Genomic DNA, 57,671 nt, shown 5'->3' with positions numbered 1-57,671 from the left:
GCACGGGGCCAAAAGCCGGCGGTCCCCTTTATCTCGGCAGGCTGACGCGTGTGGCTCCGGTGGTCGAACGCGCTGCCCAGCATCAAGATCAGGCGGTCATCGATCTGGCACAATGGCTGGACGACAAGAATGAAACACAGGCGGCGGAAGTGGCAAGAACCTCAGCGCAGCTTTCGGCACTTGGCTTCGAGACGGAACTTGCCGGCCCGGTCGGCGAGCGCAATATCTACGCGCTACATCCGCGCGGCAAGGTCCTGCTCGCGCCGGCCTCCACGCACGGCCTTTATCGCCAGCTCGCGGCGGCACTTGCCACCGGTAACACCGTCGTTATCGATAAGGATAGCGGTCTGGAAGAAGCTCTGGCAACGGCGCCGGCATCGATCAAGACACGCCTGTCCTGGAGCTCCGACTGGCAGGCCGCAGGACCCTTTGCTGGCGCGCTGGTGGAAGGTGATGCGGATCGTATCCGCGCCGTCAACAGCCGGATCGCCACGCTGGAAGGCCCGCTCGTGCTGGTTCAGGCCGCATCCACGGAAGAGGTTCAGGGCGTCACCCAGCCCTACAACCTCAACTGGCTATTGGAAGAGGTCTCCGTCAGCGTCAACACGACGGCTGCCGGGGGGAACGCCAGCTTGATGTCGATTGGCTGAATAAAAAGGCTGGTAGGAAAAGTCTTCCTGCCAGCCTTTAATTTGTTGGTTTTGATGACGCGATTTTATTCGATGTCGAAAGACACACCCTGCGCCAGGGGCAGCGCCTTGGAGTAGTTCACCGTATTGGTGGCACGGCGCATATAGGCCTTCCACGAGTCCGAACCAGATTCACGCCCACCGCCGGTTTCCTTCTCACCGCCGAATGCGCCGCCGATTTCGGCGCCGGACGTGCCGATATTGACGTTGGCAATGCCGCAATCCGAGCCATCAGCGGCTAGGAAGCGCTCGGCCTCCTGCAGATCCTTCGTGAAGATGGACGATGAGAGACCGGCTGCCACGGCGTTATGAGCTTCGATCGCAGCATCAAGGTCGGAATACTTCATCACATATAGGATCGGCGCAAAGGTTTCTTCCAGAACGGGGCCGACCTGCTTCGGCATTTCGACGAGTGCGGGCTTCACATAGTAGCCATTGGCAGCGCCAGTATCGACTCGTTCGCCGCCCGAGACGGCGCCACCATGCGCTTTCGCCTCTTCAAGCGCCTTCTGCATGCCGTCGAATGCGGCCTTATCGACCAGCGGGCCGACAAGCGCGGAGCTTTCGAGAGGATTGCCGACGGATACGGAAGCATAGGCCTTCTTCAGACGCGGCACGAGCTGGTCATAAACGCTGTCATGCACGAAGAGGCGACGCAGTGTCGTGCAACGCTGGCCGGCTGTTCCCATGGCGCCGAAGGCGATAGCGCGCAACGCCATGTCGAGATCAGCCGACGGGCAGACGATACCGGCATTGTTGCCACCAAGCTCGAGGATCGCACGAGCAAAGCGTTTGGCCAGACGCGGGCCAACATCGCGACCCATCCGCGTCGAGCCTGTGGCTGAGACCAGTGGAACCTTCGGGTGATCGACGAGCGCTTCGCCGACGGCGCGGTCACCGATGATGAGCTGGCTGAGGCCTTCTGGCGCTTCGCCGAAGCGGGCAACCGCGCGCTCGAAAATACCCTGTACGGCAAGGGCCGTCAGCGGTGTCTTTTCCGACGGCTTCCAGACGACGGAGTTACCGCAGACGATGGCAAGCGCTGCATTCCAGGACCAGACGGCAACGGGGAAGTTGAAGGCGGAAATGACGCCGACGACACCGAGTGGGTGCCATGTTTCCATCATGCGATGGCCGGGGCGTTCGGTTGCAATGGTCAGACCGTAAAGCTGGCGTGACAGGCCGACGGCGAAATCGCAGATGTCGATCATCTCCTGCACTTCGCCCAAGCCTTCGGATGGGATCTTGCCGGCTTCCAGCGAAACAAGGCGACCAAGATCGGCCTTGAAGGCGCGCAGCTCCTCGCCGAGCAGACGGATCAACTCGCCACGCCTTGGTGCCGGCACCAGACGCCAGGCGCGGAACGCACTATCCGCCTTCTCGACAATGCCTGCCACCTCTGCGGTAGAAACAGTCTTGAGGTTCGCGACCTGTTCACCCGTTACAGGGCTGAAGGAAGCCATGTCGCCGCCTTGGTAGAGGTCGGACGAGACGCCCATCTTGGTGAGAAGCGCTGCGGCTTCCTTCACGACATCGACTTTGGCTGCAGACATGTTCTGGCTCCCTGTAAGGATTTCGCCACGTCCTCTCGCAGAATGCAAGGGCTGGCTTAAGGCAATGGCTCGGATGACAAACCACCCATTTCATTCTCTTTCCAGATCATATACGTCTGGAACCGCCCAATTCAAATGAGGAAAACGGGTAGGTTGATGCGAGGCGGGAATGGATACGCGCAGACGGCTGGTGCCCGATATCATCACGTTGCAGGCTTTCGAATGCGCCGCGAGGCACGGAAATTTCACGCGAGCAGCTGAAGAATTGAACCTTACGCAAAGCGCCGTCAGCCGGCAGATCAGCGATCTGGAGGCGCAAACGGGCATGCTGCTCTTCGAGCGCATCAGGCGCCGCGTCGTACTCTCGGATGCGGGACGCAAGTTCCTGCCCGACGTGCAGAAGCTCCTGCATCAATCCGAGCAGCTCATGGTGCGCGCGGTCACCGCTGGGACCTCCAGTGCTTCGCTCTCCATCGCTACTTTGCCCACCTTCGGCAGCCGCTGGCTCACACCGCGCCTGCATAAATTCTTGGCGCTCTATCCGGAAACGGTTTTGACCGTCGGATCGCGATCACAGCCCTTCGATTTCGACGAAGAGAGCTTCGACATCGCCATTCATTACGGACAGCCCGTCTGGGCGCGTGGCACCTGCACCTTCCTCTGCAATGAAGTGATCGTTCCCGTCGCCAGCCCATCGACCCTGACGCACCATGCACCGCTGACGCATAGCGACCTCTTGTCCAAGCCTCTGCTACACGTCACAACCCGGCCCAAACTGTGGACCGATTGGTTCGAGATGAACGGTATCGCGTCAGATGACGCCTACCGCGGCAGTCGCTTCGACCAGTTTTCGATGTTGATCGAGGCAACTGTCAGCGGGCTTGGCTTTGCGCTTTTGCCAAAATATCTGATTGAAGCCGAGTTGGCGTCAGGCCAGTTGGCCGTCGTTTTCGATGTACCCCTGCAGACCGACAAAAGCTATCACATCGCGCTTCCGGAAGGTCGACAGGACAATGTGCTGGCAAGCGCATTCCAGACCTGGCTTTTGGAGCAGGTCGGCAAGCCACAATAACGCCCGAACATTCTCAACCCGGCTTCGTTACAGGCGATTGCGAAAAAACGGGTTCCAGCGCACGGTCCCGAGCCGGATCTTTTCGCGCATCATCGTCAGGAGCCCGGCGCTGGCAATGACGATGAGCCCGAAGACGGCAAGTGTGTCTGGGTACTCAGCAAAGAAGAAAGCGCCAATCCCAACCGCCCAGAGGATTTGAGAGTAGTGCGAGGGCGCGATCTGGCTGGCAGGCGCGATCTTTGTGGCCGTCAACAGCGTCATCTGGCCGACAGCGGTGCACATACCGATGACGATGAAGGCGCCGACCTGATGAAGAGTCGGAATGTGAAAATGGGAAATGGCCAGAATGCCGTTGAAGGTGAGGCCATATATGAGCAGAACTCCCATGATCGAGGTCCGCTTTTCACGACCGGCAAGCGAACGCAAAATCACGATCGTCATCGCCGCCAGGAGAGCGACACCGACGGCAGCAAGGTGCCCGAGTTCAAGAGCCTTGAAACCGGGACGCACGACGAGAAACACGCCGATGATCCCGGCAAAAACTGCAGACCAGCGCCAGAGCCCGATATCCTCCTTCAACACGACCGCAGACAAGATCGTGACGAACAGAGGTGACAGAAAGATCAGCGCATAGGCTTCGGCCAATGGCAGCGTGGTGAAGGCGTAGATGCCGAGGATGCCAGCAAGCAGACCGGAGATGGCGCGGCCATGCACAGCAAAAGGCCGGCTCATGCGCCAGAAATCGCGCCAGCGCTCCTCTTTAGGCTTGGTGAAAAAAATGATCGCGGCGGAGGACAGGATGCTGAAGAAGCCGATCTCGAAGACGGAGACTTCGTGACCAAGCGACTTGATGGTGGCATCTCCCCACGAAAAGCTGGCGTAAGCGAGCAGTCCGAGAAGAAAACCTTTTTGCATGACAAAGAATCCAGGCTGGAACGGCAAAGAACTGGGCGAGCCGGTTTGCGATCGCGATGAAACGCGTCAGATCAGGATGGTCGATGGCTCCTCGATGAAAGGGCTACGCTTCATGTCGCACCGTCACAAGGCAAAAATAAATAAATGCAGTACCTCTGACATTTCAGCAACGGTGCAGCTCTGCTGAGGGATCAAGCCAGTTCGGGATCTATGGTGAAGAGTTCGTGCGCTCTCGCGAAGCCGCGCAAGGCATATCGTCCGAGCGACACCATCATTGCCTGCATCTCGTCGGGACACGTGGCGACAAAATCCCTCGACATCACCGTATCACGATCCACGGATGCGCAGAGACCTCCGATGCGGCTGACCATATTGACGGCCGGCCCAACGACGGTGAAATCGAGGCGTCCTCGGCTGCCGATATTGCCATAGAACACTTCACCAACATGGAGACCCAGATAAACATCGGTCGTCGGAAGGTCTTTTGCTTGACGATCGTGGTTGAGAACGGATAGCCGCGTTCGCATGGTCATTTCCGCCGCCAGTGCTGCGGCACAATCATCCTGCCGGTTGCCGGTCCGAAAGATCGCCAGCACACCGTCACCGATCAGCTTCAGCACACTGCCGCCATGTGCGTGGACAGCATCGATGACGAGACCCGCGTAGTCGTTGAGAAATGGAATGATCTGATCCGGCTTTGCCCGATCGGAAATGCCTGTAAAATCCCGCAGATCGGAAAACCACAGGACCGCTTCGATTCTCTCTACCTCGCCTCTGGTGATCGTCCCACTCATTACCTTACGGCCAGCATCATGGCCGAGATAGACATCGGTGATGGTCGCGATGATGCGCATGCAGCAGGCTGTTTTGATGGCCAGCGCCAGCGTCGGCAACAGCATGCGAAGCGAGGCTAATTCATCGTCGTGGAAACCCTCCGGCTGCCTAGTAAGCCAGCGTGAGTAAAAGGCGCTCATCTCTCCGATGCTGCCGCGATCGGTAAACCGATGGATGGAAGCCACGTAGTCGGTATGACCAGCGCTTTGCAGTTCATCCAACTTGTAAAAGCTTGCCTCCTCATTGAGGAACAACCGCCGCCTGACCTCCTGCGCATTCTCTTTCAGAAGATGGAAGAAGACAGAGCTCTCCCAGTCCTCACGCGCTGACCCCTCGTCGGTGAAATCATAAACGCTGGATGAGGCGACTGCATCGCGGCTGTCCCATTTGAATGCATGCCCCTCAAAATCAGGATGCAGCGTGTCCATGAGGATCAAGGCCGACGAGATGGAGATGCCGATTGCATTACAGCGTTCGCAAAAACCAGCGAGAAGCTCGTCCTCCGGCGTTCCTTCATAGCCTTGTTGAGATAGCCAGAACGCAATTTCTTGAAGAGTAAGGGGGTTCGTCATTCAATGTCCGTCGGGTGGGTGTCAGGAAGTCTAACACTGAATGGCTATAAGGGTTGTGCGGTTTGGTTCATTTGCAACAAATTTTTGAAATTGCGTCAGAAGAGGCTCTGTAAGCTTGGACTTGTGATCGAAGGCGGATAGATAGCGACTCCAGAAACAGTATCGAGGTTGCCCTGCGGCTTCACCGCCTCGCACACCGAAAGGTTTTTTCATGCGTATTGTGATGATCGGCTCCGGTTATGTCGGTTTGGTTTCGGGTGCCTGCTTCGCCGATTTCGGCCATGACGTCATCTGCGTCGATAAGATGCCGGAAAAGATCGATGCGTTGAAGAACGGACAAATTCCGATTTTCGAGCCGGGTCTGGATGTCATCGTCGCCAATAACGCCAAAGCCGGGCGTCTGAGCTTCACCACTGATCTGAAAACGGCAGTTGCAGATGCGGATGTCGTATTCATCGCCGTGGGCACTCCATCGCGCCGCGGTGACGGCCATGCCGACCTTGGCTACGTCTATGCTGCAGCAAAGGAAATTGCAGCCGCCATCACCGGCTTTACCGTCATCGTCACGAAGTCCACCGTCCCAGTCGGAACGGGTGACGAAGTGGAACGCATCATCCGCGAGGAAAATCCGTCTGCCGACTTTGCCGTCGTTTCCAACCCGGAGTTCCTGCGCGAAGGTGCGGCCATCGACGACTTCAAGCGCCCCGACCGCATCGTCGTTGGCCTCTCCGACGAGCGCGCACGACCGGTGATGACGGAAGTCTATCGTCCGCTCTACCTCAACCAGTCTCCACTGCTCTTCACCACGCGGCGCACGTCCGAACTCATCAAATACGCCGCCAATGCGTTCCTGGCGATGAAGATCACCTTCATCAACGAGATAGCCGATCTGTGCGAAAAAGTCGGCGGCGATGTTCAGGATGTCTCACGCGGTATCGGGCTGGATGGCCGTATCGGCTCGAAATTCCTGCATGCAGGCCCGGGTTATGGCGGTTCGTGTTTCCCAAAAGATACGCTGGCGCTCGCCAAGACCGCGCAGGATTATGACAGCCCGGTCCGTCTGATCGAGGCGACGATTTCCGTCAACGACAACCGCAAGCGCGCCATGGGCCGCAAAGTGATCGCAGCCGCTGGCGGCGATATCCGCGGCAAAAAGGTGGCCGTTCTCGGCTTGACCTTCAAACCCAACACCGACGACATGCGCGACAGCCCGGCGATTACAGTCATCCAGACATTGCAGGATGCCGGTGCCAAGGTCACGGCTTATGATCCGGAAGGCATGGCGAATGCCAAGCCTCTGATCGAGGGCATCGATTACGCTGAAGGCCCCTATGAGGCGGCACAGGATGCCGAGGCGCTGGTGATCGTGACCGAGTGGAACCAGTTCCGTGCGCTCGATCTCGGCCGCCTCAAAAGCATCATGAAGAGCCCTGTTCTCGTCGACTTGCGCAACATCTACCGGGCCGACGAAGTCACAGCCCATGGCTTCTCCTATTCCAGCATCGGCCGCTCGGAACAGTAACGGAAAGTATCGTCCCATGCGTTATCTGATTACCGGTACGGCAGGTTTCATCGGCTTTCATCTCGCCAAGCGATTGCTGGACGATGGTCATTTCGTCGTCGGCTTTGACGGGATGACGCGATATTATGATGTGGCGCTCAAGGAGAAACGCCACGCAATCCTGTCTCGCTCGAACGGGTTCAAGCCATATATCGGTATGCTGGAAGATGCCGATGCGCTGAACCGTGCAGCCGATCTCGCTGAACCGGAAGTTATCATCCATCTCGCGGCGCAGGCCGGTGTCCGCTACAGCATCGAGTGCCCGAAAGACTATGTGAACTCGAACCTTATTGGCTCGTGGAACATTCTGGAGCTGGCAAAAAAACTTCAGCCGAAACATCTCCTGCTGGCCTCGACCTCGTCGATCTACGGGTCGAATGAGAAGGTTCCCTTTGCCGAAAGCGACCGCGCCGACGAGCCTATGACGATCTACGCAGCGACCAAGAAGTCGATGGAACTCATGGCGCATAGTTACGCGCATCTGCACAAGGTGCCGACAACCGCCTTCCGCTTCTTCACCGTCTACGGTCCCTACGGCCGCCCAGACATGGCGCTGTTCAAGTTCGTCGATGCCATTTTGAAGGGTCAGCCGATCGATATTTACGGTGAAGGCAAGATGAGCCGTGACTTCACCTATATTGACGACTTGGTGGAAGGCATCGTACGCCTCAGCCACATCGCGCCATCCGAGGAAAATCGCGTTATCGACGAAGGTGTGGTCGATACGCTGTCGAAACATGCGCCATTCCGTGTGGTCAACATCGGCGGCGGCCAGCCCGTGGAGCTCATGCGTTTCGTTGAAACGGTCGAAAACGTCCTCGGTCAGAAGGCCATCCGCAACATGCTGCCAATGCAACAAGGCGACGTGCCGCGCACTTACGCCTCTCCTGATCTATTGCGTGCTCTCACCGCTTATGCACCGGAAACGCCTGTCGAGACCGGCGTCCAGCATTTCGTCGATTGGTATAGAGGCTGGCGCTCCGAGGATAGTTAAGGCGCGACAGGCTTAGATATTACGCCTCGGTCTCATCCTCATTGCGACCTTGCAGGAGACCGATCACCGCTGCGCAGTCCGGATCGGCCTGATCCAGCAATTGCGTCGGCGAGGTCCAGCCGAACGTAAAACCGACAACGGTGGCGATTGCCCAGGCAGGGTCCTCGCTAGCGCGGTTAAGAAGATGGGGAGCTTGGCTCGCAACGCATCGCTGCGACTGCTGAATAATCTCGGTGGACGCATTTGCACGATCAAGCCGTTCGCGCATTTCCGCCTGAAGCGGATCGACGACGAACAGCGTGATGAACCATGCGGCGATATCGGAAAGCATAAGAAGACCTCTGCAGCCTCGGCGTCATGTCGGAAACGGTCCGACATCGTGAAAGCGCCGAGACTTTCACCAGAGGGGCCCGGACCAGCGGGTCACGATAGATGTAGGATGAGCATCTTCCGCGTCAAGATCGCTGCGTTGACTTTCCGGAACACGCATATTGAAAACTGCGCCTCACCCCGCTGTCGCTTACGGTTTGTCCTGATCCGCCTCTGCCTTCGCAAAAAGATCATCGAGACGCGGCTTGGCGCGCGCAGGAAGCGTCACGCCGCGATAGCTTTCCGGCAGGCTGGCCTCACCCACCTTGATCAACATCACCATGCCCATGCCAAAATGTGGCGAGCACTTGATACCGTAGAAACCTTCCCGCTCGAAGGTGACCTCAATCTCCTCATTGATCTTGCCTTTGAAGCCCTTCGCTCCCTCCGGCACCATGCCGTCGATGGTCGCGACGTTGTGGCTTTTATGCGTGGCGATGAACTTCACCGTGTCGCCGGGCTGGAGGTGAAGATAATCGGGCTCAAATACCATCGAACCCTTCTCTCCCTGATTGAGCATCCTGACCTCGAAGGTCTCTGCTACGGCAAGACCGGCACTCGCCGATACGACTACGGCAGCGGTCGCAAGTGATAGAAGCAAATTCATTATGAGACTTTCACCAAAGTTTCGGACATGATCGGCAGGCGATACCGGATATGGCAGGCGTGCTCGCCCTCTCGCTCCACATCGACATGAACGCCGAAGACATCGAGGATGAGTTCGGACGTCAGCACGTCGCAAGGTTTACCGATCGCAACCAGCCTCCCGGTCTTCAGTACGACAATCCGGTCACAGAACATCGCCGCGTGATTGAGATCATGCAAAGCAGCGGCCACCGTGAGCTTCTGCTTCCGAACAAGATGCAGAAGTGCGATCTGGTGGCCGATATCGAGGTGGTTGGTCGGTTCGTCCAGGAGCAGGATCTTCGGCTGCTGCGCCAGAGCGCGGGCGATGTGTAAACGCTGCCGTTCTCCACCGGAAAGCGTATGCCACATCCGCTTGCCGAAGCCTTCCATATCAACGTCACGTAGCGCCTGATCAACGATTGCATCATCTTGAGGAGACCAAGGAGAAACGGCACCCTTGTACGGGATACGCCCAAGCTCTACCGCCTGGCGGCCATTAATGCGCTCCTGCGTCTCCGCCTGCTGCTCGACAAGCGCAATTTGGCGGGCCACATCACGCCGCGGAAGGACGCTTATCGACTTACCATTCAGCAAGACGTCACCGGAACTCGGCTTTCTGATGCCTGAGAGCATTGCCATGAGGCTCGTCTTGCCCGAACCGTTGGGACCAACGATGCCAAGAAACTCGCCGGCGGCAAGATCGAGGCTGACATTATTGACGATGTCGATGCCGCCGGTCGTCCAGCCTAGGTTGCGTGCAGAAAGCATCATACCGTCCTCCGCCGCTGCGAAAGGATGAGCGCGAAGGCGGGAGCACCGAACAATGCGGTGATAACACCAATCGGCAGAACCTGGCCAGCGATGATGGTGCGGGAGGCAATGTCGGCAGCAATCATAAAGACAGCACCGATCAAAGCAGCAGCCGGAAGCAGGCGCCCGTGACGCACGCCGACAACCAGACGTGCAGCATGTGGGATGACAAGGCCGATAAAGCCGATCGAGCCGACGATGCTGACCATGACCGCCGTCATCAGGGCAGATGTCCCAGTCAACACTACATAGACACGGCGCACAGGAATGCCGAGAGAAGCCGCAGATTCGACCCCAAATGTAAAGGCATCCAGCGCCCTTGCATGCCAGAGGCAGATGATAAGACCGAAGATTGCGATGGGAAGAGCAAGTGAGACATCTGTCCAGCGCACGCCGGACAGGTTGCCGAGCAGCCAGAACATGATGCCGCGCGCCTGTTCCGCATTGGCGGCCTTGGTAACGATGAAGGAGGTGAGCGCATTGAAGAGCTGCGAACCGGCAACGCCCGCCAGTATGATTGCGCCATTGCCCCGCCCCGCCCTAAGTGCCAGCAGGCTGACAAGTGCAAAGGCAACGAGCGCACCGAGAAAGGCACCCAACGGCATGGTCAGCATTCCCGCGCCAAAGCCGAGGATAGCGACGCCAACTGCGCCGGTCGATGCCCCAGCGGAGATGCCAAGAATGTACGGGTCCGCCAGAGGATTGCGTAGAAGCGACTGCAGTACGACTCCACAGACGGCAAGTGCCGCCCCACAACAGGCAGCAACGACGGCCCTGCTCAGCCTGTAGTTCCAGATAATCCCTTCATCGATCGCATCTAGCGGATAATTCGCGTGCCACAGGCGATTGGCCACTGTCTTGGCGACAACCTCCATCGGGATGGAGGTTTCGCCAATCGAGGCGCCAAGCCAAAGTGCAACCAGAAGACACCCGGCCGCAAGTACGGCGGCGCGGGTATAAAGCAGGGGAACGGGCATCCGCTTACTTCGCCAGACCGAGCTGAACGATCTGGTCGGCAAGCATCTCGATGCCATCGATGGTGCGGATCGTCGGGTTCATCGCCTGCGCATCCATGATAACGATATGGTTGTCCTTCACGGCCGGCATCAGGCTGGTGACAGGGTCTTCCTTCAGGAACGTCTGCTTCACTGCGACATCATCGGCCGGAAACCGGCGGCGGTCCATCTTGCCCGCAACGATGATGTTGGGGTTGGACTTGGCGATGGTTTCCCAGCCGACAGTTGGCCACTCCTCATCGCTATCGATGACATTCTTGATGCCGAGCGCCGACATGATGTAGCCAGGCGCTCCGTTCCTGCCTGCGACATAAGGATCGATATCCAACTCGGCGCTGGAGAACCAGAAGACAGCCGAGAGCTTCCCATCAACTGATGCAATCTTTCGACGGGCAACGTTCTCACGAGCCTTCAAGTCTTCGATAAGCTTCTCGCCCCGATCCTGAACGTTGAAGATCTGCGCGAGTTCGCCAATTTCCTGATAGATCTGGTCTATGGTGAAGACCGAATGTCTGACACCATCGCCACCACCCGAATTGTCCTTACCCGTGCAATCGGCAGGCGATGTATAGACCGGGATACCAAGCTCTTCGAATTGCTCAGGCTTTGCAACCACGCCTTCCGGACCGACATGCCACTGATACTGAGCAGTCACGAGATCCGGCTTTTTAGAGACCACGCTCTCGAAGCTCGGATCATTGTCCGCAAGGCGCTCGACCTTGGCGTTCGCCTCCTCATAGCCCTTGATCACAGGACCAATCCAGACAGCCGTGCCGACAACCTTATCGGACAATCCCAGCAGATAAAGAATTTCGGTGGTGCTTTGACCGAGAGAAACGGTACGCTGTGGAGCATGCTTGAAAGTAACGTCCCTGCCGCAATTTTTCAGCGTCAAGGGGTAGGTCGTTTCCGCAGCATCTGCCGTGTTCGGCACCATCGAGAAAGCGGCGAAGGTCGCTGCCAGAAAGGCGCCCGTGAAGTGAAATCTCATTGTCCGATAATCCCCGAAATCGTTGACGTTGCCGACAAGCGAACGTCGTCATGTGAGCGTGAATGAAACATCCATTCGACAGCCACAGGCGTGAGACGACCGGGAACAAGGGAAAAAGACAGATGGATGTAAGCGCTTGCAGGCGCAAATAACGATCATGACGTCTCCTGTTCAGGGCATCCCCGCCCGTGACATTGGAATGAACTTACGACGGCAGGTCTCCTGGCTCACGGATGATCGTCTTGCCCGCCTTCCCACGAAGAATTCGCAGTGGCCTGACGCAGGTAAATGCGCCACGAGTGCTAGACAATCCGCTTACAGTTGCGGGGGCAGCCACGGCATTGGGGATAATCCCCGCACCGTGTTCCCTATTATTCCTCGCGATCTCTCGCTTGGAACCGTCGCCAGCCAGATAGAACTATTTGTCGACACCCGTCAAGCGCAATTATGTAATGTTATTACATCTCGAAGACAAGTCAGCTGTTGTCCTGAATATAAAAATGGCCGGAAACGAATTCCCGGCCATTACGTGTTTTCAGGAGAATTGTTCGGTTACGGTAGCGTATAGGCGATGACATAGTCACCCGGCTTCGTGCCGACCGAACCATGACCGCCCGCAACCATCACGACATATTGCTTGCCGTCCTCAAGAGCGTAAGTCATGGGTGTTGCTTGTCCGCCTGCCGGCAGCCTTGCTTCCCACAACTGCTTGCCGCTCGTCAGGTCGTACGCGCGCAGATAGTCGTCCACGGCCGCACCGAGGAAAGCGACCCCGCCCTTGGTAATCATCGGGCCACCGATCCCGGGCACACCGACCTTGAAGGGAAGCGGCAGCGGCGTCATGTCGTATACGGTACCGTTCTTGTGCTTATAGGCAACTTTACCAGTTCTGAGATCTGCACCGGCGACGTAGCCCCACGGCGGCGCCTGGCAGGGAATACCGATTGGGCTGAGGAACGGGCCCATCAACACGCCGTAAGGCGCGCCATCATTGCGGTTCAGTCCCTGCTCACTACCCTTTTCATCCTGTCCCTTCGGCGGGATCTGGTCACGTGGGACCAGTTGCGAGGTGAAGGCGAGATAGGTCGGCATGCCGAACATGACCTGCCGCTCTGGGTCCACCGCGACACTGCCCCAGTTGAAGGTACCGAAGTTTCCGGGGTAAACCAGCGTCCCATTCAAGGACGGCGGCGTATAACGGCCTTCATAATTCAGCTGATGGAACTTGATGCGGCAGGCGAGCTGATCAAACAGTGAGACGCCCCACATGTTCTTTTCCTGCAGCGGCTCCGGCTTGAAGGTCAAAGCGGATGTGGGCTGCGTCGGGGCAGAGAAATCTTCCGGAATGGCTCCACCAGGTGCCGGCTCTTCGGTCACGGGCAGGATCGGCTCACCGGTGCGACGGTCCAACACGTAAATGTCACCCTGCTTAGTCGGGCCGACGAGTGCGGGAACAGACTGACCATCCGGCTTAGTGATATCGAGAAGAACAGGCTGTGCCGGTACATCCATATCCCAAAGATCATGATGCACGGTCTGGCGGACCCAACGATCCTGCCCCGTATTCACGTCAAGTGCCACGATAGACGACGAATACTTCTCTACACTCTCGCTCCTGCCCATTCCGAGCTGGTCAGGAACTTGATTTCCCAAAGGGATGTAGACGAGCCCAAGCGCTTCATCGACGCTAAAAACGGACCAGCTGTTGGGAGAGTTGGTCGTATAGGTCTGACCCGGCGGAAGCGGTTGGGTTTGCGTAGGGTTTCCAGAATCCCAGTTCCACAGCAGCTCGCCGCTGTTGACATCGAAGGCGCGAATGACGCCCGACTGCTCCTGGGTCGAATAATTATCGTTGACGGCACCACCAATGATGATCTTGTTGCCGGCAAGGGCGGGCGGTGAAGTGGAATAATAGTAGCCGGCGGGATTATACTTCATGCCGACTTCGAGGTGGAGGACGCCCTGGTCGGCAAAGGACGTGCAAACCTTGCCGCTTTCGGCATCGAGCGCGATCAAACGGGCGTCGGATGTCGGCAGATAAACGCGTGCGGCGCATTCCGCGCCGGCTTGCGCGGCGGGATCGGCGTAATAAGTCACGCCGCGGCAAGTCTGATGCTGACGGTTCGGGTTCAAGCCAACATTCGGATCGTACTTCCACTTTTCCTTGCCAGTCGCAGCATCGATGGCGATGGCCCAATTATGCGGTGTGCAGAGAAACAGCGTCTTGCCGACCTTGAGCGGCGTTACCTGATATGTCGTTTCGCCCACGTCGTCGGGAAGCTTGACGTCGCCGGTTTGATAACGCCAAGCCTCTTTCAGATTACCGACATTGGCGGTGGTAATCTGTGTCAGCGGCGAATAGCGCTGTCCGTAAGAAGTGCGGCCATATTGGTGCCACTCGTTATCTGGAACGGCATTCCCGTAAGAAGGCGCGTTGTTGACGACCTCGGTCGGAAGGTTGCCCTCCTGATCATGCGGATCCTGCGTCATAGAGACAGCGGCCACACCCATGGAAATGACGACGGCTACCAGAAGCGGAACGGCATTGGCGCCATAACGGATGCCTGTCGGGCTGACGAAACCAAGCGGCTTGCGGATCCATGGCATCAGCAGCCAGATGCCGATCACGATGATCAGACCGCCACGCGGGCCTAACTGCCACCAGTCGAGACCGACTTCCCACACGGCCCAGCCGAGTGTTGCGAGCACAAAAAGCGCATAAAAATGGAGCGCTGCCTTGTTCCGCTTGAACAGAAGGATTGCCGTGATGACGAAGGCGAGCCCGGCGAGAGCATAATAAAAGCTTCCACCGAGCATGATAAGTTGAGACCCGAAGCCGAAAAGCGCGAGGCCAATGAGCGTCAGAGCGACAGCAGTGATGGTGACCGCCATGAAAAGCCCCCTGTTGATTTCCCTGCCTGCTTAACAGGGTGGAACAGGATAGGTTCCGCAGAAATCACATTTCTGCCACTTCTGTGTTATCTGCGGATCGTTTCAATCGCGAAAGTCGTTGAAAGCCAGCGCCATGTCTTCGCGTCTGGCTGAGGTTGCCAGAAGCGATACCAGTAGGATTCTCGCCTGCCCGGGCCGCAGTGTTCTCGCATGAATGGCACCTACGGCACCCATGTCGTGACCGCCGCCGCCGCCGCCATAACCTGCCACCAATCGTCCGACCGGAACACGGCTGGACACGACGACCGGAACGTTCCTCTCGCTGCAACGCCGCACCGCATCCACGACAGCCGCATTGGCATTGCCCGAGCCGAGAGCGCAAAGAACGATCCCTTTGGCGCCTGCTTCGAGACTGGCGTCGATGTGGGTTGCCTTACAGCCCGGATAGATCGCGACGATATCGACGCGGATGGCATCGACCGGGGCCGTAAGGTTGGGGCTTTGGGGACAGTCGGAAGGTCCAGAAAGGTCGAACGCATCCGGCTCGTCTGCCGAGCGCTTGTAAAGCCCCCAAACCGGCAACAACCTGCCACCGAACGACAGGAGGACGCCCTTCTCGCTGTTGGATGGCGTCGCCGCCGCGGCAATCGCTGCCTGAAGATTGGCCGGACCATCCGACAGCGGACTATCGGCCGTGAACTGCGCGCCCGTGAAAATCACCGGCTTGTTAAGCGTGTGCTGCAGATGAACGAGCAGCGAGGTTTCTTCCATCGCATCCGTACCGTGAAGCACGACGACGCCGTGCACCGCGGGGTCGGCAAGCTCGACGCCGACCGCATCACTGATCGCCTGCATATCCGAAATCGTCAGGCTCGAGGAGTCCTTCGCCATCAGCTCGACGGGCTTAACGGCAACCCTACCACCTCCAAGGCCAGAGACGAGATTCTCACCGGAGAGCGAAGGTTTCGCTGCTCCGGTTTCGTCGCGTTGACTTGCAATGGTGCCGCCGGTGGCGATCACCGCCACCAACACTTTATGAGGATCTGCCAAGATTGCCGCGTTCACTGCTGGCTCCGCACGCCCGCGTCACGCAATTGCTGCGCCCGCGACAATTCCTCGATACGCCCGCGCATCAAATACCATCCCCCCACCAAGGTCGGCGCGATGACGATGAGAGAGCCAACGGTATATGTGCCCGCAGGATAATCGAAAGCCATCAACACCAGAACGCCAAACAGGAAGACAAGCGTCAGGATGCCCGTATAAGGCGCGCCAAACATGCTGAAATCCGGACGCTGCATCTTCCCCTGCCGGGACAGATGCCACAGCTTGAGTTGGCATAACACGATGACGCCCCACGCGCAAATAATGCCAAGCGCTGCAAGATTGAGCGCAATTTCAAATGCTTCCGAAGGAACGATGGCATTGAGAATGACACCCAGCACGGTGACGACGGCCGTTACCGCGATGCCGCCATAGGGCACACCGGCCTTGTTCATTTTCGCCAGAGCTGCCGGTGCAGAGCCGGACACCGCCATGGAATGAAGGATACGACCAGTCGAGTAAAGGCCAGCATTCAGCGACGACAGAACCGCCGTCAGAACCACCAGATTCATGACGATATCGGCGCCTTCCACTCCGATAGAGCCGAAGAAGGTCACGAATGGGCTCTCACCGGCCTTGTACGCCGTGTAGGGCAGAAGAAGCGTCAGCAGCAGGACTGAGCCGACATAGAAGACGAGAAGGCGGAAGACGACTGTGCGGATTGCCTTTGGCATGACCTTGCGGGGATCTTCCGTTTCACCAGCAGTCGTTCCGATCAACTCGATCGAGGCATAGGCGAAGAGCACGCCTTGAATGATGACGAAGGCGGGCAGAATGCCATTCGGGAAGAAGCCGCCATTGTCGGTGATGAGGCTAAAGCCGGTGACGTGACCTTCGATCGGCGTTCCAAAGATAACGAAGTACACACCGACGATCAGGAAGGTGAAGAGCGCCAGAACCTTGATCAGGCTGAACCAGAATTCCAGTTCGCCGAACACCTTGACCGACAACATGTTCATGCCGAGCACGATGATGAGCGCGCCGAGCGCAAACACCCATTGATCGATGCCTTGCATCCATGGGACGTATTGCTTGAAGAAATTCATGTAGAGGGCAACGGCCGTCACATCGGCAACCGAGGTCATGGCCCAGTTCATCCAGTACATCCAGCCGACGGCAAAGGCCATCTTCTCACCGTAGAACTCGCGGGCGTAGGAAACGAACGAGCCGGAGGTAGGGCGATGCATGATCAATTCGCCAAGCGCCCGAAGTACGAGAAAGGCGAAGAAGCCGCAAATTGCGTAAACGAAGATAAGAGCGGGACCGGCAATCGCCAGACGCCCGCCTGCCCCGAGAAAGAGCCCGGTGCCGATCGCGCCGCCAATGGCGATCATCTGAATCTGGCGTGGTTTAAGTGCTTTATGATAGCCGAAATCCTCCTGGACCTCGACCTTACGCTCATGGTTTGCTTGCGTTACCTTATCCACTGGTGTCGCTCCTCCCTCAGAGCTGTCGTCCATAGACTTGATGAATTACACGTTCTGCCCTTGCGCGAGAATGCCTTTTGAGATGCGAGCGCCCAAAGATCGAACAGCCATTCTGTAAGGCTGCATGACAGATTTTCGAGTCCCTTAGTTCCTGGGCTCACTCGCGTCAACCCTCTCCCGCCCATTGACCTACATCATGGACGGGACTAAACCAAGCAAAATCTGTCTGGCAGCTTTACAGATTATCGGATCACTATGGAGGATGATATGGTCACGATGCGTCAGGAACGCGATCTTCTCGGAAGCAAGGATGTACCGGCGGATGCCTATTGGGGTGTGCACACGCAGCGCGCGGCGGAGAACTTCCAAATCAGCGGCACGACGATCGGTCGCTACCCCTACCTCATTCGCGGCCTGACATTTGTGAAAGAAGCCGCGGCGCTGGCAAACCATGAACTGGGACTTCTGGATCACGAGCGGCTCGACGCCATCGTCAAGGCCTGCCGTGAAATCCGCAACGGCGACCTGCACGATCAATTTGTCGTCGATGTCATTCAGGGTGGGGCCGGGACCTCCACAAACATGAATGCCAATGAGGTGATCGCCAACCGCGCGCTCGAAATTCTCGGGCACGCGAAGGGCGATTACACGCACCTGCATCCCAACGACCACGTTAATCTTAGCCAGTCCACCAACGATGCCTATCCGACTGCGATCAACATTGCGCTGATCGAATCCATCGACGAACTGGCCGCCTCCATGCTGGTGCTTCAGGACGCGTTCGAGGCGAAGGCACGCGAATTCGACGGCGTCTTGAAAGTCGGGCGCACGCAATTACAGGATGCCGTGCCGATGACGCTCGGCCAGGAGTTTCGCACCTTCGCCGTAATGCTGGGAGAAGACCGCGCGCGCCTGATTGAATCGGCAGCCTTGCTGCATGAAATCAATCTTGGCGCCACAGCAATCGGCACAGGCCTCAACGCACCAACCGGTTACGCGGCGATTGCCTGCAAGCATCTTGTGCACCTGACAGGTCGACCGCTGGTCACGGCAAGCGACCTGATCGAGGCGACGCAAGATCCTGGTGCCTTCGTCCATCTCTCGGGCGTCTTGAAGCGCGTGGCAGTTAAACTCTCTAAGACATGCAACGACCTGCGCCTGCTATCTTCCGGTCCCCGCGCCGGGATCGGCGAGATCAATCTTCCTGCGGTGCAGGCCGGCTCAAGCATCATGCCCGGCAAGGTCAATCCCGTGATCCCGGAAGTCGTCAACCAGGTGGCCTTCGTGGTGATCGGCAACGACATAACCGTGACCATGGCTGCAGAAGGCGGGCAGCTTCAGCTCAACGCATTCGAGCCGGTCATCGTGCGGGCTCTATCGGAAAGCATTGCCCAACTCGGCACCGCCTGCCGGACACTGGCGGAACGCTGCGTCGTCGGCATTACTGCCAATGTCGATGTGATGGCGCGACGATTGGAAGAATCGATCGGCATTGCGACGGCGCTGAACCCGCTGATCGGCTATTATGCTGCGACCGAGGTTGCGCGGGAAGCACTGGCAAGTGGCAGAACCGTGCCCCAGGTCGTTCTGGAAAAAGGCTATATGAGCGCCGAACAGTTGATCGAGGCCCTGAGACCGGAATTGCTGGCGAATATCGCCTCACCTGTCGTACAGCCAGCGGCTTGAACATTCGACGTCAGCAAGCCGGAAGACGAAGACGGTTTTCCGGCTTGTCCCTGCATCGAAGTCCTATCTAGCGTCGTCACCCATGATCGAAGTGACGGCCTGCTTGACCTTGCCCAGATGGGCTTCCATCGCCTGGCGCGCACCATCTTCAGAGCCGGCCTCGATCGCTTCCGCAATCTTGCGATGCTCGGTATTGGACGCGACGCGGCGATGCGCCATGAGATTCAGCAGTTCCGACTGCTGACTGACGCTGTCGCGCGCATCTGCAATGACCTTGGCGAACAGCGAATTTCCACAGGCCTCCGCAATCGCGCTGTGGAACTCACAGTCGAGCAGCACCCACTTGTGCAAATCTTCCTGCTGATCCATTTCGCCGCAAAGCTTCATCATTCGCGACACCTGCTGATCCGTTCGGCGTAGGGCCGCCCACCCGGCAGCGGGTACTTCGACAAATGGCCTCGCTTCCATCAGATCGCGTGCAGAATAGCCGCCATAGCGCAACTCCTGGCGCGGCGCGTCCGTCAGGACGAAGGTGCCGCTGCCGGTTCGCGTTTGTGTCATGCCAAGCGTCTGCAGCGAGCGCAGCGCCTCGCGCACAATTGGGCGGCTGACTCCGTATCGACCGGCAAGATGCGTTTCAGACGGAAGGCGCGTGCCAACCGTCAGCCGGCCCGACACGATGGCCGACCGCAAATCCTCAAACACCGATTCCGCAGCGCTCTTGCGGTTAACCGGGTTCGCCTCGTAAATCCAATCAGCCCCTGCACTCATGCAAGTAACCTTTCCAAACATCATATAATTGTCAAGAACCGGACTCAGGTCGAAGCAACTGCAACCGAAGAAAGCTGTGATTCTGGTCATTTGCTTAATTTTTAAGCGTGATGAAAAAGATTGCTATTTTGCATGCGCTGCGGCATTGATGCCGCATGATGCTTCGGGATTTGACCATTCTTGTGATCGACGAAAACGCCATCCGCGCCTCGATTATCGAGGAGGGACTGCGCGAGGCTGGTCATATGAAGGTCACCGTCATCCACGAGGTCAACGGTGTTGCGCGTACCATCGATACGCTACAGCCGGACGTCATCGTCATCGATCTTGAAAATCCCAACCGCGATATGATGGAACATCTGTTTCAACTGACGCGCACCGTCAGCCGGCCGATTGCCATGTTCGTCGACCGATCGGATACGGCATCCATCGAGGCTGCCGTAGAAGCTGGCGTCTCCGCCTATATCGTCGATGGGCTGAAGAAAGAGCGCGTCAAGCCGATCCTCGACATGGCAGTCAGCCGCTTCAACGCCTTCAGCCGGCTGCAACGAGAATTGGCCGAAGCGAAATCCGCGCTCGAAGAGCGCAAGGTCATCGAACGCGCCAAAGGCATTTTGATGAAGATGCGCGGGCTTTCCGAAGAAGAAGCCTTCGCGCTTCTGCGCCAGACGGCGATGAATGAAAAAAAGAAATTGTCCGAGATCGCGCAGAGCGTGGTCACGGCCGCCGGGCTACTGATGTGACGGCGGTGGCTGGACAGGGAGTGATAGCATGACGATCATAGATGATCTGCCAGAGCAGAAATCCAGACTCTCGACCCCTGCCACGATCGGCCACGACCGCCAGCGGACGCTGCGGGCCGGCTTCATTCCTCTTGTTGACGCCTCGGTCCTGATTGCCGCCGCCGAGTTCGGCTTTGCCGATAAGGAAGGGCTGAAGCTCGATCTGGTGAAAGATGTTTCCTGGGCCAATGTTCGCGATCGCCTTGCCTTCCGCCAGTTCGACATTGCGCATATGCTTTCACCCATGCCGGTCGCATCCATGCTCGGCCTCGGCTCGAACCCCTCGCCAACCATCACCCCCTTTTCGCTGGGCCGAGGCGGAAATGCTATTACGCTCTCGACGGCGCTCTTCACAAGAATGCAGGAGACGACTGGCTTGTCGTCAACAGCAAGCGCACTCGAAAATGCCCGCGCGCTGAAAACCGTGCTCGACGAGATGCGGGCCAAAGGAGAACCAACACCCACCCTTGGCATGACCTATCCGTTCTCTTCGCATAATTACGAGTTCCGCTACTGGCTGGCAGCGGGCGGCATCCACCCGGACAATGATGTTAAGCTCGTGGTCGTGCCGCCACCGCTCACCTCCGATGCACTTGCCGCCGGTGCAATCGACGGCTTTTGCGTCGGCGCGCCCTGGAACATGATTGCCTGCGAGCGCGGCGTAGGTCGCATCGTCGCTGTCAAGCAGGATATCTGGCCCTCCGCACCGGAAAAAGTCATCGGCATGCGGCCGGACTGGGCAGAGACCCAGCAGGAAAGCGTGGCACGACTTCTCGTGGCACTGGATGCCGCCGCCCGTTGGTGCGACAGCCTGGACAATCGAAAGGCTTTGAGCGAGGCACTTGCCGATCCGCGCTATATCGGTGCGCCTCAGCACATTGTCCAACGTGTGCTGGGCGGAGAGTTCCACATCGACAGCCAAGGCAATCGCCGCGTCATCGACAAGTACTTTCAATTCCACGCCGACTACGCCAACGATCCGCAACCCAACCAGGCACTTTGGATCTACAGCCAGATGATCCGGTGGGGACAAACCGCCTTCTCACAAGAGGGCGCCAAAGCCGCGTCGTCTGCCTACCGTCCCGACCTTTATCGCGCAGCATTGGGCGGCGGCACCGCAACTCTCGACGACGGTGACATAAGTGCAAAGGCGCCCTTCATGGATGGGATGACCTTCGATCCATACGACATTCCTGCTTATGTCGAGCGCTTCCCGGTCAAAAACCCGGCCGAAATACAGGCAGCGACCAGCGACTTGTGAACTGCCACATGCTGCATTTTTAGTGTGGGCGGCACCCCGCAAGATTAAATAATAGTCTGAATTCTTTTTCCCTGGAAAAGCAGTCTCCGCACTTGCGAGAGAAAATCTGCATATTTTTCAATGCAATGCGACGCAACACCAAAACTGGCACGGTGCTTGCTTCTTATAAATCGCTCAGGTCAACGGCGATCGGAGCAGCAGGGACGCGTTATCAGCGTTCTTCATACGACACAGACGTCGCAAGGTATGCAGCCCGGAACCTCCTCCCGTTTCCGAAGGCGCATCACCGAGCGGCGTTTTTTTGTTTTTGGGCTTCGCAAAATCATAGGGCGCCCATGAGGCTGCCAAAAAGGGGAACATGCGATATGAAAAAAATGCTTTCCAGCTCGATCAGCCGCCGCTCGATCCTGAAGACGACGGCCACTGCGGCCCTGATCTCCGCTGTCAGAACAGCCTTCCCTTCCGGTGCCTTCGCCGCGACCTCCGAGCCTGAAGTCAAGGGCGCGAAACTCGGCTTCATCGCGCTGACCGATGCAGCACCGCTGATTGTCGCATCGGAAAAGGGACTGTTTGCCAAGCATGGCATGCCTGACGTTGAAGTTCTGAAACAGGCTTCCTGGGGTGCTACGCGCGACAATCTCGTTCTCGGCGGCGCGTCTAACGGGATCGATGGCGCCCATATCCTGACGCCGATGCCCTATCTCATGCATACCGGCAAGGTGACGCAGAACAACGTGCCGGTTCCGATGGCGATCCTTGCTCGCCTCAATCTCGACAGCCAGGGCATTTCGGTTGCCAAGGAATATGCCGAGACCGGCGTCCAGATCGATTCTTCCAAGCTGAAAGCCGCCTTCGAAAAGAAGAAGGCTGAAGGCAAGGAGATCAAGGCGGCCATGACCTTCCCAGGCGGCACGCATGATCTTTGGATCCGCTACTGGCTGGCAGCAGGCGGCATCGACCCGGACAAGGATGTCTCCACCATCGTCGTTCCGCCACCGCAGATGGTTGCCAATATGAAGGTCGGCAACATGGATGTCTTCTGTGTTGGCGAACCCTGGAACGAGCAGCTCGTCAACCAGGGCATCGGCTTTACCGCCTGTACCACCGGCGAATTGTGGAAGGGCCATCCGGAAAAGGCGCTCGGCATGCGCGCCGACTGGGTGGAGAAGAACCCCAACGCCGCCAAGGCCATGCTGATGGCGGTGATGGAAGCCCAGCAATGGTGCGACAGCATGGACAACAAGGAAGAGATGTCCGCCATCCTCGGCAAGCGCCAATGGTTCAACGTTCCGCCGAAGGACGTTCTTGGCCGCCTGAAGGGCGACATCAATTACGGCAATGGCCGTGTCGCCCATGGCACAGACCTCTACATGAAGTTCTGGAAGGATGCGGCCTCCTATCCCTTCCAAAGCCATGACAGCTGGTTCCTGGCCGAAAACATCCGCTGGGGCAAGTTTGCGCCCGATACCGACATCAAGACGCTGGTGTCGCAGGTGAACCGCGAGGATCTGTGGCGCGCTGCCGCGAAGGATCTGGGCGTTGCCGCTGCCGATATTCCGGCCTCGACCTCTCGCGGCAAGGAGACCTTCTTTGACGGCAAGGTCTTCGATCCGGAAAACCCATCCGCCTATCTCGACAGCCTCTCGATCAAGGCCGCCTCTTGACGATGTCTGGCTCCTTCGCCTGAGGCGCAAGGAGCCAGCACGCCGCCCAACAGCTCTTTCGGAAACAGGACCCGACCATGACCGCAACCGCACGCAAGACAGAAAGCACGGCCATCCACGCCGCCACGCCAAGGAGCGGCACCGTGATCGCCATGAATCGCCGCCCCGCGTCGGTATTCTCCGCTCGCAAGATCACCGCTTCGATCACGCGCAACGTCGTTCCGCCACTCGTCGTTCTGGTGATCATGCTCTGCATCTGGCAGGCCCTCTGTTCGGCGCCTGGCGCCTCGCTGCCGCCTCCGAGCCAGGTGTTCGAGGAAAGCTACGACCTGATCGCCCACCCCTTCTTCCATAACGGCTCTCAGGATATCGGCCTCGGCTGGCGTGTGTTGGTTTCGCTGGAACGCGTCGCCTATGGTTTCGGCCTTGCCGCGATCATAGGCGTTATTGTCGGCGCCATCATCGGCCAGTCGGTCTGGGCGATGCGTGGCCTAGACCCGATCTTCCAGGTCCTGCGCACCGTGCCGCCGCTCGCCTGGCTGCCGCTGTCTCTTGCTGCCTTTCAGGACAGCAACCCATCGGCGATCTTCGTGATCTTCATTACCTCCATCTGGCCCGTCATCATCAACACCGCGGTTGGCGTGCGCAACATCCCGCAGGATTACCGCAACGTCGCGCAGGTGCTGCGCCTCAACCAGATCGAGTTCTTCTACAAGATCATGCTGCCATCCGCCGCGCCCTACATCTTCACCGGTCTTCGCATCGGCGTCGGCCTCTCCTGGCTCGCAATCGTCGCGGCTGAAATGCTGACTGGTGGCGTGGGCATCGGCTTCTTCATCTGGGACGCGTGGAATTCATCCCGCCTGCCCGACATCATCGTCGCACTCGCTTACATCGGCGTCGTCGGCTTCGTCCTCGACAAGCTGGTGGCCGCGATTGGCAAGATCATCACCCGCGGCGCGGCAGCGAACTAAGAGGATTTTTCTCATGAACGCCTATTTGAAGCTCGATCACATCGAGAAATATTTCGACAAGGGCGGCAGCCGCGCCGAGGTGCTGAAGGGGATCAACCTCACCATCGGCAAGGGCGAATTCGTCTCCGTCATCGGCCACTCCGGCTGCGGCAAGTCCACCATGTTGAACCTGATCGCCGGCCTGACAAAGGTTTCTTCCGGCGTGGTGCTGCTGGAAAACCGCGAAGTCAACGAACCCGGCCCCGAACGCGCCGTAGTCTTTCAGAACCACAGCCTGCTGCCATGGCTCACTGTGTATGAAAACGTCAATCTCGGCGTGGAGAAGGTCTTTCGTTACAGCAAGTCCAGGGCTGAGCGTCATGACTGGGTGATGCACAACCTTGATCTCGTGCAGATGGCGCATGCCAAGGACAAGAAGCCGTCGGAGATTTCCGGTGGCATGAAGCAGCGCGTCGGCATTGCCCGTGCGCTGGCGATGGAGCCGAAAATACTGCTGCTGGACGAACCGTTTGGCGCACTCGACGCCCTGACCCGCGCCCATCTGCAGGATGCGGTCATGGAAATCCATGCCCGTCTTGGCAACACCATGATCATGATCACCCACGACGTGGACGAAGCCGTGCTGCTGTCCGACCGCATCGTGATGATGACCAATGGTCCAGCCGCCCATATTGGCGAAATCCTCGATGTTCCGCTTGCTCGTCCCCGCCACCGCATCGAGCTTGCATCCGACCGAACCTATCTCAAATGCCGCGAAGCCGTGCTGAAGTTCCTCTACGAACGTCATCGCTTCGTCGAAGCAGCGGAGTGAGACCCATGTCCGAACCCAAGCCCCAGAAACTCGTGATCATCGGTAACGGCATGGCGCCAGGCCGCATGCTGGAAAACCTCTTCGAGACCGCACCCGGTGTCTTCGACGTCACGATCTTCAACGCCGAGCCGCGCGTCAATTACGACCGCATCATGCTCTCGCCAGTTCTCTCTGGCGAAAAAGCCTATGAAGACATCGTCATCCATAATGACGACTGGTATGCGGCCCATGGCGTGACCCTGCACAAGGGCGCGAAGGTTAGCCATATCGACCGTGAGCGCAAAACCGTCACCAGCGAAAACGGGATTACGGCCTCCTACGACAAGCTCGTTATCGCCACCGGCTCCTCGCCCTTCATCATTCCGGTTCCTGGCCATCAGCTCCCCGGCGTTCTTCCCTATCGCGATCTCGACGATGTGACGAAGATGCTGGAGATCGCGGGGAACAAGGGCCGCGCCATCGTCATCGGCGCGGGTCTTCTCGGCCTCGAAGCAGCCTATGGCCTAAAGCGTCAGGGCATGGATGTCACCGTCATCCATCTGATGCCGACGATCATGGAACGCCAACTCGACCCGGCAGCCGCCTACCTTCTGGAGAAGGCGCTGATTGAACGCGGCATCGACATTATCACCAAGGCCAACACCAAGCGCATCCTCGGCGAAGACAAGGTCGAGGGTATCGAACTGGAAGACGGTCGCATCATCGAAGGCACGATGGTGGTGATGGCAGTCGGCATCCGCCCAGCTTCCGGCCTTGCCAAGGAGGCAGGCCTTGCGGTCAACCGCGGGATCGTCGTCGATGATGGCATGATGACGTCGGACGCCTCGATCTACGCGCTTGGCGAATGCGCCGAACATCGCGGCATCTGCTACGGTCTCGTTGCTCCGCTTTATGAAAGCGCCAAGGTGCTGGCCGATCGGCTGATCGGCGGTCATACGGAATATCATGGCTCCGTCACCAACACGAAACTCAAGGTCACCGGCATCAACCTCTTCTCTGCAGGCGATTTTGCCGAGGGTGATGACCGTGAAGAGATCGTGCTGCGCGATGCGACGGCAGGCGTCTACAAGCGCCTGATCCTCAAGGAAAACCGCATCATCGGCGCGGTTCTCTACGGCGAAACCTCCGACGGCTCGTGGTTCTTCGACCTGATGAAGAAGGGCACAGACATTGCGGAAATGCGCGAAACATTGATTTTCGGCCAGGCCTACCAGGGGGGCTCCCCTCTGGACCCTATGGCGGCCGTTGCAGCCTTGCCGGATGATGCGGAAATCTGCGGCTGCAACGGCGTTTGCAAGGGAAAAATCACCTCGACCATCACCGGCAAGGGCCTGACTTCGCTGGACGATGTGCGCGCCCACACCAAGGCGTCCGCCTCGTGTGGCAACTGCACGGGTCTCGTCGAGCAGTTGATGACGCTGACACTTGGCGACAGCTACAATCCGACAGCCGTGCAGCCCATGTGCAAGTGCACCGATCTCGGCCATGACGATGTGCGCCGCCTGATCAAGGCGAAGGGACTGAAGACCATTCCTGCCGTGATGCAGGAGTTGGAATGGAAGACCTCATGCGGCTGCGCCAAATGCCGTCCGGCGCTGAACTACTACCTCGTCTGCGACTGGCCGGATGAGTATGCGGATGACTATCAGTCCCGCTTCATCAACGAACGCGTTCACGCCAACATCCAGAAGGATGGCACCTATTCCGTCGTTCCGCGTATGTGGGGCGGCGTCACCAATGCCGGAGAACTCCGCGCCATCGCCGATGTCGTCGATAAGTTCGAGATCCCGCTCGTCAAGGTCACCGGCGGTCAGCGCATCGACCTTCTCGGTATCGAGAAGGAAGACCTGCCCGCCGTTTGGGCCGATCTCGGCAAGGCCGGTTTCATTTCGGGTCAGGCCTATGCCAAGGGCCTGCGCACCGTCAAAACCTGTGTGGGCGAGCAATGGTGCCGCTTCGGCACGCAGGATTCCACGGGTCTTGGCATTCGCATCGAAAAGTTCATGTGGGGCTCCTGGACCCCTGCCAAGCTGAAGCTTGCCGTTTCTGGCTGTCCGCGCAACTGCGCGGAGGCGACGTGCAAGGATATCGGCGTCATCTGCGTGGATTCCGGCTTCGAAATCCACTTTGCCGGTGCGGCAGGCCTCGACATCAAGGGCACCGAAATTCTCGGGCTGGTGAAGACGGAGGATGAGGCGCTGGAGCATATCGTGGCGCTGACACAAATGTACCGCGAGCAGGCACGCTATCTCGAGCGCATCTACAAATGGGCAAAGCGCATCGGCTACGACGAGATCCGTCGCCAGATCATGGACGATGCCGACAAGCGCCAGGGCTTCTACGAGCGCTTCGTCTTCAGCCAGAAATTCGCCCAGGTCGACCCCTGGTCGGAGCGTGTTTCGGGCGAACACAAGCACGAGTTCAAGCCGATGGCAACCATTGGCTTCAATCAAGCCGCAGAGTGACTGGGGCCGGGAAGGCCATGGACACGTAGCGCTTGGATGGGGCGACATGGAGGAGATGTCGCCCCATCCCAAAAACTCCAACCGGACACAGGATGACGACGATGAACTGGGTCGAAATCGGCAATATTACTGACATTCCACTGCGCGGCGCGCGTTGCGTGAAAACGCCGATGGGCAAGATCGCCGTATTCCGTACGGCAGAAAACGAGGTCTTCGCCATAGAGGATCATTGCCCGCACAAGGGCGGGCCGCTCTCTCAAGGCATCGTCCACGGCGCGTCCGTGACCTGCCCCTTGCACAATTGGGTCATCTCGCTGGAAACCGGCAAGGCCCAGGGCGCCGATGAAGGTGCCGTGCGCACCATTCCCGTGCGCAACACCGAGGGCAGCCTGTCCATCGCAATCGAAAGCATGATGATCGCTGCGGAGTGACCATGGAACACGAGGTCAAGACCACCTGTCCCTATTGCGGCGTCGGCTGCGGTGTCATCGCTAAGATCGATGATACCGGCACAGTTTCGGTAAAGGGCGATCCCGATCACCCGGCCAATTTCGGTCGGCTCTGCTCGAAAGGTTCAGCCCTTGGCGAAACGCTCGATCTCGACGGACGTCTGCTCTATCCGCAGATTGACGGAAAGCAGGCCGGCTGGGATGAGGCACTCGACCTCGTGGCCTCGAAATTCTCTGAAGCGATTGCCACGCATGGACCGGATGCGGTCGCCTTTTATGTCTCCGGTCAGTTGTTGACGGAAGACTATTATCTTGCCAACAAGCTGATGAAAGGCTTCATCGGCTCCGGCAATATCGACACCAACTCGCGGCTGTGCATGTCGTCTTCCGTCGCGGGCCATCGCCGCGCCTTCGGGTCAGATACGGTTCCGGGTCTCTATGAGGATCTAGTTACCGCGGACCTCGTGATCCTGACGGGATCCAACCTCGCCTGGTGTCATCCGGTCATCTATCAGCGCCTTGCAGCGGCCAAGGCCGAACGACCTGACATGAAGATCGTGGTGATCGACCCACGCCGCACCATGACCTGCGATATCGCCGACATGCATCTTGCCATCCGGCCAGACGGCGACGTGGCACTTTTTACGGGTCTCTTGGCGCATCTTGCAAACGGCAAGGCGGTGGACACAGCCTATGTCGCGGCCCATACAGTCGGCTTCGAGACCGCGATCCAATCCGCTTGCGCGATCGGTCTGCCAGAGATCGTCGAGGCAACGGGTCTTAGCCTCGCAGAACTCATCCGCTTCTATGAACTGTTCGAACGAACAGAAAAGGTCGTCACCTGCTACAGTCAGGGCGTCAATCAGTCGTCGAGCGGGACCGACAAGGTCAACGCCATCATCAACTGTCATCTGGCGACGTGCCGCATCGGCAAGCCGGGCGCGGGACCTTTTTCATTGACGGGTCAGCCCAATGCCATGGGTGGACGCGAAGTGGGCGGCCTTGCCAATATGCTCGCGGCCCATATGGCGATCGAAAGTGCGGAGGATCGCGACCGGGTGCAGCGCTTCTGGAAAGCACCGACCATCGCCGAAAAACCCGGGCTAAAAGCTGTCGACATGTTCCAGGCGGTGGCCGATGGCCGCATCAAGGCGCTTTGGATCATGGCCACCAATCCGGTCGTTTCTATGCCTGATGCCAGGGCTGTGGAGGCCGCGCTGAAACAATGTCCTTTTGTCGTCGTCTCCGACATCATGGCAACGACGGACACGGCGCGCCATGCGCATGTGCTGCTCCCCTCTCTGGGTTGGGGCGAAAAGGACGGCACAGTCACCAATTCGGAAAGACGCATTTCCCGCCAGCGTGGATATCTTGCGGCACCGGGAGAGGCAAAGCCCGACTGGTGGCAGTTCGCAGAAATCGGCAAGCGCATGGGCGACGGAGACGCCTTTACCTATCACGGCCCTGCAGAGATTTTCGCAGAACACGCCGCACTTTCGGCCTTCGAGAACAATGGCACGCGCGATTTCGATATCGGCGCTTACTCCAAGATGGAACAGCAACCTTACGACGACATGACGCCCTTCAACTGGCCTCAGCCTTCTGGCACAGCCCGCAGCACGACGCGCTTCTTCGCCGACGGCAAGTTCTTCCATGCGGATGGAAAGGCACGATTCATCTCCACAGTGCTACCGCAGACGAACCGCACCACTGTTGAGTACCCGCTGACCTTGAACACTGGCCGCATCCGCGATCAGTGGCACACCATGACCCGTACCGGCAAAAGCGCCCGGCTATCCTCGCATCTTGCCGAACCATACGTCGAACTCCATCCGCGCGATGCGATGGCAGCCGGGATAAGGAGCGCCGATCTGGTCGAAGTCGAAAGCCCGCTTGGCACGGTGGTTCTGCGCGCGCTCGTCACCGAAAGACAGGCGCGGGGCAGCGTCTTCGCGCCGATGCATTGGAATGATCAGTTTGCCGCGAACGCCCGGATCGACAAGCTCGTTGCTCCAAACACCGACCCCTTTTCCGGTCAGCCGGCGTCAAAAAACGTCGCCGTCGCGGCGCGGCGCTTTGAAGCGAAAGCCTATGCCTTTGCAGTCACGGCCACGGCTCCACAAAAGCCCGATTGCTCCTACTGGGCTCTTGCCAAGGCCGAAGGTGGCTATCGCCTGGAGCTTGCTTTCGAGACGGTACCGGAAGACTGGATTTCCTGGAGCAGAGAGATTTTCGGGATCGACGCCCACATCGAACCGCTTGGCTACGCCGACAGCCAAAGCAGTGACGTTCGACTGGCCTTCTTTGACGGGGAGACGTTGCTGGCTGCGCTGTTCATCGCGGCCACACCTGTCGCCGTTGCGCGAAACTGGGCTGTTGCGCAGTTGAAAGAGCGGCATGAGGACACGCGCAATCGCTTCGCGCTTGTCGCAGGCAGACCCGGTGCAGGAAGGCCTGATCCCGGCGCCACCGTCTGCTCCTGCTTCAACGTCGGCATCAACCAGATCACCAGTGCGATCCGCGAGGGCTGTCACACGGTGGAGGCAGTTGGTGCTTGTCTGAGCGCTGGTACCAATTGCGGCTCCTGCCGAGCAGAAATCCGAACCATTATCGATGGGTGTCTAAGAACTGCAGCCGAGTAGGCTTGTCGAGAGGGAGCATGGCAGTCGAGAGGGAACATGGCAGCCGAGAATGAACACCGGCAAGGCTGCGATCGCGCATGGCCAGATGGACGCGCTCTAAGCTGTGGGCAGAGAAGAATGTCAGCAGTGTAGCTGGAAAAGAAAAAGCCTGCCGCGGGAGGAGGTGCGGCAGGCTTTGAACTTGATTGGCAATTGGGAGGAGGAGTATCGCCAATCCACATCGAAAGACGCTGGGAGGAGGAGTGCGTCGTTTCGATGATCAATATATACTCCCGTCATCCCGGACTGAAAAGCGCGACACTCGCAAGGCAGCAATGCAACGTTTGCATAACTGCCGTGGCTATGACTTTTTTTTGATCACTACCGTCTCGCAACCCAGCCACCCGATGGGTACCTCGCGGTTCATGCGTCGCGGTGAACCTGGAAGCCCGCGAAAGACTGGTTTACGGGCATCAACTCGATGCTGTTGATGTTGATATGCTTCGGCTGAGACACCACCCAATGAATGGTGTTGGCGATATCCTCCGGCAGGATGGGATTGACGCCCTTGTAGAGCGTGTCGGACGCCTGCTGATTGCCGCCGGTGCGCACCAGAGTGAACTCGGTCTCGCACATCCCAGGCTCAATCGACGTAACGCGGACCCCCTTGCCATGCAGGTCTGAACGCAAGCCAAGCGAAAACTGGCGCAGGAACGCCTTGGTGCCGGCATAAACATTGCCCCCGGCATAGGGCCAGCTTGCGGCGACCGATGAGAGGTTGACGACGATGCCGCGACGCTCGATCAACGTCGGCAAAAGGTGGTGGGTGATGTTCAACAGCCCGGTAATGTTGGTGTTGACCATCGTGTGCCAGTCTTCAAGCGGCACTTGCGGCGCAACGGCCGTTCCGAGAGCGAGGCCGGCATTGTTGACCAGCACATCGATTGCGGCAAATTCCTGCGGCAGATCGGCAAAAGCAGAGCGCATCGCCTCTTGATCGGTGATGTCGAATGCAAGGCCATGGAAGGACGATCCGAGTTCGTCTTTCAGAGCCTGCAGGCGTTCGGCGCGACGGCCTGTACCGATCACCTTCCAACCCTCGTTCGCAAAAAGACGCGTGGTGGAAAGGCCGAAGCCGGAGGTTGCGCCGGTGATGAGGATAGTGGCTGTCATATCTGCTCTCCGCTTGATGCAGTTGTTTTAAAGAAGCTTTGCCGCCGCAAGCTTCAGGCACTCTTTGAATGCCGTCAAATCGGTGTAGAGTTCGTCAGGCGTCGCGTCTCCGACGATCACGTCGCCGCCGCGGCGAAGGATCGCGCCATGCAGCATGAGATTGTCGACCATGTCGAAATTCTCCACCGAAAGCCCGTCTGGTCCCCTGTAACGCCCGTCATCGCCCAGTTCCACCGCGCCAGCATAATGATCGTGGATGCGGGTGAAATGGTTCTTCGCCATGTTCGTATAGGCAAACACCGGCTTACCGAGGGCGCACATGAAGCCGAGTTCGAAGCTCGTACCGACATCGGCGGCGATCCCCCGAAAAGGCGTCAGATTGGCAATGATAGCGTTGGCCTCCAGCATCATATGCTCGTCGATGGCATTGATGTTGCAGCCGTGGCCGGTCTTGGTATCTGCCGGTGGAATTTCCAGATCGCCGGGAGATAAGGGTGTGAAGCCAGCTTCGCGAGCGAGCTTTGCCTTAGCATCCAGCATGTCGCGCGCATTGGAGAGAAAGACCTCAGGTCCCGCGAGGTAGATTTTCTTGGTCATGGATGAAGAGATTTCGTCATTGGCAGGAGTCTGGCTGCAACCTAGACCGCGACTGGCTGACGAGGCAAGAGCTTCAAGGGCGAAAGCGGTATCGCCAGCAGCCACTTTGCGCTATAGCCGGAACCGGAAGACGCGTAACCGGAGTACCAAATGGCTGCCAAGATCCGCTATCACGAAGGCGATATCTCTGCGAGCGATGCCGCCCGCTATACAGGCGCAATCGCTGTCGATACGGAAACGCTCGGGCTGGTGCCGCGCCGCGACAGGCTGTGTGTCGTGCAGCTCTCGCCGGGTGACGGCACGGCAGACGTGGTGCGTATTGCCGCGGGACAAAAGGAGGCGCCAAACCTCGTTGCCATGCTGGAGGATCCGAGCCGCGAGAAGATCTTCCATTATGGCCGCTTCGATATCGCCGTCCTGTTCTACACGTTTGGCGTAACGACGACGCCCGTCTTCTGCACCAAGATCGCCTCAAGGCTCTGCCGCACCTATACGGACCGGCACGGGTTGAAGGACAATCTGAAAGAGATGCTGGAGATCGACATCTCCAAGGCACAGCAATCGTCAGACTGGGCAGCCGAAACGCTCTCCCCGGCGCAGCTCGAATATGCCGCATCCGACGTTCTTCACCTGCATGCATTGCGCGATAAGCTCACACACCGGCTGATCCGCGACGGACGCTACGATCACGCCACTGCCTGCTTTGCCTTCCTGCCCACGCGCGCCAAGCTCGACCTTCTCGGCTGGGACGATACCGACATCTTCGCCCACAGCTAAAGACGTCGGTGAGTGCCGAGGCCGCACTTATGGTTAGCGGTCGATTAATATTTTGCCGTCATGATTGTACTTAGTGATTCCTTTCGCTCGCCCTGGTGCGCTCGGCTGAGGAGTCATGTCCCGGCGGTGCGGATGAGGAGCAAAGTCTCGCGCGCACCCCTGAGCATCAAAGCTGCGACGCGATGAGAGCGGATCAACGCGCTTCGGACAGAGAAAGAGCGTGCCATGCTGCCGCCCGTCAGTGCCGTCACAGCAGGAGAGCTTTCCCCGCAGACCTCGGGGCAAAAGCCGGACGCGTTCGCGTCGCCGGCCAACCAGCAGACCACCCCGCAAGCTATCTCAGACACCTCACCCAATCTCCCCGTCGTCGCTGCCCGCGCAATTTCCGGAGAAGCCGAGCTTCACCGCACCGGGACCGTACTCGCAGAAGTTCTGGGCTCGCTTCTGGGAATGGAACGTCTGGAAGGCGAAGATGCAGGCGCCTATGTGAACCGCCTGACCTTAGCCCTTCAATCTCTCCCGATAGCGCAGCGAGCGACACTCGAACAGCAACTTGGAAAGCTGCTGAAGGGCATGACGATTGCGCTGATGCTCGACATTCTGAAGAACAATGCCGGGCCAAACGCTGCCAGGTTGGCGGTCATGTTGGAACTCGCCCGTGTCGGCCAATCGGAAGACGGCGCGAAGATGGCGCTGCCGCCCTATCTCCAGGATCTCCTCCCGGACAGCCCATCCCTTAGTCTTCGACCGGTCAACGGGCCGCCGCCCGCAACACAGCTATCTCGACTGCCACTTCCCGCTGGCCAGAACGATTCTTGGACCGGTGAACCTGCGACCGTAGACACGATGCCACCTGCAGAGCAGGTTGACGCCCAGCCAACAGCAAACATCGCTTCGACTGCAACGCAGGTTCCCGCGAAAGCGAGTGCGCAGACGCCCCTTCTCTCACAAGTCACCGCTCAGAAGGCGACCGCGTCACTTGGCACGCCTCAAGCGTTGCCTCCCGCGGAACACGCGCAGTCTTCTCCGCAGCCCGCACCATCAAGCAAGGCCGGTCTGCCGACCTTCCCTCCGCAGAGCGCAGACGCGGTGATGAAGACGCAGGATGGTGCGACGGATCTTGCTCCGCCTACCCCATTCCTGAAGACAGATGCCGCGACACTCGCAACACAGTTTCGCGCCGCGAGCCCGCAGGACATGGAGACATTGTTGCTGGCCGTACTGCTCGGCAAACTGCCCGAGCGCGCCGATCCGCTGCCAAGCACATTTTCCGCACCGCCTGTCGTGCCGCACGAAGAAGGCTCAGAAACTGAGGCTCCGAAGAAGCAGCAAATCCCAACGTCTGGACAGCCGCAGGGCCATTCAACTGGCGCTGCAAGTGAAGCGAGCCCGGCACCGATGCTTCGCCCGGAAGCGCCGGTCGCTGCACGTGCCTTAGCTACGGCCGACGGAAAGAGCGTCGTCTTCGAGCAGGCCGCGCTCCAATCCGCGGTTGCCTCGCTGGTTACCAAGCCGGGCACACCGCTTCCCTTCGTCAACTACCCGATCGAGGAGCAGAAGCGCGACGAGGACGCACCGCCGCGCGGCCGCTGGCCTTCCTCTGATGGTGAGAGCGAAGGACAGGCTGGAGAGGACCATCCGGACCAGAACGAAGCGCAACAAAATCGCACGGACGAGCCAATCTATCAGGAAGAGCGCGTCGCCGCCAATGACGAGCCGGTCGATCATTCGGTTTCCGAAGGTGCGCGAGAGGATGGCCGGGTGGGTGATGCTGAGTCTTATTACTTACGAATGGGCAACTTCGCCTGACCTGCGAGCCGCCGAGTTTGCCAAGCCGCGCGGTATCCTGTCCCCTCGTGAAAATCGCAATAAAAAACCCGCCGGATCGCTCCGGCGGGTTCTTCATTTCAAGGAGCTGACGATTACTCGCCGCGGTTCTTCAGAGCCGCGCCAAGGATGTCGCCGAGCGAAGCGCCGGAGTCGGACGAACCGAACTGAGCGACGGCTTCCTTCTCTTCTGCGATTTCCAGAGCCTTGATCGAAAGCATAACCTTGCGATCCTTCTTGGAGAAGTTGACGACGCGGGCGTCGAGAACCTGACCAACCGAGAAACGCTCCGGACGCTGATCGTCACGATCGCGTGCCAGGTCGTTGCGGCGGATGAAGGAGGTGATGTCTTCGTGGTTGACGAGCTTCACTTCGATGCCGCCTTCGTTGACGCCGATGACTTCAGCGGAAACGACAGCGTTCTTGCGCAGTTCGCCAGACGTTGCAGCTTCGCCGACGGAATCCTTGCCGAGCTGCTTGATACCGAGAGAGATACGCTCCTTCTCGACGTCAACGTCCAGAACGACAGCCTTGACGACGTCGCCCTTGTTGAACTCTTCGATGACCTGCTCGCCCGGACGGTTCCAGTCGAGATCCGACAGGTGAACCATGCCGTCGACATCGCCTTCGAGGCCAATGAACAGGCCGAATTCGGTCTTGTTCTTGACTTCGCCTTCAACTTCAGTGCCGGCCGGATGGCTGTAGGCAAATGCCTGCCATGGGTTTTCCAGCGTCTGCTTCAGGCCGAGCGAGATACGGCGCTTGGACGGATCGACTTCGAGAACTACAACGTCGACTTCCTGGCTCGTGGACAGGATCTTGCCGGGATGTACGTTCTTCTTGGTCCAGGACATTTCGGAAATGTGGATCAGGCCTTCGATGCCCGGCTCCAGCTCGACGAATGCACCGTAGTCGGTGATGTTCGTGACCGTACCGGAGATCTTCTTGCCAACCGGGTACTTGGCGGAGATGCCATCCCACGGATCGGACTCGAGCTGCTTCATGCCGAGCGAGATACGGTGGGTTTCCTGGTTGATGCGGATGATCTGAACCTTGACCTGCTGGCCAATGTTGAGGATTTCCGAAGGATGGTTGACGCGGCGCCATGCCATGTCGGTGACGTGCAGCAGGCCGTCGATGCCGCCAAGGTCAACGAACGCACCGTAATCGGTGATGTTCTTGACGACGCCGTCAACAACCTGGCCTTCTTCGAGGTTCTGAACGATTTCAGAACGCTGCTCGGCACGGGACTCTTCGAGAACGGTGCGACGCGAAACAACGATGTTGCCGCGACGCTTGTCCATCTTGAGGATTTCGAAGGGCTGCGGGTTGTGCATCAGAGGCGTCACGTCGCGGATCGGACGGATGTCGACCTGCGAACGCGGAAGGAAGGCAACAGCGCCGTCGAGATCGACCGTGAAGCCGCCCTTGACCTGGTTGAAGATAACGCCTTCAACGCGCTCGCCAGCTTCGAACTTGGCTTCGAGCTTGACCCAGCTCTCTTCGCGGCGAGCCTTCTCGCGCGACAGAACGGCTTCGCCCAGAGCGTTTTCGATGCGCTCGACATAAACTTCGACTTCGTCGCCGACTTTCAGCGTGCCGTCCTTGGACTTGGCACCGAATTCCTTCAGCGGAACGCGGCCTTCGACCTTGAGGCCAACGTCAACGATCGCGACATCCTTTTCGATGGCCGTTACGATGCCCTTGGCAACGTAGCCTTCGGCCAGGTCGTTGGAAGCAAAGGACTCTTCGAGCAGGGCTGCGAAATCGTCGCGCGTGGGGGTAGCTACAGACATTAAATCTCCTGAAGTGTCCATCTATTTAAGGACACACAAGCGCCGGGGGTTTGCGTTGATCATTCCCGAACTCCATGCCCGCCTTGTCGTGCAAGGCTTTCCGGCGCAGGGCATGCTTTCGGGACAGTCTACAACGGAAATCGGACCTGCCGGTTCCCGTGCAATTCTCATCTCTTCATCGCGGCATCGATGATTACTTTTGCCGCTTGAAACGCCGCCTCTATACTCATTTCCGACGTATCAAGCAAGTGCGCGTCTTGCGCTGGTTTCAAAGGACTATCAGCCCGGCCCATGTCACGCTCGTCACGCTTCTTCACATCTGCGAAAATCGCCTTGTAGTCGGCAGCCCCGCCACCTGCGACGATCTCGTCATAACGCCTTCTCGCACGGATTTCGGGAGAAGCCGTCACGTAAAGCTTTACCGGCGCATCCGGGCAGACGACCGTGCCGATATCGCGTCCGTCCAGAACGGTACCGGGCTCGCGCATCGAAAACGCGCGCTGCGCCGTCACCAGCGCGCGCCGCACGGCGGGCATGACCGCGATCTTCGACGCCGCCTCACCTACCTCATGTCGCGACAGAACAGAGCGGTCGAGCCCGGCGAGATCAAGATGGAGCGCAGTCTCCTCCGCAATCGCCTCGTCATCCAGAGGCTTGCCAGCATCGAGCAGCGCCTTGGCGGTGGCGCGATAGGTGAGGCCGGTATCGAGATGATGAAAGCCGTAAACTTCGGCAATCTTGCGCGACAGCGTACCCTTGCCTGCGGCCGCAGGGCCATCGATGGCGATCGTAAAAGTCATGGGGATAAAATCTCGAATGGACGTTTGCCTAAGGCGCGGGCTTTATCATAAAGAATGCGGGCGTTCACCCTGCAAGCGGCCGAAATCTTCCACCCCCACAATCCCATGCAGTTTATCTTTGACAGGCAACACTGCAGGGATTAAGGGGACCGGCTATAAATTTTACCGTCTACTGCCGAATTCGCGGCGTTAAGACCGAACTCATTCAAAAATTCGAGGCTTTGACAGTGGCAAAAGCGGAACTTGGAACCAAGCGCACCGACCCGGATACCGGCAAGAAATTCTACGACCTGAACCGCGACCCGGTTGTCTCCCCTTACACCGGCAAGTCCTGGCCGCTTTCCTTCTTCGAGGAAACGACAGCGCAGGCCAAGATGGAGCAGGCCGAGGAAGACGACGTTCAAGAAGTCGATACCGAAAGCACGGACGTCGAACTTGTCTCGCTGGAAGACGCAGATGGCGACAACAGCAACGACGAAGTTCCCGATGATATCGGCGACGATGATGTCGAGCTGGACGATGACGACGACACCTTCCTCGAAGCCGATGAAGATGACGACGATGACGACGTCTCCGGCATCATCGGTGTCGGCGGCGACGACGAAGAAGCCTGATTTTTCAAAGTTTTTTCGCCCGGTTACAAAAAAATGTCACCGGGCGAATTTTTCGGCTTGCCATCTTCATTCATGAGAAGTATCAAGCCGCCACCGAACGGAAACAACCGCTTCGGTTCCCGGAACCGGATCAAACATACCGGAACCCTTATGGGGCTATAGCTCAGCTGGGAGAGCGCTTGCATGGCATGCAAGAGGTCAGCGGTTCGATCCCGCTTAGCTCCACCAAATCTTGCTGAAAGATTTGTCGAATAGCAAACGCATTAGTTTGCCCCGCATTTCCGTCTGCGACATCCTTCCGATTTTTCTTGCTATTCTGCTCCAAAGAGCAGCTACTTCTTGTGTTGAAGAGGAGATTCCCATGGCTAAAGGTCAAGTGAGAAGCAACAAGGAAATCCGCAAACCCAAGAAGGACAAGGCCCCACCGCCTGCCGCTCCTACTTTGGGCGCAAAGGCCGTCGAGGCCAGCAAACAGAAGAAGCCGCAGTAAGTCTTCGCTATTTCAATGCGGAGCGGGCCTCTGAGAGTTCTCTGAGACCCGCTATCTGGCTTGAGGTTTAAAGCTGTAACCGAATGTAAGCAGCCTTGTCCCAGCCGGATGAACGCATTCCCCTTTACTGTATTCGTCTTAGAAACCTAGAAGTCGATTTGCAATTTTCGGCAGCGTTGGATGGACGTTCGATGATTATCTTGTAGCGACGTAAAACACGATATTCTCAATGTTTCGGCTACGCCCTCGTGTAAAACACGTAATTAGCGAAACGCACTTAGTTGCGGACTATTTTCGTTTTTTCACAGGCCGAAGCCCAGCGTGTTCTTCAAAAACTCGCCTGCTAAACTCGTAAGCGGTTTAAAAAGGAGTGCAGCAACAAGAGACCACCAAAGTGCTCGATGACGCGCAGGAGAACTGTTCTGATCAACTATTTCCGTGAACGGAAACGCCCACTTCGCATAACTAAACATGAAGCGATAAATCCATATCACACTCAATGCGATATAAAGATACGCGGCACCAACAACTACAGGACTAGTTAATCCGAACCACTTCGAAACGAATGGCTCAAACGCCCAGCATACATAAAGAGCTAACGGCAGGGCTATAATGAACAGGAATAGATCGTAGATCATACCGCCGTGGAACCATGTGCGGATTGGCCGTCGGCGCGTGATGTTTCTTCTGACGACCGCCTCCAATCCGCCCTGCCAACCAGGTCGGTTTCCAGAAATTGCCAGGCTCGTATTATTTGGAGTGGGCTCAGATAATACGCTGCCAGCATCAAACAACGCTGGAGAACGCAGATCAATAATAACTTCAAAAGCGTGTTCCGGCCGGATCCCAACGGTCTGCTGATAAGGAGCGATGTTTGACAGGTGGATTACTCGGATGCGAGGACCTTCTTCCTCAACTTTGACGATTTCAGGATCGGTATCGTGAACAGTGTCGCCGTTATCAAACTCTACAGTTCCCAATATCTTAAACGTGTCCCGTCGTGCGTTTTCTTTATAGGTCTCGAACTCTTCAACCGACTGGTCCGCTGGCTTCACCAAACGCGCTAATTCTATCTCGCCTTGCTCTGATACAACGTCATTGAGTTCCCTCCACATCCGTCGGATGCTGCTCAGCGTGACAGAGATAGAGCCAAGAGGAATCTTCTTATTCGTCAAAGTTGGCATAGAAACCCCGGGCACAGTTGTCTGAGTAAAGACTTCACATCTGCTTACACTTTGTTGTCAATTGTCTTACTTATTCCGTTCTGCGTTATTCACTGCTGGTTTATTGGCGTGCTGAGGCGATGTTTATCTCGATGTGTCATCAGCTGAAGTATTCACGACGCCTTTGACTTCCGCGAGCCATCCGGGACCCCGGCATAAAACGTAGGGAGATAGTGGCAGGAAATTTATGGTCAAGCGGGAACCAAGCTTTTGCTGACCACGCTGCGACAGGAGAATTTAACCTGGAGACGCGGCACCACTCCTGAAGATGGCGCTAACCCGCAACGCCTTTCCAGAAAGAGAGTTAACCACAACAGCAACGCCTAAATCTCGCGCAGGACCCGATGATTGGATCACACACACGAAAACTCACTCCTCATCCCCATCATCGCCCGAAAGATGATTGCGCGTCGACTGCTTCACTTGTCCGACATGCGTGATCAGCCCCGAAATCACGATCGGGTCGACGTCGGCCATCATGTCCTTTAGCCAGCCGTCATGGGCCTTGGCCATGGCGTCGAAGGTCTTGCGGCCCTTGTCGGTAAGATAAGCGACGATGACGCGGCGGTCGTCGGGGAGGCGTTCGCGGATGACGAGGCCGTCGGCCTCCAATCGCTCCACCAGGCCGGTGATGTTGCCGTTGGTCACCATGGTGCGCTTGGAGAGTTCGCCAAGCCGCAGGCCGTCGGTTTCGCGGTAGAGCTGCGAGAGGAGATCGAACTGCGGCAGCGTGGCGCCGAATTCGCGGCGCAGGCGACGGCGGATTTCCTGGGAGATGAGTTTGGTCGTCGAGAGCAGACGGAGCCACAGGCGCAGCTCCTGTTTCTTGCCATCCTGTGTATCGCTGATGATCGCTTCCAGATCGATAGCCGCCATAACCCGTCCCTTGTCCTGAAGTGTGCCGCGGCGTTCATACCGAAGCCGCCCCTTCAAGTTTCTTTTTCTAACACATGCCCTGACAGCAAAACCTTTGCCTGCTTTTCACGCGACATGCTCTTATCGGTAGTCTAGAACACCATTCGTGATGCGCGGTCAACATTCTCAAAGCTTCAAGCAATGGTCTGACTGCGGTCGAGGGGCGGTTGCCAAACTTCGGAGTCCGTCAGCTCGGCTGAGATCGTCGGCTGTTTCGTCTCCCAATATATGCTCATACAGATTTTCGAGGACCTGAAGAGCCGATCAGGTTTCATCATGCACGGTTCGACGCAAACGCTATGTCCTTTGCTCCGCTCATTTTGAGGCGAAATCGCTGCCGATCAAAGCTCCAACGAAAAACAATTTAAGCTTAAACAAAATTCTTGCATATCCATATTTTTGGTCATAGGTTTTTCTCATTATCGCATCTGCTTCTTCAGCAGCGCTGACGAAGCAGGAACAGACGGTTCAATAAAAGGGGAACGTAAATGACCGACGCTTCGACGATTGCAGGGCTTGCCAGCGGGTTGCTCTCCGGCAAGGTGAAGGTGGTGGACCTGACCGCGCCGCTTGGGCCAGACACGCCAGTTCTTTACCTGCCGCCACACTTCGGCAAGAACACGCCCAACGTCAAAGTCCACACCATTTCCGCCTATGATCAGGACGGTCCGTTCTGGGCCTGGAACTGGCTGGAGCTTGGCGAACATACCGGCACCCATTTCGATGCGCCGTGCCATTGGATTACCGGCAAGGACAATGCCGAAAACACGACGGACACCATTCCGCCGCAGAACTTCGTCGCGCCCGTCAACGTCATCGACCGCTCGAAGGAAGCAGCCGAAAACCCGGATTATCTGCTGACTGTCGAAAGCATTCAGGAATGGGAAGCCGAGCATGGCGCAATCGAGCCCGGCACCTGGGTGCTGCTGCGCACCGACTGGTACAAGCGCAACGGCTCGACGGAAACCTTCCTGAATGCTGATGAGAACGGCCCGCATTCCCCAGGCCCAACGGCGGAAGCCATCGAATATCTTCTATCCAAGGGCATTATCGGCTGGGGCCAGGAAACCATCGGCACGGATGCGGGCTCGGCTGGCGGCATGAACCCGCCCTTCCCTGCCCACAACCTGATGCACAAGGCGAACAAATATGGGCTCGCCAGCCTTTGCCATCTCGATCAATTGCCACCCAAAGGCGCGATCCTGATTGCAGCACCGCTGAAGCTGGTCAAGGGAACAGGCTCGCCTGTGCGGGCGCTGGCGCTCGTCGTCTAAGCCAGTCCGTCGCAGCGTTCTCTACGGGCCGGAGGCGTGGTTCATGCCTCCCCTGCCACATATGATGGAGATGCTGCCTTCGCCTATCCCGGAGTTTTCCCATGGCTGATCCTGATTACATCATCGTCGGAAGCGGCATCAACGCGCTGGTGGCTGCGGCTCTCTTGGGCAAGAAGGGCAAGCGCGTCCTGCTGCTGGAGAGAAACGACCGCATCGGCGGCTGCCTGCGCACTGAAGAGATCACTCTTGCGGGCTTCAGTCACGATGTCATGGCAACAACCATGGTACTGTTCCTGACGTCGCCGGCCTTCGCCGCTCTCGGCAAGGATCTGGAGGCCAGAGGCCTGGAATTTTGCCACGCGGCGACGCCAACTGGCGTTCTGCGGCCAGATGGCACGCATGCCATTCTCTCCATGGATCGTGCCCGCAACATCGCTCATTTCGATGGTATCTCCGAGGGGGACGGCAAGGCCTTCGACCGGGAGATGGGTCGTTTCGCAGGCAATGCCGGCTTCGTCTTCGGCCTGCTTGGCGGCAATCTCTGGTCCACCGCGACAGCCAAGCTGCTTGGTCGCGAAGTCTGGAAACGGGGATTGAAGGGGCTTACCGCATTTTTCGGTGAAGCACTGGCGCCCGCGCGTGGTTATCTCGAAACCACCTATCGCTCCGAAGAACTACGCGGGCTATTCGCGCCCTGGGCGCTGCATTGCGGCCTCGGGCCGGAAAGCGTCTATTCCGCCGAGATGACCCGCGTCATCGGCTTTGCTATCGAGGCGGCAGGTTGCCCGATCGTTAAGGGCGGGGCGGACAATCTGCTCGTAGCTTTCGAGCGGCTGATCACGGATCAGGGTGGCAGCATCATGCGCAACGCCGATGCTGAGCGGGTCGATGTCGATGCGTCCGGCAAGGCCGTCGGCGTCACGCTTGCCGACGGGAAACAATTGCTAGCAGCCAAAGGCGTCATCGCCTCCGTCACGCCCCATCAGCTTTACGAGCGCCTGTTGAACGCCTCGTCCACCAAGCTGCCACAACCGGTGCAGGAAGGGCTTGCCAGCTACCGATATGGCAAGGGCAATATGCAAATCCATTATGCGCTTCAAGCTGCGCCTCGCTGGCGCGCAGGCGAAGAGCTGAGCAAGGTGGCACTCTTGCATCTAACCCCCGGTCTCGATGGAGTCTCCCGTTCCGCCAACGAGGCCGAACGAGGGCTTCTGCCCGCAGAGCCAACGGTCTGCGTCGGCCAGCCGACAGCGCTCGATCCCAGCCGTGCGCCGGATGGCGCCGCCATTTTATGGCTCCAGGTGCCGGATACGCCGCGTCACATCAAAGGCGATGCGGCGAATGAATTGGCCTGCCCAGCTGACGGGCGGTGGACGGAGGCGCTGCGCGAGGCCTTTGCCGATCGCATCGAGGCGATGCTGCGCGCACAGATCGAAAATTTCGACGAGGGCGTTCTGAAGCGTCGCGTCTACGCGCCGACGGATCTGGAAGCGATGAACATGAATCTCGTTGGCGGCGATCCTTATGGTGGCTTCTGCGGGCTCGACCAATTCTTTCTCTGGCGTCCGTTCAAAAGCTCGGTTAACCACAAGACCCATGTTGCCGGGCTCTACCATATCGGGGCGTCCACGCATCCAGGCCCGGGTCTTGCAGGCGGCTCCGGTTTCCTGCTCGCCTCGTCCTTGCGCTGATAAGGGGATGAACGCACATGGATAACGGCTTTTCGGTCGAATTCCTCGGAAATCCCGACGACCAGACCAAACGCATTCCCAGCCTCGGCGAGATCGGGCTCAACAATTTTGCGCCCTATATCATGAACCGCATCATGGCACGGTGGAATGCAAACCTTGCCGAAGACATGAAGGCACGCGACGTCACCACCGTGAAGATGCGCGCGCTTGCCGTGCTGAACGTCTCCTCATCGCTTACCATCAACGAGCTTTCCGTCTTCGCCGTCACCGAGCAATCCACCATGAGCCGGACGCTGGATTCACTCGAAGAACAGGGCCTCGTGCGCCGCGTGCCGCGCCCTGACGACATGCGCGTGCGCGACGTGACGATCACCGATGAAGGCCGCGCCGTCTTCGAGGACGTCTGGCCGATCATGTACAACGATATGTGCCGGATGTTCAAAGACATCGACGACGAGGAATATCGCGCTTTCGTGACGACCCTGCACAAGATCCTGCGCAATATCCGCAGGCACGATATCTGAATCCTTCTCCCACGGATCGAGAAGCGAAACCGGTCCCGCTGTTTCCATCGAACTTTATGCTGAACCCGAAGCCGTTATCGGTGTTTAATCGACACCGCGAAGGCATAGGCCTGAAAATCTGCACAGATTTTCGAAAGGCGCGGCGCGTGGAATCAAAAGGTAGAGCGTCCTTTGTGAGTCCAATAGGACGCAAAGCGCTTGACTTGGCTGAGGAGGACCAGATGAAGATCGACCACTTTACCCTGTCGCCGAGCGAATGGGTCCCCAATCATCCGACCTTGCCTGCTCTTCTCTACAGCCAGATCCGAGCCGATATGGACTCGTCCGCCTTCGAGGACATGTTCCACGACAATGGCTGGACCGGCATCTGGCGAAACGGCGTCTTCTCCTATCATCATTATCACAGCGGCGCCCATGAGGTGCTGGGCGTCGGGCGCGGCGAAGCGAAGCTGCAGATCGGCGGGCCGGATGGGAAGATACTGGATGTGAGGCAAGGACACTGCCTGCTTTTGCCTGCAGGAACGGGACATAAGCGGCTAGAAAGCTCCGGCGATTTCCAGGTCGTCGGTGCCTATCCGCCGGGTCAAGAGGCCGACATCCAGCGCGACGCGCCAAGCGATAAGATGCTGGCTCTTATCCAGTCACTCCCAATACCTGAGACAGATCCCGTTTTGAAATCATCGGGTGGCTTGGTCGAGCTTTGGGCAAAGACGTAAAGGCGTGGGTGCCTCTGCGGCGAGGCCTCGATCTCATTAGGACGAGGCCTCGCCATTTTCACATCAGGATAGCAAAGGCACGAGCGCACTGACGCTTTGCTTGGCGTCGCCATAGAACATGCGCGTGTTCTCCTTAAAGAACAGCGGGTTCTCGATGCCGGAATAACCCGTTCCCTGGCCGCGCTTGGAGACGAAGACTTGCTTTGCCTTCCAAACTTCCAGAACCGGCATGCCAGCGATGGGCGAGTTCGGATCGTCCTGTGCGGCCGGGTTGACGATATCGTTGGAGCCGATGACGATGACGACATCCGTGCTCGGGAAATCGTCATTGATCTCGTCCATTTCCAGCACGATGTCGTAAGGCACCTTCGCTTCTGCCAGAAGCACGTTCATATGGCCCGGTAGACGGCCTGCCACGGGATGAATGGCGAAACGCACGGTCTTGCCGGCGGCGCGCAGCTTGCGGGTCAATTCCGAGACTGCGGCCTGTGCTTGAGCGACAGCCATACCGTAACCGGGCACGATCACGACGCTGTCGGCTTCGTTGAGAGCTGCGGCCACGCCATCGGCATCGATCTCCACCTGCTCGCCATTGATCTCCATTGCCGGACCCTTTGAGCCGCCAAAGCCGCCCAGGATAACGGAAATGAAGGACCGGTTCATGGCCTTGCACATGATGTAGGAGAGGATCGCGCCCGAAGAGCCGACCAGCGCGCCGGTGACGATCAGGAGATCATTGCCGAGCGTAAAGCCGATCGCAGCGGCAGCCCAGCCGGAATAGCTGTTCAGCATCGAGACCACCACCGGCATATCGGCGCCGCCAATGCCCATGATCAAGTGATAGCCGATGAAGAAGGCAAGCAACGTCATCAGCACCAGCGTCCAGGCGCCGGCGCCATTGCAGTACAAGATCAGCAGCAGGATCGAGAGTGCCGCAGCCCCCGCATTGAGGAGATGTCCGCCGGGCAGCTTCTTCGCCTTGCCATCCACCTTGCCCGCCAGCTTGCCGAAGGCAACCACGGAACCCGTGAATGTCACGGCACCGATGAAGACGCCGAGGAACACCTCGACCTTCATGATCGCCAATTCCACCGGCGTCTTGTGTGCCAGAAGGGCTGCAAAGCCGGTGAGAGCTGAGCGCGAAGCCTCATCCAGAGAGGCGACATGCGCCTCTTCGATATGGGCATTGAAGCCGATGAAGACGGCTGCCAGACCGACGAAGGAGTGCAGCGCTGCCACAAGCTGTGGCATCTCCGTCATCTGCACGCGGTTTGCGACGAAGTGGCCGAGCACCGCTCCGCCTGCCAGCATCACCAGCACGATGAACCAGTGGCCGACATCCGGTCCGAACACCGTTGCGATGATGGCGAGCGCCATGCCGGTGATGCCGTACCAGACGGCGCGCTTGGCGCTTTCCTGGCCGGAGAGACCGCCGAGCGAAAGGATGAAAAGAACCGCTGCGGCAACATAGGCCGCCGAAACAATACCAAGTGTCATGATAATCCCCTTCCCCGGCTCAAGACTTCTGGAACATGGCAAGCATGCGCCGTGTCACGAGGAAGCCCCCCACAATGTTGATGGTCGCGATCAGCACCGACAGTGCCGCCAGAATGACGACCAACCAGTTGCTTGAACCGATCTGCAGCAACGCACCCAGGATTACGATGCCGGATACGGCATTGGTGACCGCCATCAGTGGCGTGTGGAGGGAATGGCTGACATTCCAGATGACCTGGAAGCCGATGAAGCATGCCAGAACGAAGACGATGAAGTGGCTCATGAAGCTTGCGGGCGCGTAAGTGCCGACAAGAAGAAGAAGGGCTGTGCCCACAGCCAGAAGACCGACTTGGTTTCTGGTCTGCGTCTTGAACAGCTTGACTCCCTGCGCCCGCTTTTCCGCAGGCGTCAGCTCCTTGGCTTTCTCCTTCGGCTTCTGCGCGGCAATAGCCTGGATCTTCGGCGGCGGTGGTGGATAGGTGATCTCACCCTTATAGGCGACCGTTGCACCACGGATGACATCGTCTTCCATGTTATGCACGACCTGCCCATCCTTGGCTGGCGTCAGATCGGCCATCATGTGGCGGATGTTGGTGGCGTAAAGTGTCGAAGCCTGCGCCGCCATGCGACTTGGAAAATCCGTATAGCCGATGACGATCACGCCATTGTCGGAAACGATGCGCTGATCCGGAACGGTCAGATCGCAATTGCCACCGCGTTCAGCGGCAAGATCGACGATGACCGAACCGGGCTTCATTGCGGCCACCATATCGGCGAGCCAAAGCTTCGGTGCATCGCGACCGGGGATGAGCGCCGTGGTGATGACGATGTCGATCTGCGGCGCGAGCTCGCGGAACTTCGCGAGTTGCTTTTCACGAAATTCAGGCGATGAAGGAGCGGCATAACCGCCGGTCTCAGCGCCATCCTGCTGTTCGGCAAAATCGAGATAGACGAATTCAGCGCCCATGGACTCAATCTGCTCTGCCACTTCCGGGCGCACATCGAAAGCGTAGGTAATGGCGCCAAGCGATGTGGCTGTGCCGATGGCGGCAAGACCAGCCACACCCGCACCGATGATAAGGACCTTTGCCGGCGGCACCTTGCCAGCGGCGGTCACCTGACCGGTAAAGAAGCGGCCGAAATTGTTACCCGCCTCGATGACGGCGCGGTAGCCGGCAATGTTGGCCATGGAAGAGAGCGCATCCATCTTCTGGGCGCGCGAAATGCGCGGCACCATGTCCATGGCGATGACGGCGGCACCCTTGTCCTTTGCCTGCTGCAGAAGCGTCTGGTTCTGCGCCGGGTAAAAGAAGGAAATCAATGTTTTCTCTGGAGACAGCCGATCGATCTCGGAGGCCTCCGGCGGGCGAACCTTGGCAACAATATCGGACCCTGCGTAAAGCGCCTCCGCATTGTCGACCACCGTCACGCCCGCTGCCCGGTAAGCCTCATCGGAGAAACCGGCAGATTTGCCGGCTCCGCTTTCGATCAGGCATTCGTAACCCAGTTTCTGCAAGGCCTGAGCGCTATCCGGCGTCATCGCGACGCGCGCTTCGCTCTCATAAATTTCTTTAGGTGCACCTAGTCTCAAAAGTCCCTCCCTTAAACTCGAAACACTGCAATTACTTCGTCTCATATCGACCAATGGATGACGGTATTAACACAGTGGCGAGAGCCGCCAAGGCCGCTACAGCCGCAAATATGTAAAAGTTCCACTCAGGCGCAAGATTTGTGCTGGCGATGAAGCCGCCGAGCAGCGGGCCTGTCAGCGCGCCGATACGAGAGAAGCTGAGGGCAAAACCCGTACCCGCCGAGCGGATTGTCGGATCGAGCCGCTGTGCCAGAAAGCCAGTCAGAATGAGGGACGCTGAGACCGTGCCAAAGCCGGCAATGGCGACGAAGACGTAGTTCAGGAGAATGGAACTCTTGAAGGTAAGCGCTGCAATACCGATGGCGCCGACCAGGTAGGAAAGCGCAACCGTGCGCTTGATGCCGAACCTGTCCGCCCAGGTGCCGAGCACGATGCCACCAATGGCCGAGCTGAGGCTGAAGACCGCGAGAAACAACAGGCTGTCACCGAGATCATAGCCGTTCTTGCGCATGATCTGCGGCAGCCATTGCGCCAGGCCATAGACGAGAAGAAGCCCGAGAAACAATCCAACCCAGAAGCAGATCGTCTCGAAGGCCTTGTCGCGCGCGAAGATGGTCTTCAAAACAGCCGACCAGCCTGGACCTTTGGTACTTCTCTGGACAGTTCGCGGAACAGCGACACCCATGCGCCTTGCGGTCTCGGCCGCTTGCTTCTGCTTGCCGCGCAGTACGAGGCTTTCTACCGATTCCGGCAGGAGGAAGTAGAAAACCGGTACGATGAGAAGCGGTGCTGCACCGAAAAGCACGATCACGCGCCAGCCATAATCCGCCACAAAGCCGCGACTAAACAGCGCCGCAGCCAGGATGCCGAGCGAGTAACCGGAATACATCAGGCCATAATTGAAGCTCTTGCGGCTCTTGGGCGAGTACTCCACCGTCAGCGCTGCAGCAACGGGAATGATGCCGCCCAGGCCAAGACCGGCGACGAAGCGGCTGGCCGCAAACCAAAACGGGGTCGGCGCCACAGAGGTCAGGATCATGCAGGCGGCAAACAGGCTGAGGCAACCCATGAAGAGCGGCTTGCGGCCATAGATTTCGCTGAGCGTTCCGACAACAATACCACCGATGAGCATGCCGATCACGGTATAGCTGCCCATTGCGCCCAGTTCGAGCGGCGTTAGCTTCCAGACGGGGTCTGTTGCGAGGGCTGGCAGAATGGCGCCGAGAACGCCGACATCATAGCCCTCGGCGAAGATTGCAAACCAGCAGAGTGCCACCACCAGCAGGCTTTTGCGCGGAGAGATTTCCGCGGGCTTGCCGGCCGCGTAGGACGATGTTTCGATTGGCTGTGTCATGACAAAGTTCCCCCTTGTACGCGAAGGCCAGGCCCCGCGCATTCGACACGAATTGAAATGGTGAATTAGGGACGGTCACCCTTCTCAGGGCGCCGCCGTTCTTATCGTTATGGTGTCGCAGCCGCGCTTAGAGCGTTGCGACTGTCTTCAGGGCGCCATCCAGCGCAATCCCCTGCTCGTCCAGCAGTGCTGCCTGTCGCAGGCGGCGCATCCATGCAGCTCCATCCTCACGATCCCGCAGCAGTGGTAGCGCCGACATCACGCGGTCGAACTTTGAGAGACCACGTGAGTGGGTATCCGAATAGCCTTTCACCAAACGACGATTGCCGAGAACCTCCACGGCCAGATCGTAATTGGCGGGCAGGACCTCTTGCGCTTTTTCGATCCAGGCATCGCGGTGGGCAACTTCGATATGGTGGCGCAGGCTGCCGCGGCGGAAACGGCGTAAGGCGGAGGTGACGTAAAGGCCAAGGAACCAGAACAATGTACCGGTCTTCACCCGCCGACCCTTATCGATGCGGCGATTGAGGAAGGAGAAGAGTTTCGGGCTGTTCTCGATCCACTGGCCAAGCCTGCGTGGAAGCGTGCCGCACACTTCCTCCATGCGTGGATGCATATATTCCGTCGTATAGAGCAGTTGATCGCCTTTCACGCCAACTTCCTTGCGCACGCGTTCGAAGCGGGCGGAACGCGTTTTCAAGTCTGCAACACGAATGACATCGTCATAGGCCATGGCGACGGCCAGATATTTTGCTGCCTGTGCCGTGAAGGCGTAATCCTTCTCCGCGCCGCCATTGGCGGCATCTGCCTTATGAAGCGAGGCAAGCCGGGTCAGATACTCATCCGCATAGGCCGGATCCTGGAACTCGGTCAGCTTCTTCACACCGGCATAGAGCATGGAGTGCGCATTTGCCGGGAACTCCGTGCGAATGCGGGCAATCAGCCCATCCAGCGCAGGATGACCGGCGGAAGCGGGCAACTCTTCCAGCTTCTTGGCGGGCGTGGCGGAAAGTTTATCGTTCTCGCCCCTGGTCGCGCGCTCGTAAGCGGCATTGAAAGCGCGAAGGCTGGCCTCTATCCCCTTGCCGCCCGACTTAATCGTGGCTTCAAAGATATCCTTGGAGAAGGGCAATGCCTTGGAGGCGGCCAGCGCACCGAAAAGCGCCGAGGACACCACGCTGCCGTTCTTGACCGCAAGTGTATCCATATCGAAAGCAATCGTCTTCTTGGCGGCAAAGTCCGTCGCATCGACCACGACGGTGGGATTGCCGATGCCGTCACCGGGCTTTTCCTTTTCACCGACCGCATAGGAGCGATGGGTGGAGGCAATCAGCAAGGTCTTGTCTGGCGTCACAAGGCCACGAATGACCGAACGGCCGGCCTCCATCAGTTCAGCGGCAATGACGATATCGACATCGCCGGGTGTCGGCATCAAGGAAAGGATCGGCTTTTCGCCGTCTCGTGCCTTCAGCAATTCGAGATAATAGATGGTCGCGCCCGTGCGCTGGGCAACACCTGGGACAGACGTCGTCTGAGCAACCCAACCCTGCCCTTCGGCCAGCGATATGATCCAGTCCGCCAGCACGCCGCCGCCCTGGCCACCCATGGCGAGGATGGCAATCGAAAGCGGCTTGTCGGCGGAGAGAACGGACGAAAACTGTGTTTGCAAGCTATCCATGATGCGCTCTCCTCCTTACGCCGGGAACATGACGCGCGACGCGTTTCTGCGCTTTTGCAGCCACTGAATGACTGCGGAACGCAGGCGATAGAGAAACCTGTCGGTTTTCGTCGGATTGTGGATGACGTCGGCCCGGTAGAAGGACGGGCACAGAACTGCCGCTTCCGAGACTTCGCCGCAGTTGCCGCAACCCACACATGAATTGTCGATCGCCGCCACCGGATCGTCCTTCAGCGGATCGTCCGTGTGCTTGACCGAAAGCGACGGACAGCCGGACAAGCGAATGCAGGCATGATCGCCGGTGCAGACATCCTCGTCTACGCCGAAGCGTTCCTTCACCACGCGCTTGCCATCCTTCACTGCCTTGGCGAATTGCGGCTTCACGCGCCGCTGCTTGTTCAGCATGCATTCCGAGGAAGCGACTATGATCTTCGGACCTTTCTCTTCGGTGGTCAGCGCCTCTTTCAGCGTGTCTCGCATTTTCGCCACGTCATAGGTGCGGTCGATCTGCTTGACCCAGGTGGCACCAATGCCCTTCACCGCCGTGACGATCGAATTATTGGTCTTGCGGTTCGGGTTGTCGGCGCGCGAGGACAGGACATCCTGCCCGCCGGTGGCAGAGGCATAGAAATTGTCGACGATGATGGTGACGCCATCCTGCTTGTTGAAGACGGCGTTGCCGACGGAGGTGGCAAGCCCGTTGTGCCAGAAGCCGCCATCGCCCATCACCGCAATCGAACGCTTGTCCGCATCCACATTGAAGGCTGAGGCCGAAGCCGGGCCAAGCCCATAACCCATTGTTGTGCCGCCAATATTGAAGGGTGGCAGGATGGAAAACAGGTGGCAGCCGATGTCGGCAGACACATGGTGCGGTCCAAGCTCCTTCTCGACGAGCTTCATGGCAGCAAAAATCGGACGCTCGGGACAGCCGGTGCAGAACCCCGCCGGGCGCGCAGGAACGACTTCGGCAAGCGCCTTCACCTTCGGGTCGCTCAGAACGGCGGATGGATCGGGAACAGGCGGGCGATTGCCGAGAAGCTGCGGTCCATTGACCTCAAGGAAACCGGTCAGACCCTTGAGCAGCACCGGCGTCGTATACTCGCCACCCATGGGCAGCAAATCCTTGCCGGATACCTTGGTCTGAATATCGCGGCGGCGCATCAGTGTGTGGAGCGCCTGCTCGATATATTCAGGCGCGCCCTCTTCCACCATCAGCACCGCCTTCTTGCCCGCGGCAAACGCGACGATCTCGTCATCGATCAGCGGGTAAGAGACATTCATGACATAGAGCGGGATGCGGCTGTTGCCATAGACATCGGCGAGGCCGAGATGCTGGAGCGCCCGCATGGTGCTGTTGTAGAGACCTCCCTGAAGGATAAGACCAACCTCGCCTTCGGTCGGACCGAAGAATTCATTCAACTTGTTGGTCTTGACGAACTCGACTGCCGCTGGCCAACGACGCTCCAGCTTGTCCTTCTCGTGCTGGAAGGAGGCAGGCGGCAGAACGATGCGGTTGAGATCGCGAACCGGATTTTCCAGCGCCTGTTTCAGCGTGTAGGACGGACGCTTGTTATCCTTGGCGACGAACTGGCCGTGAACGTGACAGCTACGGATGCCGACCTGCAGCATGACAGGCGTGCTCGATGCTTCAGAAAGCTCAAAGCCCTTTTCTACCGCATCGACGATGGAGGTCAGATTTGGACGTGGGGTCAAAAGCCACATCTGCGACTTCATCGCAAAGGCATGGCTACGCTCCTGCATGATGGAGGAGCCTTCACCATAATCCTCACCGATGATGACGAGAGCGCCACCCGTTACGCCACCAGAAGACAGGTTGGAGAGCGCATCCGAGGCGACATTGGTACCCGCGGTCGATTTCCAGGTCACAGCGCCGCGCACCGGATACATGACGGATGCGGACAGCATCGCAGCGGCGGCGGCTTCGGATGCCGAAGACTCAAAGTGAACGCCGAGTTCCTGCATGACGTCCTTGGCATCGGCAAGAACATCCATGAGGTGGGAAATCGGCGATCCCTGATAGCCGCCGACATAGGAGACGCCCGATTGCAGCAGCGCCTTGGTAATGGCGAGAATGCCCTCGCCGCTGAAGATTTCACCTTCTCCCAGCTTGAGGTCTTCAACCTCCCGCGCAAATGACCGTTCGGCCATGATGGTTCCCCTTATGACTATTACGCCTTTATATGCAAAATCATATTTCTACTTCTAAGCAGATGTCAACTGGGAAAGATTTAAACCTAAAATAACTGCGACAGGCTATAATAAAGGGATATATCTGCATGTTTTTGCATAGCCGCAAGTCTGCACGCATATGCAAATGCACATTTCTTGCGCAAAGCTACATTGAGGCGCAACTTTCCAACGCATATGGATCGATCGAGCCCAACAATACCGCCTATAATGTTTAGGCTTAAAAGATCATGGGCGGACGCGACGAGTGAGTCGTTCCTCGCATCGCCGCTGCTCGCGACCATCTTGTCTTGGTGAAACCTTTGGCCGTCAGGCGACTCGGTCGGGGTCGGCCAACATCAAGACCATCCTCTGTTCTGTCGCAAGGTCTGAGAAGGCGTCTCGCCGTACCGCTCTCGATAGGCAAAGGCGGCACGGCCTAGGTGACCGAGACCGGAGGAAAAGACGGCGTCAGCCACGCTGATATCGGCAGACGGCGCCAACAAGGTTTTACGCAAAAGCGCAAGGCGCGCATCCTGCAACGCCTCCATCAAGGTCTGCCCTTTGGCTTTCCGATAGCTGTCCTGAAGGGTGCGCAGTGGAACGCCAGCCGCCTCGGCTATATCGGCTGCGGTGATCGGGCGTTCGGCATTCGTCCTGATATAATCTTCGGCGCGCTGAACCGGCAAAGGACCAGCACCTTGACCCGATCGCTGCAGAAGGTCTTTGCGATTATGGGAGAGCCCGCTCAGCAGCAGATTGATGAGTCCGTCGCGGAGCATGATCCGGTAGGCCTCTGGAAACTGGCCGATGCCTTTGGCAGCACCTGACATCAGCATACTGTGCTGAAATATCCCTTGCCCGATCCCAGAGGTCAGGTCGATCGCCGGCTCGAACTCGATGCGCTCGGATCGTTCATGCGCTAAAGTCTCGAATTGGCTTTCGACCAGATCGCGCTCCAACAGAACGATCAGTTTCTCGCATCCCTCCGACCAGCGCATGCGCGTCGAGAGTGTTGGCGACAGAAGTGTCGCCGTGCGGCCCTCTGCAACATGGGTCTCATCATTCCCACAACGAACAACGGCACTGCCTTTCATCGGAAGCTGCAGAAGAAAGAAGCGCGAGAGTTCGCCGGGATCTATTTCGACTGCGGACCCATAGGAGACGACGTTGATGGAGTGGCCAGGCTCCTCGACCACATCGTGAACCGCGTGAAAGCCGTTTTTCCAAGTTCCATCGACCAGCAGAAAATGCGGGCAGAAGATACGCCCGATCGCTTCTCGCGCCTCATCCACGTCGTGGGTATCCACCACAGGACGAGCGCCTGGCTGCTGTTTACCGATATCGATCATCAGTCACTCGCCGAAATGACAAAAGTGAAGTTTCAGACCGCCTGCTGCCGAAACTGGATAAATCCCTGCGCAATCTGGATTGCCGATTGGACCTCTTAGCCGGAACATCGCTGAAAGTTTAAACATAAAACGAATGCGAAATCCATTCGCAAAGGGAACAAAAACATGAGCAGTGAGGAATTCCGCGCCGGCATGCGCAAGCTGACCGGCGGTGTCACCATCATCACCTCCATGGACGCAGAGGGCAACCGCTGCGGGCTGACCGCCACTGCCGTCTGTTCGCTATCGACCGAGCCTCCATCGCTACTGGCCTGCGTCAACCGTTCGAGTTCGGTTGCAGCCGTAGTGGAAGCAAGCGGCGTCTTCGCCGTCAATGTTCTGTCTTTCGATCAGCAGCCAGTGGCAGAGGTCTTTGCTGGACGCGCCGGGCTTGTGCGTGAAGAACGCTTTGCCGCAGGCGAATGGATCAAGGGCATCATGACCGGCGCGCCGGTTCTGTCTGAAACCTGCGTCTCGTTCGAGTGTGAGATCGCCGAGGTCAAGGAATTCGGCACGCATCTGATCCTGATCGGCAAGGTCGCCAAGACGCATTGCGCGCCGGAAGACGACAATCCGCTGATCTATGGCAATGGTGCGTTTCTGACCGCAGCCGCACCCCCACAAGCTGCGGCCTGAAATCCACACATCTATTCTGCTGACATTTGCAAGGAGACGACCATGCGCGGACTTCAAGGGAAAACTGCGATCATTTCCGGCGGCGCAACGCTGATTGGCGAGGGCATTGCCAAGGTTCTTGCCGGCTACGGTCTATCGGTGGTGATTGCCGATATCAACGAAGAGGCCGGAAGGGCTGCGGCTGAGCGCGCCGGAGACAAGGTCCATTTCATCCGGACCGATATTACCAGTGACGCCAACATCGCAACACTCATCGACAAAACGGTGGAGGCCACCGGCCGCCTGGATTTTCTTGTCAACGTCGCCTGTACCTATCTCGACAATGGCGTCGAGACGACCCGCGCCGACTGGCTGAAGGCCTTCGACATCAACGTCCTCGGCTCGATCGCGCTGATGCAGGCCGCCCACAAGCACCTTGCCAAGAACAAGGGTGCCATCGTCAACTTCGGCTCCATTTCTTCGCGCGTGGCGCAAACCGGTCGCTGGGTCTATCCGGTCTCCAAGGCCGCCATTCTGCAGCTGACACGCAATCAGGCCATGGATCTGGCGCCGGACGGCATTCGTGTCAACGCCGTCTCTCCCGGTTGGACGTGGAGCAATGTGATGGTCGAGCTCACCAAGAACACCCGCGAAAAGGCAGACAATGTCGCCAAGGACTTCCACCTGCTGGGCCGCACCGGCAGCCCGGAAGAAGTGGCGGAAGCCGTGGCCTTCCTCCTTTCCGACAATGCGAGCTTCATTACCGGAACCGACATTCGCGTCGATGGCGGCTACACCGCCATGGGACCGGAGCGCAACGAGCCGGCAATACCACGCCTCATGGATTGAGCCGCATCGAGATCAATAAACGGGAACATCACAGCGGAACTTGAGACAACAGGGAGAATGAAAATGACGAAGAAGCGCAGTTTTACCATCGTCGGCGGCGGCCAATCCGGTCTGCAACTGGCCTGTGGCCTGCTGGATGCCGGTCATTCGGTCCATATCGTGCAAAACAGAACCGCCGAAGAAATCGCCTCCGGGCGCGTGCTGTCCAGCCAGTGTATGTTCGATCAAGCCTTGCAAAACGAGCGGGAGCTCGGCCTCAACTTCTGGGGCGACAGTTGCCCAACCGTCGACTCCATCAACTTCGTGGTGCCGGCTCCAGATGGCGGCAAGGCCATCGAATGGAACGGCAAACTGGACAGCAAGGCCCAGAGCGTCGACCAGCGCGTCAAGATTCCACGCTGGCTGACCGAGTTTGAGCATCGCGGCGGTCAGTTGACCATACACGATGCCGGAATCGAAGATCTCGAAACCTATACTCAGGAAAGCGATCTGGTCATTGTCGCCGCTGGCAAGGGCGATATCGCCAAGATGTTCGAGCGCGACCCGCAGCGCTCGCCCTATGACAAACCGCAGCGCGCTCTGGCTTTGACCTATGTAAAGGGCATGGCGCCACGGCTTGGTCACTCGGCGGTCAACTTCAACCTCATTCCCGGTGTCGGCGAGTACTTCACTTTCCCAGCGCTGACGACCACCGGCGCTTGCGACATCATGGTGTTCGAAGGTCTTCCCGGCGGTCCGATGGATTGCTGGAAGGATGTGAACTCGCCGGATGCGCATCTCGAAAAGTCGAAGTGGATCCTCGACACCTTCCTGCCTTGGGAAGCGGAGCGCTGCACCGATGTCTACCTGACCGATGACAATGGACGTCTGGCGGGCGCTTTTGCGCCAACCGTGCGCAAGCCCATTGGCAAGCTGCCCTCGGGTGCCACTGTTCTCGGTCTGGCGGATGCCGTCTGCCTCAACGACCCGATTACCGGTCAGGGCTCGAACAACGCGGCGAAGGCTGCCAAATACTACATGGACGCGATTCTTGCTCATGGTGACAGGCCGTTCGACGATGCCTTCAAGCAGGCGACATTTGAAGCCTATTGGAGCTATGCGCAGTATGTCGTCGGCTGGACCAATGCATTGCTCGCACCGCCACCACCGCATGTGCTGAACATCATGGGTTCGGCTCAGGCC

Annotated in this window: 48 protein-coding genes, 1 tRNA gene and 1 riboswitch (2 of these 50 running past the window's edge); of the genes, 25 read left to right on the top strand and 24 right to left on the bottom strand. The window is 58.3% G+C overall.

Going from position 1 to position 57,671, the window contains the following annotated elements; all coding sequences use genetic code 11:
• Window positions 1-650, top strand: partial view of a trifunctional transcriptional regulator/proline dehydrogenase/L-glutamate gamma-semialdehyde dehydrogenase gene (gene putA, locus WKI41_RS04955; RefSeq protein ID WP_425340993.1) — the 3' portion only. 3,034 nt of this gene lie to the left of the window's left edge; only the last 650 of its 3,684 coding nucleotides appear in the window; its start codon lies beyond the left edge, outside the window; its stop codon occupies window positions 648-650.
• Between the two features lie 65 nt (window positions 651-715).
• Here the strand turns inward: putA and amaB are convergent, their stop codons facing one another.
• A complete protein-coding gene (gene amaB / locus WKI41_RS04950; protein ID WP_340192410.1) occupies window positions 716-2,242 on the bottom strand; it encodes an L-piperidine-6-carboxylate dehydrogenase in 1,527 nt (508 codons plus the stop codon).
• Between the two features lie 169 nt (window positions 2,243-2,411).
• On the opposite strand from amaB, the gene WKI41_RS04945 reads away from it, so the two are divergent.
• On the top strand, window positions 2,412-3,314 hold the full coding sequence (locus WKI41_RS04945; protein WP_340192409.1) for a LysR family transcriptional regulator: 903 nt from the start codon (window positions 2,412-2,414) through the stop codon (window positions 3,312-3,314).
• Between the two features lie 27 nt (window positions 3,315-3,341).
• Here the strand turns inward: WKI41_RS04945 and WKI41_RS04940 are convergent, their stop codons facing one another.
• A complete protein-coding gene (locus WKI41_RS04940) occupies window positions 3,342-4,229 on the bottom strand; it encodes a DMT family transporter (RefSeq protein WP_340192408.1) in 888 nt (295 codons plus the stop codon).
• Window positions 4,230-4,420: 191 nt separating this feature from the next.
• Complete coding sequence (locus tag WKI41_RS04935; protein WP_340192407.1) at window positions 4,421-5,635, bottom strand: adenylate/guanylate cyclase domain-containing protein; 1,215 nt, start codon at window positions 5,633-5,635, stop codon at window positions 4,421-4,423.
• A 211-nt stretch (window positions 5,636-5,846) separates the two neighbouring features.
• Here WKI41_RS04935 and WKI41_RS04930 point away from each other — a divergent pair, with 211 nt between their 5' ends.
• Together WKI41_RS04930 and WKI41_RS04925 are read left to right on the top strand one after the other, a co-directional pair.
• Window positions 5,847-7,157, top strand: coding sequence for a UDP-glucose dehydrogenase family protein (locus WKI41_RS04930; protein WP_340192406.1), 1,311 nt, complete (start codon window positions 5,847-5,849; stop codon window positions 7,155-7,157).
• Between the two features lie 16 nt (window positions 7,158-7,173).
• Window positions 7,174-8,190, top strand: a complete 1,017-nt coding sequence (locus tag WKI41_RS04925; protein WP_340192405.1) for an NAD-dependent epimerase — start codon at window positions 7,174-7,176, stop codon at window positions 8,188-8,190.
• Window positions 8,191-8,209: 19 nt separating this feature from the next.
• Here the strand turns inward: WKI41_RS04925 and WKI41_RS04920 are convergent, their stop codons facing one another.
• From WKI41_RS04920 to WKI41_RS04885, 8 genes are all read right to left on the bottom strand, one after another.
• Window positions 8,210-8,521: a hypothetical protein gene (locus tag WKI41_RS04920; protein WP_340192404.1), complete on the bottom strand. Its 312-nt coding sequence runs from the start codon at window positions 8,519-8,521 to the stop codon at window positions 8,210-8,212.
• 189 nt (window positions 8,522-8,710) lie between these two features.
• Entirely contained in the window at window positions 8,711-9,166 is a 456-nt protein-coding gene (locus WKI41_RS04915; protein WP_340192403.1) for a pseudoazurin, read from the bottom strand.
• Window positions 9,166-9,957, bottom strand: coding sequence for an ABC transporter ATP-binding protein (locus WKI41_RS04910; protein ID WP_340192402.1), 792 nt, complete (start codon window positions 9,955-9,957; stop codon window positions 9,166-9,168). Before WKI41_RS04910 ends, WKI41_RS04915 begins: the two co-directional genes overlap by 1 nt.
• Entirely contained in the window at window positions 9,954-10,973 is a 1,020-nt protein-coding gene (locus WKI41_RS04905) for a FecCD family ABC transporter permease (RefSeq protein ID WP_340192401.1), read from the bottom strand. Before WKI41_RS04905 ends, WKI41_RS04910 begins: the two co-directional genes overlap by 4 nt.
• Before the next feature lie 4 nt (window positions 10,974-10,977).
• Entirely contained in the window at window positions 10,978-12,003 is a 1,026-nt protein-coding gene (locus WKI41_RS04900) for an ABC transporter substrate-binding protein (protein WP_425340992.1), read from the bottom strand.
• Window positions 12,004-12,198: 195 nt separating this feature from the next.
• Window positions 12,199-12,421, bottom strand: a riboswitch (cobalamin riboswitch).
• 134 nt (window positions 12,422-12,555) lie between these two features.
• Complete coding sequence (locus tag WKI41_RS04895; RefSeq protein ID WP_340192400.1) at window positions 12,556-14,895, bottom strand: membrane-bound PQQ-dependent dehydrogenase, glucose/quinate/shikimate family; 2,340 nt, start codon at window positions 14,893-14,895, stop codon at window positions 12,556-12,558.
• Window positions 14,896-14,997: 102 nt separating this feature from the next.
• The gene (locus WKI41_RS04890; RefSeq protein WP_340192399.1) at window positions 14,998-15,960 is read right to left on the bottom strand and encodes an asparaginase domain-containing protein; all 963 of its coding nucleotides are present in this window, start codon (window positions 15,958-15,960) and stop codon (window positions 14,998-15,000) included.
• On the bottom strand, window positions 15,957-17,459 hold the full coding sequence (locus WKI41_RS04885; protein WP_340192398.1) for an amino acid permease: 1,503 nt from the start codon (window positions 17,457-17,459) through the stop codon (window positions 15,957-15,959). The genes WKI41_RS04890 and WKI41_RS04885 overlap by 4 nt, the downstream gene beginning before the upstream one ends.
• 234 nt (window positions 17,460-17,693) lie before the next feature.
• On the opposite strand from WKI41_RS04885, the gene WKI41_RS04880 reads away from it, so the two are divergent.
• A complete protein-coding gene (locus WKI41_RS04880; RefSeq protein ID WP_425340991.1) occupies window positions 17,694-19,112 on the top strand; it encodes an aspartate ammonia-lyase in 1,419 nt (472 codons plus the stop codon).
• A 63-nt stretch (window positions 19,113-19,175) separates the two neighbouring features.
• Here WKI41_RS04880 and WKI41_RS04875 read toward each other — a convergent pair whose 3' ends face one another.
• Window positions 19,176-19,883, bottom strand: a complete 708-nt coding sequence (locus tag WKI41_RS04875) for a FadR/GntR family transcriptional regulator (RefSeq protein ID WP_340192396.1) — start codon at window positions 19,881-19,883, stop codon at window positions 19,176-19,178.
• Between the two features lie 155 nt (window positions 19,884-20,038).
• On the opposite strand from WKI41_RS04875, the gene WKI41_RS04870 reads away from it, so the two are divergent.
• From WKI41_RS04870 to WKI41_RS04835, 8 genes are all read left to right on the top strand, one after another.
• Window positions 20,039-20,626: an ANTAR domain-containing response regulator gene (locus tag WKI41_RS04870; protein WP_340192395.1), complete on the top strand. Its 588-nt coding sequence runs from the start codon at window positions 20,039-20,041 to the stop codon at window positions 20,624-20,626.
• A 28-nt stretch (window positions 20,627-20,654) separates the two neighbouring features.
• Window positions 20,655-21,926, top strand: a complete 1,272-nt coding sequence (locus tag WKI41_RS04865) for a CmpA/NrtA family ABC transporter substrate-binding protein (RefSeq protein ID WP_340192394.1) — start codon at window positions 20,655-20,657, stop codon at window positions 21,924-21,926.
• Between the two features lie 365 nt (window positions 21,927-22,291).
• Window positions 22,292-23,590: a CmpA/NrtA family ABC transporter substrate-binding protein gene (locus tag WKI41_RS04860; protein WP_340192393.1), complete on the top strand. Its 1,299-nt coding sequence runs from the start codon at window positions 22,292-22,294 to the stop codon at window positions 23,588-23,590.
• 77 nt (window positions 23,591-23,667) lie between these two features.
• On the top strand, window positions 23,668-24,564 hold the full coding sequence (gene ntrB, locus WKI41_RS04855; RefSeq protein ID WP_340192392.1) for a nitrate ABC transporter permease: 897 nt from the start codon (window positions 23,668-23,670) through the stop codon (window positions 24,562-24,564).
• Between the two features lie 13 nt (window positions 24,565-24,577).
• Window positions 24,578-25,375, top strand: a complete 798-nt coding sequence (locus tag WKI41_RS04850) for a nitrate ABC transporter ATP-binding protein (protein WP_340192391.1) — start codon at window positions 24,578-24,580, stop codon at window positions 25,373-25,375.
• 5 nt (window positions 25,376-25,380) lie between these two features.
• On the top strand, window positions 25,381-27,840 hold the full coding sequence (nirB, locus tag WKI41_RS04845) for a nitrite reductase large subunit NirB (protein ID WP_340192390.1): 2,460 nt from the start codon (window positions 25,381-25,383) through the stop codon (window positions 27,838-27,840).
• Between the two features lie 101 nt (window positions 27,841-27,941).
• Complete coding sequence (gene nirD, locus WKI41_RS04840; RefSeq protein WP_340192389.1) at window positions 27,942-28,271, top strand: nitrite reductase small subunit NirD; 330 nt, start codon at window positions 27,942-27,944, stop codon at window positions 28,269-28,271.
• Window positions 28,272-28,273: 2 nt separating this feature from the next.
• Entirely contained in the window at window positions 28,274-30,931 is a 2,658-nt protein-coding gene (locus WKI41_RS04835; RefSeq protein WP_340192388.1) for a molybdopterin-dependent oxidoreductase, read from the top strand.
• 402 nt (window positions 30,932-31,333) lie between these two features.
• On the opposite strand, the gene WKI41_RS04830 is transcribed toward WKI41_RS04835, so the two are convergent.
• Window positions 31,334-32,083, bottom strand: a complete 750-nt coding sequence (locus WKI41_RS04830) for an SDR family oxidoreductase (RefSeq protein WP_340192387.1) — start codon at window positions 32,081-32,083, stop codon at window positions 31,334-31,336.
• 27 nt (window positions 32,084-32,110) lie between these two features.
• Window positions 32,111-32,680 (bottom strand): nucleoside 2-deoxyribosyltransferase, encoded by a 570-nt coding sequence (locus WKI41_RS04825; protein WP_340192386.1) that lies wholly within the window; start codon window positions 32,678-32,680, stop codon window positions 32,111-32,113.
• A gap of 150 nt (window positions 32,681-32,830) precedes the next feature.
• Here WKI41_RS04825 and WKI41_RS04820 point away from each other — a divergent pair, with 150 nt between their 5' ends.
• Window positions 32,831-33,457, top strand: a complete 627-nt coding sequence (locus WKI41_RS04820; protein WP_340192385.1) for a ribonuclease D — start codon at window positions 32,831-32,833, stop codon at window positions 33,455-33,457.
• Between the two features lie 225 nt (window positions 33,458-33,682).
• Entirely contained in the window at window positions 33,683-35,266 is a 1,584-nt protein-coding gene (locus WKI41_RS04815) for a hypothetical protein (protein WP_340192384.1), read from the top strand.
• 113 nt (window positions 35,267-35,379) lie between these two features.
• Here the strand turns inward: WKI41_RS04815 and rpsA are convergent, their stop codons facing one another.
• The gene (rpsA, locus tag WKI41_RS04810) at window positions 35,380-37,080 is read right to left on the bottom strand and encodes a 30S ribosomal protein S1 (protein WP_062427705.1); all 1,701 of its coding nucleotides are present in this window, start codon (window positions 37,078-37,080) and stop codon (window positions 35,380-35,382) included.
• 167 nt (window positions 37,081-37,247) lie between these two features.
• On the bottom strand, window positions 37,248-37,880 hold the full coding sequence (gene cmk / locus WKI41_RS04805) for a (d)CMP kinase (protein WP_340192383.1): 633 nt from the start codon (window positions 37,878-37,880) through the stop codon (window positions 37,248-37,250).
• Between the two features lie 227 nt (window positions 37,881-38,107).
• Here cmk and WKI41_RS04800 point away from each other — a divergent pair, with 227 nt between their 5' ends.
• The 3 genes from WKI41_RS04800 to WKI41_RS04790 all read left to right on the top strand — a co-directional run bounded on the left by WKI41_RS04800 (window position 38,108) and on the right by WKI41_RS04790 (window position 38,984).
• The gene (locus WKI41_RS04800; protein ID WP_340192382.1) at window positions 38,108-38,494 is read left to right on the top strand and encodes a TIGR02300 family protein; all 387 of its coding nucleotides are present in this window, start codon (window positions 38,108-38,110) and stop codon (window positions 38,492-38,494) included.
• Between the two features lie 152 nt (window positions 38,495-38,646).
• Window positions 38,647-38,722, top strand: a tRNA-Ala gene (locus WKI41_RS04795).
• Window positions 38,723-38,855: 133 nt separating this feature from the next.
• The gene (locus WKI41_RS04790; RefSeq protein WP_306929610.1) at window positions 38,856-38,984 is read left to right on the top strand and encodes a hypothetical protein; all 129 of its coding nucleotides are present in this window, start codon (window positions 38,856-38,858) and stop codon (window positions 38,982-38,984) included.
• A gap of 302 nt (window positions 38,985-39,286) precedes the next feature.
• Here WKI41_RS04790 and WKI41_RS04785 read toward each other — a convergent pair whose 3' ends face one another.
• Window positions 39,287-40,168, bottom strand: a complete 882-nt coding sequence (locus WKI41_RS04785) for a hypothetical protein (protein ID WP_340192381.1) — start codon at window positions 40,166-40,168, stop codon at window positions 39,287-39,289.
• Window positions 40,169-40,576: 408 nt separating this feature from the next.
• Window positions 40,577-41,083: a MarR family winged helix-turn-helix transcriptional regulator gene (locus WKI41_RS04780; RefSeq protein WP_296035790.1), complete on the bottom strand. Its 507-nt coding sequence runs from the start codon at window positions 41,081-41,083 to the stop codon at window positions 40,577-40,579.
• 527 nt (window positions 41,084-41,610) lie between these two features.
• On the opposite strand from WKI41_RS04780, the gene WKI41_RS04775 reads away from it, so the two are divergent.
• The 4 genes from WKI41_RS04775 to WKI41_RS04760 all read left to right on the top strand — a co-directional run bounded on the left by WKI41_RS04775 (window position 41,611) and on the right by WKI41_RS04760 (window position 45,327).
• On the top strand, window positions 41,611-42,396 hold the full coding sequence (locus WKI41_RS04775) for a cyclase family protein (protein WP_340192380.1): 786 nt from the start codon (window positions 41,611-41,613) through the stop codon (window positions 42,394-42,396).
• A gap of 101 nt (window positions 42,397-42,497) precedes the next feature.
• Window positions 42,498-44,087 carry a phytoene desaturase family protein gene (locus WKI41_RS04770; RefSeq protein ID WP_340192379.1) on the top strand — a complete coding sequence of 530 codons (1,590 nt, stop codon included), beginning with the start codon at window positions 42,498-42,500 and terminating at the stop codon, window positions 44,085-44,087.
• Window positions 44,088-44,104: 17 nt separating this feature from the next.
• Complete coding sequence (locus WKI41_RS04765; protein WP_340192378.1) at window positions 44,105-44,611, top strand: MarR family winged helix-turn-helix transcriptional regulator; 507 nt, start codon at window positions 44,105-44,107, stop codon at window positions 44,609-44,611.
• Between the two features lie 221 nt (window positions 44,612-44,832).
• Window positions 44,833-45,327, top strand: coding sequence for a cupin (locus tag WKI41_RS04760; RefSeq protein ID WP_340192377.1), 495 nt, complete (start codon window positions 44,833-44,835; stop codon window positions 45,325-45,327).
• Between the two features lie 63 nt (window positions 45,328-45,390).
• Here the strand turns inward: WKI41_RS04760 and WKI41_RS04755 are convergent, their stop codons facing one another.
• The 6 genes from WKI41_RS04755 to WKI41_RS04730 form a co-directional block, all read right to left on the bottom strand.
• Window positions 45,391-46,824, bottom strand: coding sequence for an NAD(P)(+) transhydrogenase (Re/Si-specific) subunit beta (locus WKI41_RS04755; protein WP_340192376.1), 1,434 nt, complete (start codon window positions 46,822-46,824; stop codon window positions 45,391-45,393).
• Between the two features lie 19 nt (window positions 46,825-46,843).
• Window positions 46,844-48,415: a Re/Si-specific NAD(P)(+) transhydrogenase subunit alpha gene (locus WKI41_RS04750; RefSeq protein WP_340192375.1), complete on the bottom strand. Its 1,572-nt coding sequence runs from the start codon at window positions 48,413-48,415 to the stop codon at window positions 46,844-46,846.
• 31 nt (window positions 48,416-48,446) lie between these two features.
• Window positions 48,447-49,769, bottom strand: a complete 1,323-nt coding sequence (locus WKI41_RS04745) for an MFS transporter (RefSeq protein ID WP_340192374.1) — start codon at window positions 49,767-49,769, stop codon at window positions 48,447-48,449.
• Window positions 49,770-49,896: 127 nt separating this feature from the next.
• Window positions 49,897-51,447: an indolepyruvate oxidoreductase subunit beta family protein gene (locus WKI41_RS04740; RefSeq protein WP_340192373.1), complete on the bottom strand. Its 1,551-nt coding sequence runs from the start codon at window positions 51,445-51,447 to the stop codon at window positions 49,897-49,899.
• Between the two features lie 15 nt (window positions 51,448-51,462).
• Window positions 51,463-53,616 (bottom strand): thiamine pyrophosphate-dependent enzyme, encoded by a 2,154-nt coding sequence (locus WKI41_RS04735; RefSeq protein WP_340192372.1) that lies wholly within the window; start codon window positions 53,614-53,616, stop codon window positions 51,463-51,465.
• A gap of 377 nt (window positions 53,617-53,993) precedes the next feature.
• The gene (locus WKI41_RS04730) at window positions 53,994-54,986 is read right to left on the bottom strand and encodes an AraC family transcriptional regulator (protein ID WP_340192371.1); all 993 of its coding nucleotides are present in this window, start codon (window positions 54,984-54,986) and stop codon (window positions 53,994-53,996) included.
• Window positions 54,987-55,151: 165 nt separating this feature from the next.
• Between WKI41_RS04730 and WKI41_RS04725 the strand changes: the two genes are divergently transcribed.
• The 3 genes from WKI41_RS04725 to WKI41_RS04715 form a co-directional block, all read left to right on the top strand.
• Window positions 55,152-55,661: a flavin reductase family protein gene (locus WKI41_RS04725; RefSeq protein ID WP_340192370.1), complete on the top strand. Its 510-nt coding sequence runs from the start codon at window positions 55,152-55,154 to the stop codon at window positions 55,659-55,661.
• Between the two features lie 42 nt (window positions 55,662-55,703).
• Complete coding sequence (locus WKI41_RS04720; RefSeq protein WP_340192369.1) at window positions 55,704-56,489, top strand: SDR family oxidoreductase; 786 nt, start codon at window positions 55,704-55,706, stop codon at window positions 56,487-56,489.
• A gap of 63 nt (window positions 56,490-56,552) precedes the next feature.
• On the top strand, window positions 56,553-57,671 hold the 5' portion of the coding sequence (locus WKI41_RS04715; protein WP_340192368.1) for a styrene monooxygenase/indole monooxygenase family protein. It continues 114 nt past the right edge of the window; only the first 1,119 of its 1,233 coding nucleotides appear in the window; it begins with the start codon at window positions 56,553-56,555; the stop codon falls past the right edge of the window.

It is taken from the genome of Agrobacterium larrymoorei, assembly GCF_037722385.1.
Taxonomy (GTDB): Bacteria; Pseudomonadota; Alphaproteobacteria; order Rhizobiales; family Rhizobiaceae; genus Agrobacterium; species Agrobacterium larrymoorei_C.
The sequence above is the reverse complement of the archived record's forward strand: the minus strand, read 5'-3'. Positions and strand labels throughout refer to the sequence as shown.

Excerpts from the sequence above, each read along its gene's own strand:
- amaB (WP_340192410.1), bottom strand. The coding sequence starts at position 2,242 with ATGTCTGCAGCCAAAGTCGATGTCGTGAAGGAAGCCGCAGCGCTTCTC.
- WKI41_RS04945 (WP_340192409.1), top strand. The coding sequence starts at position 2,412 with ATGGATACGCGCAGACGGCTGGTGCCCGATATCATCACGTTGCAGGCT.
- WKI41_RS04940 (WP_340192408.1), bottom strand. The coding sequence starts at position 4,229 with ATGCAAAAAGGTTTTCTTCTCGGACTGCTCGCTTACGCCAGCTTTTCG.
- WKI41_RS04935 (WP_340192407.1), bottom strand. The coding sequence starts at position 5,635 with ATGACGAACCCCCTTACTCTTCAAGAAATTGCGTTCTGGCTATCTCAA.
- WKI41_RS04930 (WP_340192406.1), top strand. The coding sequence starts at position 5,847 with ATGCGTATTGTGATGATCGGCTCCGGTTATGTCGGTTTGGTTTCGGGT.
- WKI41_RS04925 (WP_340192405.1), top strand. The coding sequence starts at position 7,174 with ATGCGTTATCTGATTACCGGTACGGCAGGTTTCATCGGCTTTCATCTC.
- WKI41_RS04920 (WP_340192404.1), bottom strand. The coding sequence starts at position 8,521 with ATGCTTTCCGATATCGCCGCATGGTTCATCACGCTGTTCGTCGTCGAT.
- WKI41_RS04915 (WP_340192403.1), bottom strand. The coding sequence starts at position 9,166 with ATGAATTTGCTTCTATCACTTGCGACCGCTGCCGTAGTCGTATCGGCG.
- WKI41_RS04910 (WP_340192402.1), bottom strand. The coding sequence starts at position 9,957 with ATGATGCTTTCTGCACGCAACCTAGGCTGGACGACCGGCGGCATCGAC.
- WKI41_RS04905 (WP_340192401.1), bottom strand. The coding sequence starts at position 10,973 with ATGCCCGTTCCCCTGCTTTATACCCGCGCCGCCGTACTTGCGGCCGGG.
- WKI41_RS04900 (WP_425340992.1), bottom strand. The coding sequence starts at position 12,003 with ATGAGATTTCACTTCACGGGCGCCTTTCTGGCAGCGACCTTCGCCGCT.
- WKI41_RS04895 (WP_340192400.1), bottom strand. The coding sequence starts at position 14,895 with ATGGCGGTCACCATCACTGCTGTCGCTCTGACGCTCATTGGCCTCGCG.
- WKI41_RS04885 (WP_340192398.1), bottom strand. The coding sequence starts at position 17,459 with ATGGACGACAGCTCTGAGGGAGGAGCGACACCAGTGGATAAGGTAACG.
- WKI41_RS04880 (WP_425340991.1), top strand. The coding sequence starts at position 17,694 with ATGGTCACGATGCGTCAGGAACGCGATCTTCTCGGAAGCAAGGATGTA.
- WKI41_RS04875 (WP_340192396.1), bottom strand. The coding sequence starts at position 19,883 with ATGAGTGCAGGGGCTGATTGGATTTACGAGGCGAACCCGGTTAACCGC.
- WKI41_RS04870 (WP_340192395.1), top strand. The coding sequence starts at position 20,039 with ATGATGCTTCGGGATTTGACCATTCTTGTGATCGACGAAAACGCCATC.
- WKI41_RS04865 (WP_340192394.1), top strand. The coding sequence starts at position 20,655 with ATGACGATCATAGATGATCTGCCAGAGCAGAAATCCAGACTCTCGACC.
- WKI41_RS04860 (WP_340192393.1), top strand. The coding sequence starts at position 22,292 with ATGAAAAAAATGCTTTCCAGCTCGATCAGCCGCCGCTCGATCCTGAAG.
- ntrB (WP_340192392.1), top strand. The coding sequence starts at position 23,668 with ATGACCGCAACCGCACGCAAGACAGAAAGCACGGCCATCCACGCCGCC.
- WKI41_RS04850 (WP_340192391.1), top strand. The coding sequence starts at position 24,578 with ATGAACGCCTATTTGAAGCTCGATCACATCGAGAAATATTTCGACAAG.
- nirB (WP_340192390.1), top strand. The coding sequence starts at position 25,381 with ATGTCCGAACCCAAGCCCCAGAAACTCGTGATCATCGGTAACGGCATG.
- nirD (WP_340192389.1), top strand. The coding sequence starts at position 27,942 with ATGAACTGGGTCGAAATCGGCAATATTACTGACATTCCACTGCGCGGC.
- WKI41_RS04835 (WP_340192388.1), top strand. The coding sequence starts at position 28,274 with ATGGAACACGAGGTCAAGACCACCTGTCCCTATTGCGGCGTCGGCTGC.
- WKI41_RS04830 (WP_340192387.1), bottom strand. The coding sequence starts at position 32,083 with ATGACAGCCACTATCCTCATCACCGGCGCAACCTCCGGCTTCGGCCTT.
- WKI41_RS04825 (WP_340192386.1), bottom strand. The coding sequence starts at position 32,680 with ATGACCAAGAAAATCTACCTCGCGGGACCTGAGGTCTTTCTCTCCAAT.
- WKI41_RS04820 (WP_340192385.1), top strand. The coding sequence starts at position 32,831 with ATGGCTGCCAAGATCCGCTATCACGAAGGCGATATCTCTGCGAGCGAT.
- WKI41_RS04815 (WP_340192384.1), top strand. The coding sequence starts at position 33,683 with ATGCTGCCGCCCGTCAGTGCCGTCACAGCAGGAGAGCTTTCCCCGCAG.
- rpsA (WP_062427705.1), bottom strand. The coding sequence starts at position 37,080 with ATGTCTGTAGCTACCCCCACGCGCGACGATTTCGCAGCCCTGCTCGAA.
- cmk (WP_340192383.1), bottom strand. The coding sequence starts at position 37,880 with ATGACTTTTACGATCGCCATCGATGGCCCTGCGGCCGCAGGCAAGGGT.
- WKI41_RS04790 (WP_306929610.1), top strand. The coding sequence starts at position 38,856 with ATGGCTAAAGGTCAAGTGAGAAGCAACAAGGAAATCCGCAAACCCAAG.
- WKI41_RS04785 (WP_340192381.1), bottom strand. The coding sequence starts at position 40,168 with ATGCCAACTTTGACGAATAAGAAGATTCCTCTTGGCTCTATCTCTGTC.
- WKI41_RS04780 (WP_296035790.1), bottom strand. The coding sequence starts at position 41,083 with ATGGCGGCTATCGATCTGGAAGCGATCATCAGCGATACACAGGATGGC.
- WKI41_RS04775 (WP_340192380.1), top strand. The coding sequence starts at position 41,611 with ATGACCGACGCTTCGACGATTGCAGGGCTTGCCAGCGGGTTGCTCTCC.
- WKI41_RS04770 (WP_340192379.1), top strand. The coding sequence starts at position 42,498 with ATGGCTGATCCTGATTACATCATCGTCGGAAGCGGCATCAACGCGCTG.
- WKI41_RS04765 (WP_340192378.1), top strand. The coding sequence starts at position 44,105 with ATGGATAACGGCTTTTCGGTCGAATTCCTCGGAAATCCCGACGACCAG.
- WKI41_RS04760 (WP_340192377.1), top strand. The coding sequence starts at position 44,833 with ATGAAGATCGACCACTTTACCCTGTCGCCGAGCGAATGGGTCCCCAAT.
- WKI41_RS04755 (WP_340192376.1), bottom strand. The coding sequence starts at position 46,824 with ATGACACTTGGTATTGTTTCGGCGGCCTATGTTGCCGCAGCGGTTCTT.
- WKI41_RS04745 (WP_340192374.1), bottom strand. The coding sequence starts at position 49,769 with ATGACACAGCCAATCGAAACATCGTCCTACGCGGCCGGCAAGCCCGCG.
- WKI41_RS04740 (WP_340192373.1), bottom strand. The coding sequence starts at position 51,447 with ATGGATAGCTTGCAAACACAGTTTTCGTCCGTTCTCTCCGCCGACAAG.
- WKI41_RS04735 (WP_340192372.1), bottom strand. The coding sequence starts at position 53,616 with ATGGCCGAACGGTCATTTGCGCGGGAGGTTGAAGACCTCAAGCTGGGA.
- WKI41_RS04730 (WP_340192371.1), bottom strand. The coding sequence starts at position 54,986 with ATGATCGATATCGGTAAACAGCAGCCAGGCGCTCGTCCTGTGGTGGAT.
- WKI41_RS04725 (WP_340192370.1), top strand. The coding sequence starts at position 55,152 with ATGAGCAGTGAGGAATTCCGCGCCGGCATGCGCAAGCTGACCGGCGGT.
- WKI41_RS04720 (WP_340192369.1), top strand. The coding sequence starts at position 55,704 with ATGCGCGGACTTCAAGGGAAAACTGCGATCATTTCCGGCGGCGCAACG.